The following is a 50,062-nucleotide window of genomic DNA, read 5'->3' on the forward strand; positions in this document are numbered from 1 at the left end:
GCTAGCGGCTCGCGTTTCTTGTCGCGTTCTGACCGCGAGCGGCGAAAGTTGCGGGCAACCGCAGCGGGAATGCGACTACGTATGTAGGCTCTTTACTGGCAGCCGCTTCGGACGCGGGTTCGACTCCCGCCGCCTCCACCAGTCTTTGTAATTCTGGACACAACACTCTTCGCAACGCCCTCCACGGCGCGGCACCCAGCTTGCCCCGCAGTCTCAAGAACATGGAGTACAACCAATTTGGCAAGCGACAGCTGCTCGCCGGCTGCTGTCTAACAGACCGGACGTATTAGACTAGCCTCGCAGTTGGGAAAGGCTTAGCACGACTATCTGAAGGATCATTCCTGGCATCCCGGTTGCTCTTAGTCGGGCAGTGGGCCTACTGGCGCTGGCAATTGCCAGTTTGTCCCTGGTTTGCCAACCGGGGGCCGGTGGCGTTGGCCATCATGGGAGGATTGCATGAGCGAAGATCCGAAGCGGCCCATACTTGTACTGCTTACCAGTCACTGGGTCAGCATGCTGGGCGTGGCGCTGGTGACCACCGCCGGGTTTTCCTGGCTCTTCGTTCTGCCGATCCAACTTCGTGGACATGCCAGCAACCCCTACATCGGGATTGTGGTTTTTATTTTCATCCCGGTTATTTTCGTCTTAGGCCTGATATTGATCGCGCTTGGGGTTTTCCTTGCCCGGCGGCGCATTGAACGCGCCGAGCAAGCGCTCCTGGCGACCGCTGACCGGCGAACCTACATTCGGAGGTTCGCGATTTTCTTCGCGGCGACCACCGCGGTCAACATCGTGATTGGGACCCAGGGCACCTACCGTGCTGTTCAGCATATGGAGACGCCGCAGTTCTGCGGACAGAGCTGCCACGTCATGAAACCGGAATTTACCGCCCACGAAAAATCGCCGCACGCGCGAGTGGAGTGCGTGGATTGCCACGTTTCCCCCGGTGCTGTTGGCTGGGTGGAAAGCAAGAAAGCCGGCACGCGGCAGTTGATGGACGTGGTTTTCCATCGTGTCCACTACCCGATTGAATCCGCCATGGAAAGCAATCGTCTTGTCCCCGCCAGCGACACCTGTGAGCAGTGTCACTGGCCGCAAAAATTTGACGCCGTAAAGCTACGTGTGATTTTCCACTTCCAGGACGACGCGGCCAACACTCAGACACAGACGGTTTTGATGATTCTTACGGGCGGGGGAGAGCTTGGCGGCATTCACGGGAAACACTTCGGCCCCGGAGTTGAAATCCATTACGCAGCTGCGGATGCCAAGCGTCAGACCATTCCCTGGGTGGAGTACCGGAACCAGAGTACCGGCGAGTCCCGAACGTTCTTGGCGGATGGCTCAACCGCGCAGTCTGTCGCGAATCTACCGCGCTATCAGATGCAGTGCGTCGATTGCCATAACCGTCCAACCCACACCTTTGAGCTTCCGGAGCGCGCCGTCGACCGAGCCATGGGGCTGGGAAACATTTCTCCAACCCTGCCCTTTATAAAAAAGAAGGCGGTGGAACTGCTCAAGGCGAACTATTCCAGTAACGAAGAGGCTTCGCGGATGATCCCGGCGGGATTAGCCGAGTATTACCGGCAAAGCGACCCGGTCACCTCGTCGCAGCGCGGCAAGGATATATCGAAGGCTGGCGCTGAGATTGCCGCAATCTACAATCGGAATGTGTTTCCCGAACTCAAGGTCACCTGGGGCACGTATCCCAACAATCTCGGACACACCGATTTCTTGGGGTGCTTCCGTTGCCACGACGGCTCGCACTCCACCTCCGATCAGAAGGCAACGATTACGCAGGATTGCAGCACGTGCCACGAGCCGCTCGCCATCGAAGAGGCATCTCCTGGGGTATTGAAGACGCTTGGTCTTGAAGAACGCATTACCAGCCTGCAAAAACCCTGAAGCTAAAGGAGCTAAACGATTTGGGATCAGATGGTACGTCCGTTGCAGAATCCTCTCGTGCGCCGCGAGAATCTGATTACCAGAGCCTGTTGAGGAGGAAGAGCGGATGTCCCTTACGCTAATTGGCATTTGCCTTGCGGGATTGTGCCTGGTGATTGTAATTTGGATCAGACGCAGGAGAGATATGCGGGAGCTGGAGCTGCATAGCATTACACCAGAGGCTCTCCATGCATTGTTGGCCTCGAATCAAAAGTTACCACTTTTTGATGTTCGCCAGCCCCTGGATTTGTTGGCCGATTCCGAGATTATCGCTGGCGCAACCAGGATTCCACCAAAAGAGCTGCTTCAGAGTCCATCCCTCATCCCGAACGATAAAGATGCTGTCATTTACTGCACCTGCCCTGGTGATAAAACCAGTCGAGCTGTCTTGCATCGAGCGCAGTCTCTGCATTTCACCAGGATCAAATTCCTCAGGGGTGGACTGGCAGCCTGGAAAGCAAAGGGCTATCCGGTTGAGCCGTACCTGAAGTCTTTCCACCTCGACACCAGGACCTAGCTTTACCTTTGACGGGATACGTCGGGAATGGCGGCACGCCTTCGCTCGCCGCGACCCGTCGGAGGACGAGGTCCGAAGCCGGAAATGCATCCGGCTCGGCAAGCGCGCGGAGCGCGGCATACTGCGCAGTCGTGTTCGCGCCCCTGACATTCCTCGCGGCTAACGACTCTCGCTGAAGCGCTCTTCCTTCCAGGGATCGCCGTGCATGTTGTAGCCGTTCTGCTCCCAGAAGCCGGCGATGTCGCGATTGAGAAATTCCAGGCCACGCACCCACTTCACCGACTTCCAGCCATAGAGATGGGGAACGATCAGGCGCAGCGGATAGCCGTGCTCGGGGGTGAGCGGCTCGCCGTCGTGGTGAGTGGCGAAGAGGACGTTGTCGCGGTCGAGGTCGGCGAGCGGAATGTTCGCGGTGTATCCCTGCTCGGCATGAACCAGGACGAAGGCTACACCCGGCTGGAGCCGGACAAGGCGAAGGATCTGGCGGAAGCCGACACCTTCCCAATGATTGTCGAAGCGGCTCCAGCGGGTGACGCAATGGAAGTCGCTTGTGACGGAGGTCTTCGGAAGGGCGTCGAACTCAGCCCACGTCAAACGAAGCGGGGCTTCCACGAGTCCGTAGAGGCGGAAATCCCAGGTGGCGGGATCGAAGCGCGGAATCGATCCATAGTGCAGCACCGGCCATTTCAGCGTGGCCGATTGCCCGGGTGGCAACCGGTGCTCCTGCCGCATCTTCTTCTCCAGTTCCCTGCGTTCATTGCCTTCAAATAGCATTCAGCGTCTCGCCTGCGTGAGGTCCCAAGAATCTGATCCGCGGAGTGCGAGGAAGTTGCAAATTGTGTCAGGTCGCGCCGGCGCGCCTCCTCCTTGGCCTCGCCACTTGCCAGCCGGGTGCAAGTTGCCTATAGTCGCGTGCCCGGAATAGGGGAGCGTCGAAAGGACACGGAAGAAGTGGCTCATTATCTGCTGGGAGTAGATATCGGGGGCACAAAGGTTGCTGCCGGACTGGTGAACGATCAGGGCGCTCTGGTATTTAAGACGCGCAATCCCATGAATCCGACGGGCACGGCGGAAGAGGGCTTTGCGGCCGTGCGCACTGCAATCGATTCCACGTTCGCGCAAAACCCAGGCCTAAAGGTGGAGGGGATCGGCATCATTTCGCCCGGTCCGCTCGATCCCAAGCGGGGCGTAGTCATCAATCCTCCGAACATTCCTGGCTGGCGGAATTTCGAACTGGCCAAGGAAGTGGAGCGCGCGTACCACCTTCATGTCCTGCTGGATAACGATGCCAATGCCGCCGGCCTCGCCGAAGCGGTCTGGGGCGTTGGCAAAGGGTACGAGAACGTACTGTACGGCACGTTGGGCACAGGCTTTGGTACCGGAATTATTCTCCATGGCCGCATATATCACGGGCGCACTGGCGCGGCGGCCGAAGGCGGACACGTATCGATCGACTATCGCGGCGCCGTGTACTGCAATTGTGGCAAGCCGGGATGCATCGAGGGATTGGTATCGGGGACTGGAATCGCGCGACGTGCCCGGGAGAGGGTGGCAAAGGGTGGACAGGCTGGAGCCACGATTCTCGAGCTTGCGGGCGGCCGAATTGAGAACGTCCACGGAGAAACCGTAGGATCGGCATGGCATCGGGGCGATCCGCTGGCCAAAGAAATTTTGCAGGAGACCGCGGATTTTCTCACCGTTTGGGTGGGCAATATGATCGATGTGCTGGAGCCGGACGTAATCGTTTTCGGAGGCGGTGTCAGCGAGTTGATGCATCCCTGGTTCAGTTACATCCAGCAGCAGGCGCCGAAGTGGTCGGTGAATCAGCGCGCAGCGGAAATCCCACTGCTGGAGGCGAAATTCGGCGCCGATGCCGGGATCGCTGGTGCGGCGGCGCTCTGCCTGGGGATCAAAGCGAGTGCGTCGAGCGGCGTCACTGACTGAGAAAACACCTCAGGAATTGGTGAAGTCCTGTCCTGAAGAGCATTCGTTACAGCAACCATTTAAACTAGTCGCCCAGCATCACAAATGAGGACCAGCCATGGCTGTTAAGCCGATCACCTTTGCAAAGGGCAAACACGACATTTCATTGCTTCCTGGGATGGCGAATCGCCATGGATTGATTGCCGGCGCTACCGGGACCGGAAAGACCATCACGCTGCAAGTCCTGACCGAGCAATTCAGCGAGCGCGGTGTGGCGGTGTTCTTGGCGGATGTGAAAGGCGACCTGGGGGGTATCAGTCAGCCCGGTGGAGACAGTTCAAAGGTACAGGAGCGAGTGAAGGAGCTCAAACTCAGCGCTTACAAACCCACTGGCTATCCGGTGGTCTTCTGGGATGTCTTCGGGGAGCAGGGCCATCCAGTGCGAGCCACCATCTCGGAAATGGGACCGCTCTTGCTCAGCCGCATGTTGAACCTCAACGAAACACAAACCGGAGTGCTCAGCATTGTCTTCAAAGTGGCCGACGACACCGGATTACTGCTGCTGGACATGAAAGACCTGCGGGCGATGCTGGAATATGTCAATGAGCATGCGGCGGAGATTCAGGGACAGTATGGCAACGTCTCTGCCGCCAGTGTGGGCTCAATTCAGCGCGGATTGCTCTCGCTTGAGCAGCAGGGAGGCGAGAAGTTCTTTGGTGAGCCAGCTCTGAATCTTGAAGATCTGCTGCAGAGCGACGCCAGCGGCAGGGGCATGATCAACATTCTGATGGCGGGCAAGTTGATGCAGACGCCGAAACTCTATGCCACGTTCCTGTTGTGGATGCTCTCCGAGCTGTTCGAGCAGCTGCCTGAAATTGGCGATCCCGAGAAACCCAAGCTGGTTTTCTTTTTCGACGAAGCGCATCTGTTGTTCAGTGACGCACCCAAGATTCTGCTCGACCGCATCGAGCAAGTCGTGCGCCTGATCCGCAGCAAAGGGATTGGAGTGTACTTGGTGACGCAGAATCCTTTGGACGTGCCTGACACCGTGCTCGGCCAACTGGGGAACCGGGTGCAGCACGCGCTGCGGGCTTTCACACCGAAAGATCAGAAGGCAGTCAAAGCCGCCGCTGAGACGTTCCGCGCCAATCCCGGGCTGGACGTCGCCAAGGCCATAACCGAACTGGCGGTAGGTGAAGCCCTGATATCCACCCTCGACGAAAAAGGCATGCCTGGTATCGTAGAACGTGCCCTGGTTTTCCCGCCGCAGAGCAAGCTCGGTCCCATCACTCCCGAACAGCAGCGCCAGATCATCCAGCAGTCGGTATTGTTTGGTCACTACGAGCAGGCCGTGGATCGCGAATCCGCTTACGAACGTCTGAAGCAAAAGGCTGGCGCCTCTCCCGCCCCGCTTCCAGCTGGACAAGAGCAACCCACGAGCGGCTGGAGCCTGGGCAGCGTGCTGGGACAATTGGGATTGGGCGGTGCAGGCACACCGGCATCGCGTGGACGAGGACGTCCTCCAGAGACGCTGGCACAGGCAATGGCAAAAAGCGCAGCTCGAGCCATGGGAAGTTCGGTGGGACGGCAGATCGTGCGAGGAATTATGGGTTCAATCCTGGGCAGTTCGCGTTCCAGCAGGTACTGAGGCCCAGCCTGGTCAGCTGATCAGCCCCCGAGCCATAAACACAACTCCGATCACCATAAACACAAACGAGAACAGCCAAAAGTTACGCAAGTCAGTGAGCAGCGCGATCGAGCAGAGGACGATGGCGATCTCCAGGAAGATCTCCGCGGTATCGAACTGATTGGCTTTGCGGGAAGCGGCATTGGACTCAGCCTCCAGTTCCTGGGCTTTATGCTGGATCTCTTCGGCATCATTCTTCTGGACTCCGGCGCGGCTGTGGAAGTCCTCCGCCAGCTTCTGGCCGCTTGCGATAATGCCGGCCAGCTGCGAGTCCGCTTCGTACATATGCGAGCGGACGTTCTTTGCCTGGTAATAAGCCCATTGGTCATTGGCCTTCGTCTGAATGAGCACCTCTTCGGTGTGAGCACGGTGGCCGAGCATGGTCGCAACGGCTAACAACACCGCGATGATGGCCATGGTCAGGCCGATCCTGCGCTCTTCCGACCGCTTAGCTTTTTCCAGACCTTCCTTCAGCTCTTGCGTTTCCATGCTTTTCACCACAGAGGACACAGAGGATAGCAGACACCAAACCCAAATTCACCACAGAGGATACGAAGGGGCGCGAAGGCATTTGAGCATCCGGCTGGCTTTCGTTAAGTGATCATTTTAAGTTGGGAAAGCAGAGAGGCATCGCCCGCTGCCGAGGCTCAGCATGACCCGAGTGCTATTTCCTATTTCTGTTGTGTGGGTTCGTGTACTTTGTGGTTCAGTTCTTACCGCGTCACCCGCTCCTCGGGCATCACTTGGCTTCGGACGCGTTCCAGCAACCGCTTCAGCTCGCCACTGAACTGCACGGGATAGGTGTCGGCGGAAGAAAGGTCACGATAGCGCTCAGGAATTCGTTGCAGTTGCTGCCGGAAACGGTTTTGAATCTGAGGCAGGGTCGGTGATCGATCGGTACGCCTGCCGTCTTTCATCACGCACGTCAAGAGAGGTTCTGTGTCAGGGCATTTTTCTCCGGCGCAGGCGACCAGATCATGTGAGTAGTGTCCGCCGGCGTTGGCAAAGCGAAAGATCTGCTTCGTTCCGGGATAGTTCATCTTGTCCTGGCTAAACTTGGCGTGGTAGCTCTTCTGACTGCCTTCCTTTACTTCCACCAGTTTGTATACGCCGCTGAGCGCGGGAGCGTCGGAAGAGGTGGCCAGCGCCGTGCCTACTCCGAAAGCGTCAATGGCCGCGCCCTTGCGGATCAAGCTGGCTATTTTTGTTTCGTCAAGATCGCCGCTGGCAAAGATGCGCGTACTGCTGAGCCCTGCCCGGTCCAACTTATTGCGAACGGCACGCGAGAGCTCCACCAGATCGCCGCTGTCCAGGCGTATTCCCTGCGGTTTGAGGCCTGCCGCGATGATCTTGTCTACAGCGGCTAGGGTGTCGTAGGTGTCGACGAGGAGCACCGATGTTTCGGGAAACACCTGGCAGTAACGGCGGAAGGCTTCCAGCTCATCGGGCATTGCCATCACGAACGAGTGGGCCATGGTGCCAAGCGTAGGTATTGCGAAGCGGAAGCCCGCCTCCACATTCGAAGTGCCCGCTAAGCCGGAAAGATATGCCGCCCGCGCGGCCAGCACGCCCGCTTCCGGACCATGCGCGCGGCGCGCGCCAAACTCGACGACATCTCTGCCCTGGGCGGCATCGACAATGCGCGCGGCCTTGCTCGCAATCGAAGTCTGAAACGTGATGGTGGTAAGCAGGAATGTCTCGACCAGTTGCGCCTCTATGATTGGCGCCGTGATCCGCAACAGCGGCTCGAGCGCGAATACGGGAGTTCCCTCCGGCACCGCCCAGACTTCGCCGGTAAAACGGAGACTCGCGAGATAGTCAAAGAAAGCCGGGCCCACGTGCTTAAAGGAAGGGTGCGCGCGAAGAAAATCGATTTCCTCAGGCGAGAGACAAACGGATTCCAGGAAATCGAGCGCCTGTTCCAATCCGGCGGCGATCAGATAGCGGCGCTCGGGCGGCAGATGGCGGACGAAGAGTTCGAAGCTGGCCACAGGTTGAAAGCGGCTTTCAAAGAAAGCTGCCGCCATGGTGATCTCGTAAAGATCAGTGAGCAGCAGTGATCGCGGGCAAGCTGGATCGAAAGGTTGGTTCATTGGGTACGATTTGTGCCCTAGCGATTATAGGCGGAAGCCCCTGGAGGAGAGGACAGGGCTTGCCTCACTGCCCGCTGGTCGCACTCAGATTGGCGGCTGGCCGCACCAGACGCATGTACTCTTCCAGGGTCACAAACCGGTATCCGTGGCTCTTGAGCTCAGGGATCAGCTTCTCGATGGCTGGATAGGTAGTGGAAAGCTCGTGGAAGGTGAGGATGTGCGTGGTCACGCCATGCTTCTCGCGGTCAGCGATCTGTCGCAGCACGGAGTCGGTCAACGACGGCTTGGGGCACTGACTTGCCCTGCCTGCACAGAGATAGTCCAGCGAGTTCACATCGCGCAGGGCGATCGGCAGCTCCGATGAGATGGTCAGGATGTGATAGCCGCGAGCTTGGAGATCACGCGCCAGTTCGGGAGTCATGATCCAGTCCGGGGGACGAAGATAGAGCGGCGTCCTGCCGGTGACCGACTTCACCATTTGCGCGCCTTTGTCTACGTCGGCAACAGCCCCAGTTTCGCCTTTCTGTTTTTCCAATAGGCGCAATTGGACGTGGCTGTAAGTGTGATTTTCGATCTCGTTGCCGCGGCGGAACGTTTCGCGCGCAGCATCGAGGCAAGTTTTATCGATCCTGGGCTCGCGGCGGTCGCCGTAACTTCCAGGAGTCAGTCGCCATCCCATCACAAAGAAAGTAGCCTTGACCTGATCTTTGTCGAGCAGATCGAGCAGGCTTGGCGTGGGCTTCTCCGCTCCTGGGGGCGTGCCAAAGAGCACGTAAGGGCGGGGGCCGTCATCAAAAGTCAGCGCAATCAGCTTTTCCTGCGACGCAAAAGAGTTTGCGGTAGTAGCGAGTAGGGCGACAAGCAGGCCGATAATTTTCTTCATATAGTTCTGGAGCGGGGGCTTCAACACCATCTTTCTACGGAAGGGACCCACGCGTCATGTCGCAATGGTGCTGATACCAACCGGCATGTCAATATGGGATTCTGTGGATCGTGTCAGGCGTGGGCACTCATACCCGCGGGTTTAACCGAAGTCGCAGGCGAGAGTTGACTGTAGTGTGCAATTTCCGGGAGAGCGGCTCTAAATGGCTTCTTCGCGTGCAGGCAGCTGTTGCCCATCGACGACGATGCCGTACTTGGCACCCAGGAAGCTGCGGAGTTCGACAGGGAGCGCTTCCGCCAGTTCCTGCCAGGTAAGCACTTTGCAGCGGCGACGCAGGTCGCCCGGCTTCACCGCCCGCACCACCAAGAACCATGCTTCAATCAAGTCGGGGCGCCGGGCATCGGTGATCACGCAGAAAGAATCTCCAGTCGCGTGAGCGGCCATGACATTCCGCAACAGCTGGTAGGAGAGATATGTTTCCCTCGTCTGCGGCAACAGGCTACGCTGGAAAATCACATCGAAATCGCGATATTGCTGTACGAACTTTTTCGTCTTCTGCTGAAAGCCAGGTTCGGTCAGCTTCGACTCGACCAGCAGATTCCCCAGGCGCATATCAACTTCAGTGCGGTCGAAGCGGCCGTTCAGCAGGGGTACCCGGGCTCTCATCCCGAATTGTGGGGCACATCCCAGTTCCACTCCCATCATTCCAATCAGTGAGCTGCTTTCACACACGCAGGGATAGCAGAAGACATTCATCAGCAGCGCATCGGAGCTGTTGCACGAGTCGAGCTCGCGCCACCTGCGGTCGCTCCGCGGCAGCGAGCTTTTCGATTGGCTGTGCGGCTTATTCAGCCGACGCTTCCAGTCCGGCTTGGCGAGGATCGCGGCGTAGCTGGCGTCAAGAAAATTTCCGTGCCGCAAGGCATCGGCGGAGGGCTCGTAGGCAACGGTGGGTTCGGCACCGTAGCTGAGCTGATGTGGCAGCCGATGAACCTGTGCGTACTCCTGATTACGACGATTCAGTTCCAGGCGAAGAGCAGTGGCGAACATAGAAGAACCGGGATCAGCAGTCAGCAGTCAGTAATCTGAGCGATGGTGGCGCAGCCTTCAGCCACTCAGATTGGCGGACTACAAAATTGCCCGATTGCAGTGTGATTTTATGCGGCTACCACTGGCTTTGGCACGATCCGGTATTTCAAGAATTGCTGACCCTGCCGGGTGATGACAACCTTGTAATCGATACAGGAGATCAGTTCAGCGCTTTCCAGGAAGTGCACCCATTGTTCGAAGCTGCTTCCATCGTAAAGCTCGGGATAGCGGGATGCGAGTTCGATGTACAAACGCCGGAAGCGAACCAGCGCGATCCCGCGGGTTCCGGCGGCAGCGGTCGTTTGCAGAGCGCAAACCTGGCTTTCCCAAAGAATGGCGGAATCTTCTTCAAAGGCGTGCGCGACGGAGAGTACAGAAAAAGGCTTATCCGATAATTGCAAGCACAAATGCCGCGATTCCCGCTTTTCCGCCAGGTGAGCTATGCCCAAAGCCACAATGACAAGGATGAAGAAAATGAACGAGGCGAGAGTCACGAAAACCACGGGCATAAATCACCCCAGACCACATCCCAGACTCAACTAAGTTACCCCAGTTTTCTTCACCCAGCAACGGCTCGTTTGACCTTCTGGCAATTTTCTGGGTCGAGATATTGCTGAACGCTCTCCAGGATCTCCCGGTGACGCCATTTATTGACAAACGCGCTGCCACCGAGCGAGGCAAAATGTTGCTCGGCAAAGGCATCCGTTTCTCTTGACTCCAGAATGATGATCGGGGTTGCCTGTTGGTGGGTGCGGGCGGCGTCTAGAATCCGCTTGCAACTGAGCTCTGGGGGATGGTCTGAGGCGAGGATGAGGTCAAAGGAGCGGGACTCCAGCAAGCCCAGGGCCTGATCGGTGTTCCAGGCCGTGGTGGTTTCATGGCTCTGGTCTTGAAGCAGGCGCTCCAGCTTGATCAAAACTTCCTCGTCGCTGTCAGCAATCAAGATGTGCTTCTGGCTATGGTTCATGAAAGTTCCTCATTTAAAGTGTTCAGCCTCCTGCCGCGCAACTTCTTTCTGCCAGAGCAATGCGATTTACAAGAAACTATCAGGCACAAGACCCAGAGGCTGTGACGGAAATCACGAATTGGGCGCGATTTCTAGCCATCAGTAGGGCGCATTTAGAATCGGGACAACGGCCATCCGTAACGCCAGGCTCGGAATCTATTCTGGGACACTAATTTTGCCAGCAAACCGTCTATATATCGGCATTTATCGGGCTATGTTGAAGTAGTTTCTAGCGCCCTCTCGGGAGGTCTCATGACCACTAGTTATGACGCCATCATCGTTGGTACCGGGCAAGCTGGCCCATCCCTGGCAGTTCGCCTTGCCAGCTCGGGAATGAAAGTCGCAATCATCGAGCGCAAACTTTTCGGCGGCACTTGCGTGAACACTGGATGCATTCCCACCAAGACGATGGTGGCCAGTGCTTACGCAGCTCATATCGCCCGGCGGGCTAGCGATTACGGCGTAGTCGCAGGAGAGATAAGTGTGGATATGAAGGCAGTGAAGGCGCGCAAAGATATGATTTCTGGAAAATCCCGCACCGGCGTCGAGTCCTGGCTGGAGAACACTCCCAACTGCACCGTTTATCGTGGGCAAGCGCGGCTGGAATCGGCGGGCGAGGTCACAGTGGGAGATCAGCGGATCACCGGGGAAAAGGTCTTCCTCAATGTAGGTGGCCGCGCAGTCGTGCCGGACATGCCGGGGGTGAAGGAAGTTCCCTTTCTAAACAATTCTTCGATGATGCAGGTGGATTTTCTGCCCCGGCATTTGATCGTTGTGGGTGGCAGTTACGTAGGACTGGAGTTTGGGCAGATGTTCCGGCGCTTCGGGAGTGAGGTGACTATCGTAGAGATGGCGGCGCGTCTGGTTCACCGCGAGGATGAGGATGTCTCGACTGCGATTCAGCAGATCCTGGAGAAGGAAGGCATCAACCTGCGTCTGAACGCCAAGTGCATTCGCCTCGCGAGGCATCCCCAAGGCCTGGCCGTGGGAGTGGAGTGCGATACCGGCGCGCCCGAGGTGATCGGATCGCACGTGCTTCTTGCCGTGGGCCGGCGGCCGAATACCGATGATCTTGGGCTGGAGAAAGCCGGAGTCAGGCAAGATGAGCATGGTTACATCGTGGTTGACGATCAGCTGCGCACGAATGTGCCTGGCATCTGGGCTTTGGGGGACTGTAACGGCAAAGGCGCGTTCACCCATACCGCCTATAACGACTATGAAATTGTAGCGGCGAATCTGCTGGACAATGACCCGCGCCGCGTCAGCGACCGCATTCTCGCTTACGCTCTCTATATCGATCCGCCGCTGGGACGTGCAGGAATGACCGAGGCCGAAGTTCGCAAGTCCGGCAAGCGCGCGCTCATCGGTACCCGTGCAATGACGCGGGTAGGGCGCGCGGTGGAAAAGGGCGAGACGCAAGGGTTCATGAAGATCCTGATCGACGCGGAGAGCAAGGCGATTCTAGGGGCGTCTATTCTGGGTACCGGCGGCGATGAGGTGATTCATTGCATCCTCGACATCATGTACGCGAAGGCACCGTACACGGTGATGCAAAGAGCCGTGCACATTCATCCCACGGTTTCGGAACTCATCCCTACGATGCTGGGTGAGCTGAAGCCGCTGGGGTGAGGAGATGTCAGGCATATTTGCAGCGCGTCGCCAGCAGGCCTGTGGCGGCACTGAGATCAATGTCCGCGATGAGCAAGCCTACCTGGCCGTAGGGCTGGCAGGCGAGCAGAGTTCCGTCGGGCCGAACGACCGCTGAAGTAGTGGGCGATCCAGTGCTGGCGCAGTTCACGGATGCGAAATAGCAGGTATTCTCAGCCGCCCGACACAACATTGCTTTCTCGTGAAATGTATTCGCGGGATCGGCAAAACTGGAGGGCGCATAGCCGCCATCCTCGTGCTCATGGAAATGCGGGTGGAATACGACCTGTGCTCCCCGGCGGGCGGCCCAGCGAACCGTCTCCGGATAGCGCCAACCTTCATGGCAGATCGCGATCCCGAATGTCAACGGACCGGATTGGAAGAGTCGCCTGCCAGTACCAAAGGAATAGGTGCCCTCTTCGGAAGGATCGAGCTGGACTTTGTCCTGGAAGCCGGCGATCGTTCCATCGCGATTGATGACCACGGCCGTGGCGAGCAAGCCATGATCGACGACGCGTTCGGTGCCGAGAACGACTGCGATATTCGCCTTGGCAGCAGCGGCCGCGATAGTGGACCAGGCCCGCTCGAGAAATGCGGGATCGGGTGGGTCTATCTCCCTTCCCTTTGCCCGGTAACCGGGAACGTAGCACTCCGGAAAACACACGATCTCGGCCCGCTCGGTAGACGCCTGGGCGATCGCTTGCTCGGCCAACGTGAGCGACTCGTCGGCAGTTGCTGGAAATCGCAGGTTGGCGAGGGCGATGCGAATTGGGTTCATGGCGGAATTCTAAATGTGGCTAAGGCTGGAACAGCGGCGGTGTGCTCGCACTCGGGCTTGAAAACTGCAGATCCCTCGCTCGCTGCGCTCGCTTGTGATGACAAAAAAGAGGACTCCTTCGCCGCTGTGCTCTGTTTGGGATGATAAGAATAACCGCAAGATCCTTCGACTGCGCGCCCGCCGATCCGCAAGAAACTGCGGATCGAAATACATCTGCGGGCGCTTCGCTCAGGATGACAGACAAGGCGTCAAAATGCTGAGTGCGGATGACTGAGTGCTGGTTGCTGATGGCCCTATTCACCCGGAGAGAGCGTTCCGATCTTGCTGGAACGCCCATCACCGGGGTCTCTGGAGGAGAAATCAGAATTCGGTGAGCACGCCTGCGACCTGTTCCGCTTCTGCCGTGCCGCGTGCCTTGCCCCTAAAACGCATCTTCCTACCAGCCCAGTTCTGGAAGCGATCCAGATACAGGTAATAGACCGGCGTGATGTAGAGCGTCAGCAATTGCGAGACTACCAGGCCGCCGACAACCGCCAAGCCCAGCGGCTGACGCGATTCGGCACCGGCACCGTATCCCAGCGCAACCGGCAAAGTACCCATCAGGGCCGCCATGGTGGTCATCATGATCGGCCGAAAACGAATGAGGGCGCCGTGATAGATCGCATCCTCTGGCCTTTGCCCGGAATGCTGGGCTTCGAGCGCGAAGTCAATCATCATGATGGCATTCTTCTTGACGATGCCGACCAGCATGATGATGCCCACAAACGCATAAAGATTCAGTTCAAGATGGAACAGCTTCAGCGTCAGCAGCGCGCCCAGACCTGCGGCGGGCAGCCCAGACAAGATAGTAATGGGATGAATGAAGCTCTCATAAAGGATGCCCAGCACGATATAGATCACGGCGATGGCCATCACCAGCAGTAATCCCATGCCGCGGAAGGAGGATTCAAATGCCTGAGCAGTCCCCTGGAAGCTGGTCGTGATGGTGTCGGGCAGGATTCGGCGCGCAACCCGGTTGACCTCGGAAACGGCATCACCCAGTGCCACTCCCGGCGCGAGATTGAACGACATGGTTACTGCAGGCAGCTGGCCAAGATGGTTCACAACCAGCGGACCCAGGGTGTTGGTCAGCTTGGCCACGGTGTTGAGGGGGACGAGTTGCCCACCGCTGGAGCGGATGTAAAGCATGGACAAAGCGGAGGGGTCCATCTGGAACTCAGGCAGAACTTCCATCACCACCCGGTAAGCATTGTTGGGGGCATAGATGGTAGAAATCTGGCGTGCTGAGTAAGCGGTGTAGAGTGCGTCCTCCACTTGTGCGGCGGTCACTCCGAGTGCAGCGGCTTTATCGCGGTCAATCTCGATGTTGACCTGCGGATTTTTCATCAACAGGTCGCTGGTCACGTCCTGCAGACCGGAAACTTTCTTCAGTTCATTCTCGAATTTCGTGGCATAGGAATAGAGCTCGTCGGTGTCGGGGCTCTGCAAGGTGAACTGGTATTGGCTCTTGGTGAGTTGACCGCCGATGCGAATCAACGGCGGATTCTGCAGATACACGTTAATGCCGGGAATTCTGGCGAGAACGGGACGAAGCTCCTGCTGAATCTGATCCACGTGTGGCCGTTGGGCGCGCGGCACAAAGCGCATTACCAGGAAACCCTGGTTGTTGGCGCCGCGGGGCACGGCCATAAAGAATGAGTTGATGTACTTGCCATTCTTCGATTCCAGGATGGTATTCGCCACCGCCAGCTGATGGCGCACCATGTCGTCGAAAGAAATTCCTTGTGCCGCTTCGCTGAAGCCATAGAGCTGGCCCTGATCCTCACTGGCCAGAAAACCCTTCGGCATGCTGCTGAACAGATAGCCGGTGGCGACCAGCAATATGAGTGAAACCGTCATGGTCGCCAGCTTATGGCGCAGGACTACCTGGAGGGTGCGATCGTAGACGTGGAGCATGCCATCGAACACCCGCTCTGAAGCCATGTAGAGCTTTCCATGCCTGGCTTCGCTTCCCTGCTGCTGGGCACGCAGGATGCGGCTGCACAGCATGGGCGTGAGGCTGAGAGAAACAAATCCGGAAACGAGGATGGCCACACCGATGGTGACGGCGAACTCGTGCAGCAACCGGCCTACGATTCCGCCCATGAACAGGACCGGCAGGAACACGGCGGCCAGCGAGAGCGTCATGGACACAATGGTGAAGCCAATTTCGCGCGCACCGCGCAATGACGCCTGAAAGGGCTGCTCGCCCATTTCCATGTGGCGGACAATGTTCTCCAGCATCACGATGGCGTCATCGACTACGAAGCCCACGGAGAGCGTCAGCGCCATGAGCGAAAGATTGTCCAGCGAATACCCCAGCAGGTACATCACCGCGAACGTGGCAATGATGGAGAACGGCAGAGCGAGACTGGGGATCAGCGTCGCTGAAAGATTGCGCAGAAAGAGAAAGATGACCAGAATCACCAGGACGAGGGCGAGAAAGAGCGTGAACTTCACATCGTTCACCGACTCGCGGATCGTCTTGGAGCGGTCATAAAGAACGTCGAGGCGAACTGAGCCCGGCATCTGCTGGCGGAAGGCGGGCATCAGCGCGCGGATGTTATCGACGACTTCCACCGTGTTGGTTCCCGGCTGGCGTTGAATGGCGAGCACGATAGCTCGATCCAGATTGCCGGGACCGCTGGAGAACCAGCCGGCGTTCTTGTCGTTTTCCACGCTGTCGAAGACATGACCGATTTGTTGCAGCCGGACCGGTGATCCATTGCGATAGGCCACAATCAACGGTTGGTATTCGGCGGCACGCATCAGCTGGCCGTTGGCCTGCAGGGTGAAAGCCTGACGGGTGCCCCACAGTGTCCCGGTCGGGACGTTCACATTGCCGTTTTGAACTGCATTGTTGACCTCATCGATGCCGATTTTTTGAGTGGCAAGCGCGCGCGGATCCAGTTGCACGCGGACGGCATACTTCTGTGCGCCAAAGACACTAACCTGGGCCACGCCGCTGACCATGGAGATGCGCTGCGCCATCAAGGTTTCGGCATACTCGTCCACATCGGACAGCCGCAACGTGGGAGAACTCAAGGACAGATATAGAATCGGCTGATCGGCAGGATTCACCTTCTGGTAGGAAGGCGGATAAGGCAGGTTCTGTGGCAGATCCCGCCCTGCCTTGGCGATCATTGACTGGACGTCCTGGGCGGCGGCGTCGAGGCTGCGGCTGAGCTCAAATTGCAGTGTGATTTGGGTGCTGCCCAACATGTTGACCGAGGTCATCTGGTCCAGGCCGGCGATGGTCGAGAACTGCTTTTCCAGCGGCATGGCAACGGAGGACGCCATGGTGTCGGGACTGGCGCCCGGCAGAGTGACGCTTACCTGAATGGTGGGAAAATCGACATTGGGCAGATCGCTGACCGGCAGGGCGCGATAGCCCATGATTCCGAACAACAGAATCGCCAGCATGACCAGGGTGGTCATCACCGGCCGCCGGATAAATAGTTCAGCGATGTTCACGAACCGTTGCCTTGTCTCACTGGAGCCTGCTCAGTCGTAGCGGTGGAATTGCCACTGCCGCCCAGCGCACTGAATGCGACCTTCGCTCCCGGAACCAGCCGCAATTGGCCGTCGATCACCACGCGCTCACCTCCCTGCACACCTGAGCTGAGCACAGTCTGGCTTTCAATGGCGCGGTCCACCTTAACCGGGCGCATCTCCACCGTGTTGTCGTGCTTGACTACAAAAACAAAGGGACCCTGTTGTCCTGTCTGGATCGCAACCGAGGGAACCAGGAGTGCATTGGCCTGCGTTCGCAAGGTCAAAACAGCATTGGTGAACAGTCCGGGCCACAGCCGATGATCGGTATTAGCAAACTCGCCTTTCAACTTGATCGTCCCGGTCATCGGATCGACGGTGTTATCGATGAAGGCGAGCTTTCCGATCGCCGGTTTTGGATCGTTGGGAATATAAGCCTCTACGATTAACGGGCGCGTAGCCATTTCCCTTTTGATCTCCGCCAGAGCTGCCTCGGGAACCGAGAAGGTGGCATAGATGGGCTGGATCTGGTTGATCGTAACCAGTCCGGTGTCGGCATTCGCCTTGACCATGTTGCCGCGGTGGACAAGCAAGTTGCCGGTGCGGCCGTCGATCGGGGAGTAGAGATTGCAGTAGGTCACCTGGACCTTGGCGTTCGCGACTGCCGCGCGGTCAGCGGCTACGGTAGCTTCCATCGCGTCATAAGACGTACGCATAAGGTCGTTTTGCTCGTCCGAGATGATGCCGTCCTTGTTCAATCCGGCATAGCGCTCCGCCTGCGCCTTGGCGTGCGCCAATTGAGCGATGTCGCGGGCAAGATTGCTCTCCGCCTGTTTCAGCTCGGCTTCAAATTGCCGCTGGTCGAGGGTGAAGATCAGTTGCCCCCGTTTGACGAAATCGCCCTCTTTAAAGAGGACGCCAGTCAATTCACCACTGACCTGGGTTTTCACCGATACCGTCGAATAGGATTCGATGTTGCCGACGGCCCGCAGCTGCACCGGCATGTCTTTTTGAACGACCGCGGCGACCACTACGGGCACACCTTCCTTGGGCGGCGGCGGCGATTTCTTGGGGCGGCACGATGGGAGCAGGATGATGGCAACAGCAATCGCGAGCGAGCTGGCCACCGCGATGACAGCTCTGCGTCGGTAACTTAGAGGTGCTCGCGCCATCAGTTCCCAGTTCCCTTTCTCGCCTTTAAACGGCGCGCATGATTGCCGTTGCCCGAGGAAGCTGATTCAGTACGCATCCCATCCAGCCATATTTTGACGAAGGTGGAGCAAACAAGTTCGGGATCGAAATGCTGGATTTCTTCCCCGCCATAGAGTCCCTGTACCAGGAAGTGGTAGAAGATGGTTCCGAAAAAGCCGCGAGCGGCCAGCAGCGGATCGACTTCGCGAAAGCGGCCTTCGCGAATGCCCTGGCGAATGAAGTCGGCCAGCAAGTCGTAGCAGCCGGTAACATGCGAGCAGAAGAACCGGTAGGAGAGCTCGTGGTTTTCCAGCGCGCTGAAGAGCAGCAAGCGGGTCAGGGTGGTATCGCGATCGAGCAGCATGCGGGCGATATCGCAAAAAATCTGCTCGTCACCTCCTTTTTGTGAAAGGCGAGTGAGCAGCTTCTCGCGAATTCCCTGCTGCTGGGTCTGGTTTTCGATGATGGCCCAGTAAAGCTCTTGTTTGCTGGGAAAATGGCGGAAGATGATGGCTTCGTTGACCCCGGCCTGCTCAGCAATCTGGCGCGTGGTCGTCCCCTGGTAGCCCTGGCGGGCAAACAATTCCGTGGCCACGGTCAGGATCTGATGGCGGCGGTCCACGGCCGGAATACGGGCGTGGGTGAGAGACATAGTAAGTGCTTACTTACTCTATCCCAAAGTCGCGCCGTGTCAATCGCACCGGTCACAAAGAATCAGGTTTCCCTGCCCGCCTCTTCCCAGTGAAAGGGACACCGCTGTATGAGGGCTTATTTGGTTGATTGGCGATGGCTAGCTGTGGGCCACGAAGCGCAGGAAGGAGATCCCCACCCGCATGTGGCGCATGATTGAATCAGGAAAGGACAAGGCCAGGGCCAGCCCCAGCATGCCATGAGCGACCGCCAGGGGATAGAGAGTGCGCCAGCGGCGGAAGGCTTCCACGAAGAAGATTCCTCCCAGCAGGGTTGCCGGTACGAGAATAGGGTTGGGAATGTGCGCCAGCGAGAAAAGAGCAGCGGACATCACCACGGCTTTCCAGTTATCTCCAACCGCGGCTCGAATTCGCCAGAAGAAGAAGGCGTTCAGAATGAACTGCTGCTCGAACGCCCAGACCAGATATAGCAATGCATGTAAGGCTGGGGAGTGCGATGCGTATACGGGCTTCAGTGTACCCAGCGCCCAGGCCGTCCCCAGAACCGAGGAAGCCACCAGTGCGGCAATGGCTATGACCCATATGGAGCCGCGTGCGCCGGAAATCCGAAAACCAATCTGGCGCGGATCGGGGCGGTTCAACAGGGTCAGGAAAACGATCAGCAGCAGAGAAACCATGTACCAGATCTTCTGGGCTGATCCCTCACTCCACAACGACATCTCGATGGCGCCGTAGACGAGAGCGACCTGCGTCCACTGCCACCACGTCCCGACCCGATTCACCTGGGCTTCACATTTCATGGCAAACGTTTCGATAGATGAGGCTTGCGCCGTAGGGGTTTCACGTATTGTGCATCAACTCGCACGGTTTGTGCGCACGCGACGAAAATTTTTTGAACGCCGGTAACCGATCACTGACACGGTAGTGCAATCTGCTACCCTGTTTTCGTGATGGCACGAGCGCCGAGCTTCTGCGGAGTAATCCTGGCTGCCGGGGAATCTTCCCGTATGGGTCGCAGCAAGGCATTGCTGCCCTGGCGGGAAGGGACCTTCCTGAGTACCGCGATTGCGACGCTCAGCATTCATACCGACCTGGTTATCGTCGTAGGGGGGAGAACCGCGGACGAAATACGGCCAGTGGTGTATGCCAACGGCGGTTTCCTGGCGGTGAATCCGGCGGCCGAGCGGGGTCAGTTCAGCTCCTTGCAAGTCGGTGTACAGGAAGTTCTTAACCGCGGCAGGGACGCCGCCGTGGTGACTCTAGTGGACCGGCCGCCGCCTCGCAGCGAAACTGTCGGCCTTCTCCTACAGAGTTTTTTGGACAAATTGTCGCAGGGGAGCTGGGCAGTAGTGCCAGAATACGGCGGACGCCATGGGCATCCCATCGTCATTGGCCGGGAAATGATCACCACCATCCTGGAAGCACCTTCCACTTCCAATGCCCGCGAGATCGAGCATGCTCATCAATCCCAGGTCGCATACATTGCGGTTGACGACCCCCTGGTGGCGGTCAATATCGACACCCCCGAAGAATATGCCGAGTTGATAAACTCGCTGGGACCTACCGTGAAGCAATGAATCCCCCCCAAGCAGACCAGACGGCCGAAACCCGACTTGCCCCCGCGGCGGCACGGTTCATTGACTCGGTGCTGGCGTTGGAAGCGCGTCTGGCGGTCTTCGATTGCGATGGCACCCTCTGGAAAAACGATTCCGGAGAGCTCTTTTTCTATTGGGAAATGGAGCGGGGCCTGGTCTCGGCGGAGGTCGCGGCCAAGCTCAGGAAGCGCTATGACGACTACCGGGCCGGGCTGGTGGGCGAAGAGCAGATGTGCGGCGAAATGGTGACTATGCACGCTGGATTGCGCCAGGTCGACTTGCAGCGCGCCGCCGCCGAATTTTTCCCCCTTAAGATCGCGCCGGGCATCTTTCGGGAAATGAAGGTGCTCACGGAACGGTTACGAGCGATGGGGTGCGAGCTCTGGGCGGTTTCCTCCACCAATGACTGGGTGGTGATTGTAGGCGCCAAGGAATTTGGTATCCCGGCTGAGCGAGTCCTGGCCTGCAGCGTTTATATCGAAAACGGGATGGCAACCGACCGGTTGGTGAGGGTGCCTTCCGATGAAGGTAAAGCTCTGGCGATTCGGGAGGTGATTGGGCGCGTCCCCGACGTGGCATTCGGCAATTCCATCCATGACGCTGCCATGCTGGAGATGGCGGGTCATCCCTTCGTGGTGAACCCTAATCCGGACCTGGAGGGGCTGGCGCGGAAGCGGAGTTGGCCGATCCACAGGCCTGGCGAGGAAACTGGGTTCCTTGCGAAACCCTGAGGGTGCCCCAGTCTAGCCTTCCTTTGGCTAAGGTGGGGGTTTCTGGCTCAATCTTCGATCATTCTCTAAATCGGATATCACCGATCTTAGCCAATGCCTCACGCAGGGCGTCCATCGCCAGGTGGCTGGCATGGGTCGAAGCGGGGGGCAGACCGCCGAGCGCCTCTACCAGCTCTTCCCTGCTGATCTGGCGGCTGTCGGCCACTGTTCTGCCCGCCAGGAGTTCGGCCAGCTTGGATCCGCAGGCGATCGCGGGCACGCAGCCCATGGCCCGGAAGCGCACTTCTTCGATCCTGCCGTCGGCCACGCGTAACGACAGCTTCAGAACGTCACCGCAGGCGGGATTTTGAATCTCGACGGTGACTGTCGGGTTGGAGAGTTCCCCAACGAATCGTGGGTTCTGAAAGTGATCGAGCACCTGGGGCGAATACATGGAGAAATTTGTAGTTGAGTAAATTGTAATGGCTTGACCTTGCGGACAGCGCTGGCGAGTTTCTACGTATTTGACGCAGACTGGTATTCGATTGGGGGATTTTGAGTGCAATCGGGATTTATCGCCAACAGCCTTGGGGGGAATGAAACCTAACGCCCGATTGAACGCTTCAGCAGCCTGAAACCCAAGACCGCGAACACAAGTGCGACTCCCGTCATCAATAGAGCGGGAACAATCATCACTGCGCCGAAAGTACGCGAATCTACTTCGTTTGCGACCATTCTCGGCATAAAGAAGCTTGCGATTCCGAGTCCGAGGCCGAGCACAAGTCCAAACAGCCCCTCGATAAAAGCCCCGACCCTCTCCACCGTGCTCAGTTTCGGAGCGGAAAGTAGGTGTCGGTAGCCTTCGGCTTCGTTGCGAACAGTATCGGGAAAGACAATGTTCCTCTGACGCGACAGCGTGTCGTGTTGCAGCATTTCCGATGGCTGCTTTTGTTTAGATCGGCTTGTCACGCCAGCACTTTACGCTGAAACAGCAAGACTTACCACGATGATTTACCTAATCAGGCGTTAGCGCAAGCTTGCGCCGTTTATTCGCCGCTTAGCCGTTGCGCTCAAGACCAGGCTGAGGCTCTTGGTTGACGGGCAGCGACCCCATCGGACGGCGTGGCATGCAAGCTCAAGTCTTGGCTATCACAAGTAAATTGTAATCGGGCAATTGGAAGGGACATGTGGTCATTTCGCGGCGAGGCCGTTCGCCTTTTCCCGGATGCTGCAATCTTCTCTCCCTCCGCAAGTCGAAACATCCAGCAGGAGAATTCGGATTGACATGCCGAAGCGCACAACGCTAGATTGCTACCGCTTTTCCTAACAGGCCCGGTCCGGTTTCCCCGAATCCCGATTGGTTCCCCCAGTGCATCCGATTGGAGGTGCCTCCATGAGAAAGTGTTATTGCTCATCGTGCACTGTCATCCGGGCCATGGTGTTGGTGGCGATTGTCGTCGCCGCTACCTTTTCGGGGCGAGCGCAAGATGACGTTTACCAACTCAGCTTTTACGCGAATGCCAATAGCCAGATCAGCGATCAGACGATAAACATCCTGAATCCGGGCTGGCAGGGCGCACCCCTCAGCGCTGATCATGGCACGGTTTGCGCGGATATCTACGTCTTCGACGCAAATCAAGAACTTGAGACCTGCTGTGCGTGTCGCATCAGTGCAAACGGAATCCTGACCCTCTCACTGCGCTTGAATCTACTGCCTGCAGCCGCTTTTCCGGGTGGGAGAAGACCCGACACGGGAGTGATCAAGATTGTGTCCGACGCTCTTGCCAACTGCAATGCCACTCACCCTAATCCGGTTCCACAGCTGCGCACTTCGATGACGCACCTGGAACTTGCACCTCCGCTTAACCTCTTTCGGATCGCGAACTCCGAAAGCGATGTTCCATTCGCGGATAGTTTTCTTTCGCAAGAAGAATTGGTTTCCTTGGCGCAGCGATGCCACAAGGCGGCCGGCACGAAGAGAGTGTGCCTCTGCCCGGCAAGCAGTTGAAGGCAGGGCGGCCGATCAGTCTCCAGGGCGCGATTCTCTCATTGAGGTGTGAAGATGGGCGACAGGAATACGAAATCCAGTTCATGCCCGATTCAGCGCTGGCTTTGGATTGTGGCCGTGGCCCTAGCCGTGGCAAGTTGCGTGCCGTGTCTCGCGCAAGTATCAGATGTATACCTACTCACTTACTACAACCAGAATTATTCCAATCTTGGCGTCTTTTCACAGTTCAGTTCCGACCAGACAGTTCGGATTGTCAACCCGGGTGTTCAGCGGGAGATCTGCGCCGACCTCTTCGTATTCGACAATCAACAGGAAATGCTGGAATGCTGTGCCTGCCGAATCAGCGCCAATGGCCTCCTTACGCTCTCCCTACAGTACAACCTGTTACAGGCGCCGCTTGTTCCTGGTTCTGGTTTCTTTCTGGGCCTTCTCAACTCTGGAGTCATTAAGATTGTTTCTGACCACCCTCAAAACTGCGACCCAACTTCACCGGTTCCAGTACGGAACCTGCGGGCCTGGATGAGTCATGTGCAGGGCACCACAATCTCGGACCAGGCTTTTGACTCGAGTGTCCTGATGCAAGGCGAACTCCTTTATCTGGGGCAGACGTGCGGATTCATTGAGAACATAGGCGTGCCTGTCGGTGTGGGCGTTTGTACGTGCCCGACCGGGGCTTAGGGCCGAGCGCTGACTTATTTGTGAGCTGCGGCGCGTTGGCTCAAGGCCCAACTGCAGATCCCTCGCTCGCTGCGCTCGCTGGTGATGATAACGGACTCAAAAGCGCAAATGCCGTATCATTCCGGCTGTGGGGTTTAACTATTTTCATTACGCGAAGAGTGCATTCCGCCCGATTTCGCTGGAGTCGGTCTTTCTGTTCGTCACCTCCAATTGCAATTCACTGTGCCGCACCTGCTTCTATTGGGACGAGCTGAACCAGGGCCGTGATCTCAGCTTCCAACAGATCGAGAAACTCAGTCTCAGCGCGCCTCGGTTTCACAAGCTCTGGCTTTCGGGCGGCGAGCCCTTCATGCGCAAGGATCTGGCCGAGATTATTGAGCTGTTCTACATCAACAACCAGATGCGCCATGTGAATCTCCCCACCAATGGCCTGCTTCCCGCCAAGCTGGATGCGGTGATTACGCATCTGCTCGAACGCTGCCCTGAGCTGGTAATTGATTTGAACTTTTCGCTCGACGGTCTGGCCAACACACACGACGCCATCCGTGGCGTTCCCAACAATTTTCAGAAGACAGTGGCCACGATGGAGATGGTGGCGGCGAAATGGAAGCGTGTACGGCGGCTGCGGCGCAATGTCGTCAGTTGTGTCACCTCAGAGAATTACCGCGAACTGGTCACGCTCGGCCTGAAGATGATGGGGGAAGCCAATCCGGATGGCCATTATTTCGAGATTATTCGCGGCAATCCCATGGACCCGGGGCTGAAGCGAATTCCCCGAGAAGATTTGAGCAGACTGCATCGGGAGTTGATGTGGTTTCACGACCGCTATGCGGACAGGCTGTTCTCACATCTGGGGCAGGCGGCACGCTGTCTGGCGCGGGCCTACTATCTGGGAAATATCAGGCTTCACTTCGACATTCACGAGCAAAATCATTACAGCGACAAAGCCTGGCCGATGCCGTGTACGGCTGGGCAAACTACAATCGTCATTGACCATGACGGCCACTTCCGCGCCTGCGAATTGCGGCCGAAGCTGGCGCGTTTGCAGGACTTTGACTTCGATCTGACAGCAGCGATGAATTCTCGCGAGATGAAGGATGAAATTGCTGCCATCCCGAGCGCCAAATGCTGGTGCACGCATTCATGTTGGATACATACCTCCTCAAAATTCAGCCCCAAGGTTCTGCTGTTCCATATTCCGTGGGCCTATCTGAAGCACCGCTGGCGCCGCCTACCCGAAATCAAGGCCACGGAAATTGAACCCTTCAGGGTGAAGGACTCGCCCCTGGCGTCGTAGTGCTCTATGCAAACGACCCCGCCCAAGCTTTCGCTTGAACGGGGCACCCTCAGGAGCAGAAGGGACTCGGGCAAGTTGTAATCATTCGTCCAGTTAGAATGAAGTGGTGCCGCAGTCCTTTTTTCCCACCCGAATCGTTTCGCTGCAGCCCAGTGCCACGGTGATCCTCAAGTGTCTCGGGCTGCTGGACCGGCTGGTGGCCTGCACCAAGTATTGCGCCGATGTTTGCCCGGAGGTGGACGACGGCCAGCGGATTCTCGTGCACGATTCCTGGACCGCGCAGGCACAGCAAATCCTCGCCGCCAAGCCCGATTTGGTGATTGCCTCTGTCCCTTACCAGGAAAAGGCTGTGGCCGAGATTCTGAGAGCGGGAGTCTCGTTCCTGGGATTGGCTCCACATAGCCTGAACGACATTTATGGTGACATTGCCAAAATTGCGGGCGTGCTGGGAGAACCTGGGCGCGCTGAAAGCGTAATCAAGCAAATGAAAGCAGACATCGCCGAAGTCGAGTCGCGTGCTCGCGGGTGCGAGCGGCCGCTGGTCTTCTGCGAGGAATGGGGAAAACCCATCATCCATTCGCAGGCTTGGGTGGCTGAGCTAGTTGGTGCGGCTGGAGGCGAATTCCTGGGCGAACCGGGAAAGCAGACGACCGCCGAAACGGTCCGCGCGGCCGATCCCGAGGTCGTAATTGCAGCCTGGTGCGGCGCCGGTGACAGGGTCCCGCTGGAGAAAATTATTCGCGAGCGCGGGTGGAGAGAAATGCGTGCCGCGCGCCAGGGGCGCGTCTACTGCTTGCGCGATGAGTGGCTGAACACTCCCGCACCGACGCTAGTGGTCGGATTACGCGCCGTGGCGCACGCGATTCACCCCGAGCTCTTTCCTCCAATCACCGGAATCCGGAGGATCATTTCGGAGGGATCACCTTCCCCTGCGCGTGTGCTCTAATAGGCTGCCCATGCCCGCTACCAAATCGGAAGAGCTGAATCGAGAGATCATCGCTAAAGAGGTTGAGACTCTGGCTACAACCGCCGGCTCGGCTGAGGAACTGATGATGCGCATTGTCCAGTTGTTGAACGAGCGCATGCTGAAGTACAACTGGGTGGGCTTCTACATGATCGACCTGCAAGATCCTAATTACCTGGAACTGGGCCCATTCGTGGGCGCCATGACCCCACACACCCGCATTCCTCTGAACCAGGGTATCTGCGGCGCTGCTGCCTTGACCGGCACAACCATCGTGGTGGATGACGTGAACGCCGATTCGCGCTACCTGGCTTGCTCGCTGGAAACCAAATCGGAGATTGTCGTGCCCATCTTCGCCAAAGGAAAAGTAGTCGGCGAACTTGATATCGACAGCCACTTTGCTGCCGCCTTTTCGGAAGACGATCGGCACCTGGTGGAGCACTGTGCCGCCGTGGTCGGCAAATTTATCGAACGATCGGCATGAAGTACGTGGTCGCAGCTTTAATCCTGCGCGACGGCAAGATTCTTATCTGCCAGCGCACCAAGCATCAGAGCATGCCTCTGAAATGGGAGTTCCCCGGCGGCAAGATCGAGACCGGAGAACAACCTCGCGATGCCCTGAGGCGGGAACTGGAGGAGGAACTGGGCATCAACGCGCAGATTGGCGATGAGGTGTCGCGCATCCGCCACGTCTATGACGGCGGCGGGGCGGTGGAGTTGCGCTTTTACCTGGTACACGGCTACGAGGGCCAACTGGAGAACCGCATTTTTCGAGACGTGCGCTGGGTTGGACCCGAGGAACTCCCGCACTTTGAATTCCTTGAGGCCGACCGGGAGTTCGTGGCGGACCTGGCGAGCGGGAAGATTCCGTAGATAGCAGTCAGCAATCAGCATTCAGCAGTCAGCTAAGAGTCTCGAATTTGCGGCAGTACCGACATATTGGAATAAGAAACCGCAAGATCGTTCGACTCGGACGGGGTGTGGTTTACCCCATCCTGCTCAAAATGACAGCTCAAGATGACACAAGATGAAAGCTACTGCCGCACATGGTTCCAAACTGAACTAGCTATGTGCTGAATGCTTCTACTTATTCGCCTCCATCCACTCCTGCTCGCCACGCTCCAGGATTGGGGCTAAGTCTCGTTGTAGAAGGAACCGCTGTTTGATTAGAGCCAGGGCCGCTTCCGCGTAGAGTCCCATGTACTGCGCGCGGCTTTGGTAGCGTTCAGTGATGGAGAGCCGGGGATCGCCGGTCTTGCGGCGGTCGGCCGCGGTCTTGGCAAATGGAATGTAGGAACCCACGAAGCTGCAGCGCTGCGTGGGAGCGCCAATCGAGGGATCGCGCAAATTCCATCCCGTATATGTCGCCAGCGGCACTGTCAATGACGGCAGCCGCACGCCCCCCAAATCGTTGCCGTCCTTATCCACCTGCGGAACAAGCGCGGGATAGGAGCCGAGAACTTTGGGAGGCTCGTTACTTATGATTCCGCGATTCCAGTCCGGCCCGAAATCCAGCCGCCAACCCAGATTCACGTCCTGGGGAAGTTTGACTCCGGGTATACGCGGAAAGAGCAGCTTCGCTGGTGGCACCAGGCTAGCATCCGCCAGGTGTGGATAGACGCTCGCCGGTGGTGCAATTCCTTCTCGCGCCCACTGGTCCATATCTGTGATCAATGCCCGCCAGAAAAACGCGACCGGGTTGGGATTAGTCTTCTGCTGGCACTTGTATTCGCCGTCGCCGTGAGCCGGCGGAAACGGCCCAGTGAAATGCTGCAGGCCGGCCAGGAGGTAAATCCGGACATGGTCCGACACCCTGGCATCCAGTTTGCCTTGCGCATCGGTATGGATCAATGAAGCGGCACGCGACCAGTACTCGTACGAGGTATTGGTGAAGAAAATCTTAGGAACAGTATTGGAGACGGTTGTGGCATCCAGGAGTCCGCCTCCCTTGCTGCCGGTCACATCCGCTTCGGGCAGGTCGGTGAAGGGGAAAATATCGGTCGGGTAGAAGACCGAGGACATCGGCTGCGCATCCCGGGAGGGTTGGGCGAAACGATGGTTGAAGCTGCCGCGGCCGGCTCCGGCAACGTGTGCGATTATGCCATCGAAGACCTGCTGGCCCTGTTCATCGTCGTTGAAATCCTGATAAAGAAAATGCCGGAGAAAGCGTCCGCTCTGGGAGATGCCGACGCCGTAGGCATAGCGCACGGGCGCCACCGCGGCCTCACCGTGCTTCAAGTAAGAGATGAAGTCGCGCACGGCAGCCAGCCCTAGCCCGGCGACTGCAGGATCCTGCGCCACGTAAACCACTTCATAGATCTTCCCCGCCTCGAAGCCGGTCTTGAGATGAATGTAGCGCTTGTCGGGAACAACTTTGTGATCCACCTCGCGGGCAAAATCCCACTGCGTTCGCGGAATGACTCGTCGTGGTGCGGTTGCCGAATCGCGTACGGTGAGGACATTCTGCGGATTGGCAGGATCGGCAACCGGGTAACCGATCCCGCCCACGGTTCCACTCGGAGTGGTGAGAACGTGTCCCACGGGCGCATCGAGTGTTTTAGCCGACGGTGTGAAATCACTCCGAACCAGGCCGCGAATCGGGCCTGCGGAATCTTTGGCTATAGGCGCATAGAGATGGAGTAAACCGGGCTCATCGCGAACGTCCCATTGCCAGCCGAGCCAGGCCACGGTGTAGCCGTTTTCCATCAGAAAGCCGTCGCCGAAGTCTGATTCCTGAGTGGGATCGAAGCTGGTGGTCCCGCGGTTGGCAATGGCGAGAATGCTCTTGCGGCCACGGTTGGAAACCTCGAACAAGGCCACGTGATTGCCGCCGTTCCTGGGCCGCAGCACGTAGAAATCGGCCGAAAACTCGACTTCACCACTCGCGTTGCGTTCCGCCTTGTCGAGATCGATGATCCGGCGATTGTGAGGATTGTCGGGACGGACTTTGAAATACACGCGTCCCACAATCTTTTCGTAACGTCCCGCCAGTCCGAACGCCTTGCCTTCCAGCACATCGCTGCGCCGTGTGATCTCGACGCGATCTACCTTTGCAATCGCGCCGGTTGTAAACCAGAAAACAAATGCCGAAAGGAAAACCCAGGATCGGAATGGCCGCACGTTGTCTCCCGAGGTCGTGAAAATGACAGCCCAAACGGAGAACGGGAATTCTATCGCGAGCCGCGACTCAAAAAAACAGGCACGGAACGAAGTCCGTGCCTGATTCAGGGAGGCAACGCGGAAACTTCTACCTGTGATTCCGGTCGTTGTGCAAATCGCGCCGGTCAGCCCGGATGTCTTTCTTGTCGTGGTGGACGTCGCGATAGTCGTGGCGCAGGTCGGACCGATCATGATGCACGTCGGCGTAGTCTTTGTGCAGGTCCTTGCGATCGCTGTGAATGTCACGCTGGTCCTGATGGATGTCGGTACGATCATGATTCAGATCGCGGCGATCGTGGTGAAGGTCAGCTTTATCGCGGGCGACGTCGTCTTTGTCGTACTTTTCATCGTGCGCCAGCTTTCTGTCATCGCGGTAGATGTCATTGCGGTCGCGATAAGCGTCTCGCCGATCGCGGTTGACGTCGGTCTGATCTTTTGATAGATCGCGGCGGTCGTGGTTGATGTCGCGATAGTCCTGATGCAGATCGCGACGGTCATTGTGGATGTCGTTGTAATCGCGATGCAGGTCGCGCTTGTCCTGGTGCAGATCCCTGGCATCGTTTTGTTGGTCGGTGGTTTGTGCGATAGCGCCTACGCCGAGGGCGAGCACTCCCGCCAACAGTGAAGACACGAACAGATGTCGCTTCATACGGTTCTCCTCCAGATCCGGATGGGCTAATCGGATTATTGAAGTGGCTGCCAATAGGAACCCTGAAGCTCGAGAAAGTCGCGGTGTGGGATAAACGCCGAAGAATTCCTAGCAGTGACCAGTGCCAGTTTTTGTCAACAATACAGACTTGCAAGTAGGCGGTAACGGAGATTCCTGTGCTGCGGCCTATAATCGATAGATTAAGCCATGTCCGTCGCCCAGCAAGAACGAGACAGCCGGCAGCTACCTGCTCAGCCTGGCCCGCCGCCACGCGAACCCAATTTCTTCCGCAGGATTGAGAACTTCTGGGAGCGTGTAACGGAAGGTCTGGAACTGGAGCAGTTGTGGGCGCAGTTCAAGCAAGAGGCGCGCGTCGGCTATCAGCTCTATTCGCGGGAGGTGCAGCCGCAGGAAAGCCGGCGTACGGCTCGTGACTGGTTCCAACTGATCACCCAGTTCTTCTGGTCGATCATCATGAAGCTCTCTCCCGCCAAGCGGGTGCTCCTCCTGGTAGGACTGGCCCTGATGCTAATTCCTGGTGAGATCCCAGGCGAGAAGGGTCCACACGTTCTTGGCGACTTTCATTTCTATGGAGCGCTGATTTTCCTTCTGCTGCTGGTTTTGGAAATTGCGGATCGCGTGACCATGAAGCGCGATCTGCAGATTGCGCGCGAGATTCAGATGTGGCTGGTGCCCGAGGTTTCACCTGCGCTCCCGGGGCTCGATGTCGCTTTTATTACTCGTCCGGCGAATACCGTAGCCGGGGATTATTACGACATTTTCCTGCGCGATGGCTCGAATCCAGGAAAAGTTCTGATGGCGGTTGCCGACGTTGCGGGCAAAAGTGTTCCAGCCGCTTTGCTTATGGCCACGTTTCAGGCGAGCTTGCGAACTCTGAGCGCGACGTCATCTACCATGCCCGAGCTCGCCGCCGGCCTGAATAAATATGCCTGTGAGAACAGCCGGGGAGGAGTGCGCTTCACGACCGCGTTCCTGGCGGAATTTGACCCCACCACGCGCGAGTTGACATACAGCAACGCCGGACACAATGCTCCCATGCTGCGCCGCGTATCGGGCGCAATGACACGGCTGGAAGCTGGTGGACTCCCACTTGGAATCCAGCAGCCCACCGTCTACCAGACCGCGATCGAAAGACTTTCGCCCGGCGATATGTTGCTGATCTTCACCGACGGAGTGATCGAGGCGGTGAACGAGTCCGGACAGGAGTACGGAGAGGACCGGCTGAAGGTCCTGCTGCAAAGCAGTACGGGTCTCGCTGCCAGTGCCTTCGTCGACCGACTGATGCGTGATCTGGACGCCTTCACTGGCGCAGCCAGCCAGCACGATGACATCACCTGCATGGTGGTGCGCCTGGTGGAGACAGCGGAAGGACAAAGTACGATCGGGTAAAGTGTAATCGGGTGAAGTTAGAAGTAAAAGCATATCTTGCTCATACTTCGCGCTTCACCCGATCAAACTTTTAACTTATCGGCAATTAGCGCGAATCAGTTTTGGCTACCAGCGTTGGCCCCGGCCCCCGCGATCACGGTCGCCGAAGCGTCCGCCACCGCGCCCGCCACGTTCTCCGGCGGGACGCTCAGTTTTGGGTCGCGCCTCGTTGACGTTTAGCGCTCGACCCCCAACCGCCCGGCCGTTGATCTCCGCGATTGCTTTTTCCGCCTCTTCGTCGTTGGACATCTCGACGAACGCAAAGCCGCGCGGCTGGCCAGTATCCCGGTCGCGAACCACATTGACCCGATCCACCTGCCCGTAGGCTTCAAACAATGAGCGCACTTCTTCTTCCGTGGTGCGGAAGCTCAGATTCCCCACGTAAATATTCTTCACGAACTCTTCTCCCCTGGTTTTAGCGGTTGTAGGAAATCCCCGGACAAACAAGGCGGTCAACTTCGGCTCGCTGGTTGAACGGAGGGTGACTAGCAGATACGCCCCTAGGCTACCCTTTTCCGGGCTCCACGTCACGGGAAACCTTGCAGAATTCCGCAGAGCGGTGCCTGGGTCGCAATGGCGTTGGATGACGAAGCCGATTCGGCTGGATATTTAGGCTCACACCATGCGGCTGGCGGCAGAAAGAACGAAGATGGAAATCACCAGCACGACGACGCCTAGCGCGAGGATTCTCAACGGACGCGGTCCCGCCTGCTTCCACTCGCCCGTCACGATCCCCCAAAAGGTGGCGGCAATGACGATGAGAGACATGAAGATAGGCCAGCCGATAATGGTCCCTAAGTCCCCCATTTTGCTGGCGGCAACCCCGTAGATCACCGTGCTGCCAAACCACAGCAGGGCCATGGTGACAGCCAGAGGCCAGTGCGCGGATGTCCCGGGAACGGACAAACGCCCGAGGGTACGATTCTTGTTCATCAGATAGAAGCAGTACGCGAGGTTGGGAATGCCTCCTGCGAGCATCAACGGCAGCCACGCGGCATTGTTGGCGGAATTGGCAGAGGCGCCGGCGGCTGCCGCATCGGTCACAAGGGGGTGTCCGTAGGTCAGTCCCAGATTCACAAACGCTGAACCGACTCCGCTGATGGTGCAGAAAAACAAACCCTTGGCCAGGGAAATCTTGTGCGATCCAGCTGCGACGTTCTCGCGCATCTTCCCGGCTGCGCCACAAATGCCCACTCCAATCAGAACGATCACAATTCCGGCGATCACTGCCAGGCCACCTCGAGTGGCGATCTGCTCAGGGTGATCCTTAACCAGAGGAACGATCGATCCCACAGCCGCCGAGAGGCCCAGGATTACGGCAAAAGAGAGAGCCATGCCGACGCCATCCACCGCCAGCCCCAAGAATATTTGGGAGAGGCCCCAGGAAAAACCGAACGCCGCCACGCCCGCTGCGATGGCGGCCGCACCCGGGCGGCGGTAGAGGTCCATCAAGCCGGGAACGGTTCCGAAGCTAAGGACAATGGGGAAAACGAACAGCGCAAACAGCGTCCAGACCAGCCAGGTATTCTCCCAGGCCCACTTGCGAGTGAATTTCATCGGCAGGGTGAAGCTGCCGTTCATCGCTCCCGCCAATACCAGGAGGAACAACCCGAATGCCGTTTGTGGCATGCGTTCGAACTCCTCAGAAGTTCCGTTTAAATCGAAATGGATCAGCCTGAACGACTCGAAAGACCTTGCATTCTTGCTTTGGGCCGTATCAAATCCGTAGCGTTCAGCTACCAGCGAACTCCTATCGTCACCGGAAGCAGTTGTGTGCTTCCCTTGCGCGTCGAAGCGTAGTGGTAACGAGCTTCGACGTAGAACCTTAACGATTGCTCGCCTCCGAAGCGGCGTGTTACTCCACCTCCGCCATTGAACCCCGGAGCATTATCGGCTACGTCGCTTAGCACCTGGCCTGTGGGACTGAGGATCGGGGCAGCTTTCGGATCTGTAATCACAGCGTTTGTGGGACTGCTCACGGCCATCGCTCGCCGATACAGTCCGCCACCTCCCATGACGTACCCTCCCCACTTGCCGCGAGAGATCAGGCGGTAACGAGCGTCGGCAGTGTAGCCGAAGATATTTCCGTCGCCACCACTTACTTGCAGTAGATGCAGCATGGAATCGGGCATGCCAAATTGGTTAAAGAGAAATTCACCGACGAGATCCAGGCGGCCGAATGTCCTTCCTCCGCCGACTGTCAATACTCCGCTCTGCTTGGCGAAGTCGTTCAGGGCGCCTCGGGGATTGGCGACGCCAAGGCTGAGGTGAAAGGTCCAGCGTGGCTTCGTCTCCTGCTGCGCGCTGGCAGACCAGAAGCTGACGCAAATGACAAGAAATGCGCAAACACCCCGAAGCGCCTTATTCATTCGGATAATGGCAACCATCTTAAGCAGCATTACAGAGCAGCTTGAGGGCACACATGGAGTTCAATTCTACATTTCCCCTCAGACTCAACCCTCAGAGTTGATTTCCGTCACTATCGGGCTACCCGAATCCTGTAGCATGGTCGATATGGAGCAGATCTACATCGCCAGCTCAAATCCCGGGAAGTTGCGGGATTTCTCGGCCGCCGGCCGCGCCCACCAGGTTGAGATCGTCCCCGTGCCGGATTTTGAGGACATTAGTGCCGTGGCTGAAAATGCGGATTCTTTTGAAGGCAACGCGCGTGCCAAGGCGGAGCACTACAGCCGGTACTGCTGCGGGCACCTGATCGTGGCTGACGATTCCGGCCTGGAAGTCGATGCTTTAAATGGCGCGCCCGGTATCTACTCCGCTCGATACGCCTCGGGTCCTCATCATCAATCCACTGATGCTGAGAACAACGCCCGTCTGATCTACGAACTGAAAGATGTACCGGAAGGAAAGCGCACCGCCCGCTTCGTTTGTGCGCTGGCAGTGGCGCGCAACGGCGAAACTGTCGAAACCTTCAGCGGTGAAGCTCGGGGGCGCATACTCCTCGGGCCGCGCGGCTCCGGGGGGTTCGGTTACGATCCTCTTTTTCTCCATCCAGAACTGCAAAAGACCTTCGCCGAGTTAACCGCGGAAGAAAAAATGGAGGTCAGCCATCGGGGCCAGGCGTTTCGGTATTTTCTGGATTGGCTGCGAACACAGAAGTGAAGCGGATGGCGACGTCTGTCGCTGATCTGCACTCCTCCTCCCACCCTGGCTGTTCTCTCGAACCGGCACCTAGGGTGCGCATCCTTGTCGCGAATGTGCGCGGACGCACGCTCGCGCAGTGACCTGTGACACAGCCAAGCCCTTATGTGGCTTGTAGTTTGTTGACTTCCCTTTTTGGGCCGCGAATAATAAAAGCTTGGTCTGAAAGCATTGAAATCCTAAGGAGTTTTCTGTGGCTTCCACTGCCAGAAGCGAAGTGGCTGCAATTGCCCCCGGGGTGGCTCCTTTGCGGGCAGGTCAGGGCATACAGTTCGTGCTGCGCCGCTTGCACTCACTCACTGGAGTCTTTCCGATCGGCGCATTTCTGATCGAGCATTACGTCTCGAACGCCTATGCCACAAATGGGGTCCACGCTTATAACAAGCAGGTAGAGTTTCTGACCAGCGTGCCGTTCGTGTGGGCGCTGGAATGGCTTTTTATCTACATTCCGATTCTGTATCACTCGCTGTACGGGTTCTACATCTGGTATCGCGGCGACGGCAATGCAGGCGGGGATTATCCCTGGCTGGGCAACTGGATGTACACTGCGCAGCGCTGGACGGGCGGCATCGCATTCGTCTACATGGTCTACCACGTGTGGACGATGCGCTTCAGCGGCATACACATTATGACAAACTCAGCCGCTGCGTTCACCAAAGTCTATGACGCATTCGCTGCCAGCGGCTTGATCGTGGCGTTCTATTTCATCGGGATTATCGCCGCCTCCTGGCACTTCGCTTATGGCTTGTGGCTGTTTGCCGCGAAATGGGGATTCGTCACCGGAGACAATGGCCGGCGAAAATTCGGCTATGTCTGCCTGGTGATCGGCATTGGCTTGGTGGCAATGGGCGTGGCCACGATGGTGGCGTTTCTCATAACGTCCCCGCACGATGTGCCGCGGGCGACGGAAGCACTGCTGCGCTAATTCATGGTGACGGCGAAGCCGTCGTCGAAAGCTGGTTTCGTTCATGGCAATCAATCCGAAGATCATCGTGGTGGGCGGCGGACTGGCAGGGCTTTCCGCTGTGATCAAAGTGGGGGAGATGGGAGGAACGGTCGACCTGTTCTCCATCGTGCCCGTGAAACGCTCGCACTCGGTATGCGCCCAGGGCGGCATCAATGCAGCCAAGAACCTGAAGGGTGAAGGCGATTCCACCTGGCAGCATTTTGACGACACGGTCTACGGCGGCGATTTTCTTGCCAACCAGCCGCCGGTGAAAGAAATGTGCGATGCCGCCCCGGGCATTATCGATCTGCTGGACCGCATGGGTGTTCCCTTCAACCGGACGGCCGAAGGCCTGCTTGATTTTCGGCGCTTTGGTGGAACCCTCTACAACCGCACCGCCTTTGCCGGAGCTACGACCGGCCAGCAATTGCTGTACGCCCTTGATGAGCAGGTTCGGCGCTTTGAGTCGGAGGGAAAGGTTCGGAAGTACGAGCACTGGGAATTTCTGTCGGCTGTGCTCGACGGCAACCAAGTCTGCCGTGGGATCTGCGCCATGGATCTGCGTTCCATGGAGGTTCGCACCTTCCCGGCTGATGCCGTAATCATCGCCACCGGCGGCATCGGGATGATCTTCGGCAAGTCCACGAATTCGGTTGTCTGCACCGGATCAGCCCAGTCGGCGCTTTATCAGCAAGGCGCCTATTACGCCAATGGCGAATTCATCCAGGTGCACCCCACCGCCATTCCTGGGGAAGACAAGTTGCGCTTGATGTCGGAATCGGCGCGCGGTGAGGGGGGACGAGTCTGGGTTCCCAAGAATCCTGGCGACAAGCGTGATCCGCGCAGCATTCCCGCAAGTGAGCGCTGGTATTTTCTGGAAGAGTGGTATCCCAAGTACGGCAACCTGGTGCCGCGCGACATCGCAACGCGTGCGATCCACAAAGTGGTTTACGAGTGCAACCTCGGGATCGACGGGCAGCCGATGGTCTATCTCGACCTGACGCACATCGACCGCAAGATTCTGGATCGCAAGCTGGAAGGTATCCTGGAAATTTATGAGAAGTTCGTAGGCGACGATCCCCGCGATGTGCCCATGAAGATCTTTCCCGGCATGCACTACACCATGGGCGGGCTGTGGGTGGATTACCAGCAGCAGACCAACATCAAAGGACTGTACTCGGCGGGTGAGTGCGAATACCAGTATCACGGCGCGAACCGGCTGGGCGCCAATTCGCTGGTCTCTTGCATCTTCGGAGGGTTCGTGGCAGGTCCAGCGTCGGTCCAGTATGCGCGCTCGACAAGCTTTCCAACGGATGCCGTAAGCAATGGTCACTTCGACACCGAGCGCAAGCGGCAAGAAGCGTTCAACGCCCAGCTGATCAACAACCAGGGCAATGAAAATCCTTTCCAGATCTGGCGTGAGCTGGGCGACATCATGAGCAAGAACGTCACTGTCGTCCGCTACAACAAGAATCTGGAAGAGACCGATAACAAGCTTTGCGATCTGCTGGGGCGCTTCCGGCACGTGAATCTTAGCGACCGGACGATGTGGGCGAATACCAGCTTTATCTTCACCCGGCAGCTCTACAACATGCTGCAGTTGGCTCGTGTAATCACGCAGGGCGCCTACCTGCGCAATGAGTCGCGGGGTGCGCACTACAAGCCCGACTTTCCCGAGCGCGATGACGCCAACTGGTTGAAGACCACAAAGACTTACTTTGCTCCGGATGCCGACGAGCCCCGGTTTGAGTTTGAGCCTGTGGATGTAGGCCTGATTCCGCCTCGCGCTCGCAGATACGACGTGGCGAAGTGATCGATTGCAGATCGTAGATCTCAGATCGGCGATTTAACTTGGTTCCTCATGGCTAATAACAAAACCGTTCTTTTCAAAATCAAGCGGCAATTGAATCCCCAGGCTAAGCCTTACTGGGAGGAATTTGAGATCCAGCACCGGCCGGGATTGAATGTGATTTCCGCGCTCATGGATATTGCCTTCAAGCCGGTGACTCGCGACGGCAAAGCCACGGTTCCTGTCGCCTACGATTCCAACTGCCTGGAAGAGGTGTGTGGTTCCTGCGCGATGCTGATCAATGGACGCACGCGCATGGCCTGCTCGGCTTTGGTCGATCATCTGGAGCTGCCGATCCGGCTGGAGCCCTTCAGCAAGTTTCCTGTGATCCGCGATCTGCAGGTGGATCGCGAGGTGCTTTTTGAGGACTTGAAGCGGGTGAAGGCGTGGGTTCCGATCGACGGCACCTATGATCTTGGTTCCGGACCCAAACAGAGTCCTGAGGACCAGGAGGCGGCATATCCGTTGTCGCGCTGCATTTCCTGCTGCTGCTGCATGGAGGCATGTCCTCAGTTCAATGAAGGTACCGGGTTTGTGGGGGCGGCGGCGATCTCGCAGGTACGGCTGTTTAATACCCATCCCACGGGAAAGGCCCTGAAGACGGAACGCCTGCGCGCCCTGATGGGCGACGGCGGCATCCACGAGTGCGGCTATGCGCAGAATTGCGTGGAGGTGTGCCCCAAGGAGATTCCGTTAACCAAGTCCATCGCCGAGGTGGGCGGGCAGGTAATGAAGCAGGCAATTCTGGACTTTTTCCGAAGATAGGACATCCATCTGCGGTTTCGCTTTACGTCAGCTTTCGGCACTCAGCTGGTTGTGCGATTACCAATTGGTAAATACAACCCACTTCCTGCGATTCTTATCCTACAATCGTAAATCTATGTTCGATTTCCTCGACGATCCCAGACATCGTCCGGCCTGGCTGGTGGCTATTGCCGCCGACTGCCTGCAAATTGCTGGGCTCCCGCTATTTGCTGCCGGAGCGATTTCACCGGCCGACGACCTGCTGGACGTGGTTGTCGCATTGGTGTTAGTCCGGTTACTGGGGTGGCACTGGGCTTTCCTGCCCTCTCTGGTTGCTGAATTGGTTCCCGGACTGGACCTGTTTCCCACCTGGACGGCAGCCGTTTATTTCGTTACCCGTAAGCAGACGGCGAGCGCAGAACCGGAAATCCTGCCTCCCGGACCGGCTCCGGCAAGGCGCTCTTAGTGGGCGCGGATGACATTTTTCGTCATGACTGCGGTAATGCCCGGCCGTCCCGAGGCGGACGTTCCCCGTGGCCTTTTTGCTTCGATTACCGAAGTAAGCTTTTGGAATTGGAAGTGCTCCTTGTACAATTTAAGCCTCGTTTCCTTAATGCAGCGTTAACAAAAGGCTTGAGTTCGTGCACGTCAGAACCACAAGTGCTTTGTTGTTAGCAGCCCTGGTCGCAGCTGTCGCGCCTCCGAACGCGGCTGCGCTGCATACACGGACCCAGGTGCGTCATATCCATCATTCGAGGCACCTGCGCCGCGTAGTTTGGAATCCAGTCTTCAAGGGCTCCCACGAACTACTGTTGAAGCAGAACGAGGAACTCGATCGCCTGCAGCTCCCACGCATCGCCAATGACGAAGAGCTGGAGCGATTGGAGTTTTCAGAAGAACTGGTTCCATTGCAGGAAAACCGCAACCTGCGGATCGCTTCCAACCTGAGCGAAAACCGGCGTTACTGCCGGCCTTGGACGCGGGACTTCGTCGAGGATATGAGCTTGGCGTATTACGAGCAGTTCCATCAGTTCCTGCAGGTGAATTCCGCTGTCCGCACGATAGAGCAGCAGCACAAATTGCGCCGCCACAATCGCAACGCCGGCCCGGAATCGGGTGAAACCGCTTCTACCCACTTGACCGGTGTCACCCTCGATATCTCCAAACGAGGCATGACCCGCAAGCAGCATCAGTGGCTTGAGGCCTACATGATGCCGCTCAAAGACATGGGATTAATTGATCCCGTCGAGGAGCGGCGGCAACCGGTCTTCCACGTCGTAGTCTTTGACCGCTACAGCGACTGGCACCATGCCCAATACGCGGAGATCGGCTCCGACGAATTTTCGTACTACTGAAGCGATCAGCCCTCAGCACTCACCAATCAGTAACCCCTACAAACCCGATCCCTCGACTCCGCGCTCGTGGCCTGCAGAAAACACGTTCGGGATGACAATGAATTTGCTGATAGCCGAGTGCTGACTACTAAATGCTGATTGCTGACAGCTAACTGCTGATTGCTCTACAAGTAGTACACTCTTGTGGCTCTAATTCTCTTCAGAATTCAAACCGCGAAGGAGAACCAGCGCCATGCGCAAATTCGTTTCAGGAGTTCTACTGCTGATGGCAGCGGCGGCTGCATTCGGCCAGGCAAGCAAAGCCAATCCCAAAGCAATCATTCATACTTCTGATGGCGACATCACCTGCGAATTGTTTCCCGACAAAGCTCCGATCACGGTGGCGAACTTCATTGGCCTGTCAGACGGCTCCAAAGAATGGTTCAGCCCGATTGGGCACGTGAAGAAGCATGGAACGCCGCTGTACGACGGAACCATCTTTCACCGCGTGATCCCGCAGTTCATGATTCAGGGCGGCGATCCCATGGGCAATGGTACGGGCGATCCCGGATACACCTTTAAAGATGAGATCAGTGATTTGCGCTTTGACCGGCCAGGGCGGCTCGCCATGGCCAATTCCGGCCCCAATACCAACGGCTCGCAATTCTTCATCACTGAGGTGGCGACGCCGCATTTGAACGGACATCACACCATCTTTGGGCAATGTGAGCCGATCTCGGTAATAGCGAAGATCGCGCGCACGCCTCGCGATCCCAATGACAAGCCGTTTCATCCGGTCAAGATCACACATATCGAGATTGTGAAACCGGGCACCACCGCCGCAGCCGGAACTTCCAAGAGCGGGTCGCCGAGCGCACCCAAGAAGTAGCTGTGGCATCGGCGCCGTAAGGGCCGCCGGCGGCGAAGGATTTGTGATTTTCGCGGGGGTCGCCAGTTGCTGAGCGCGGGGTTTACTAATCGCTAATTGCTAGTTGCCAACTGCTAATTGCTGTTTTCATCGAAAGGATTCCATCATGCCGAGAACGCCAGGAACCTACGCACATCTCGAGACCAGTGAAGGCACGATCATCTGCCGCTTGTTTGAGAAAGAAGCACCCAAAACAGTAGCCAATTTCGTAGAACTAGCGGAGGGCAAGCGGCAATGGACTCATCCCAAGACACGCCAGAAGACTGGCGAACCTCTATACGCGGGCACGATTCTGCATCGCGTCATCCCCGATTTCATGATTCAGGGCGGCGATCCCCTGGGCACGGGTTTTGGCGGCCCGGGATATCAGTTCGAGGACGAGATCAAAGGCTCGCCGCACATGTTCGATAAACCGGGAAAGCTGGCCATGGCCAACGCCGGACCCAACACCAACGGATCGCAGTTCTTCATTACGGTGGCGGCCACGCCCTGGCTCACAGGAAATCACACGATATTTGGCGAGGTGGTGGAAGGGCAGGAGGTCGCCGATAAGATCTCCAAGCTGCCGCGCAGCTCGCAGGACAAGCCCAAGCAGGACGTGGTCCTAAAATCCGTGAAGATTGACCGGGTGGCCTGAAAAGGATGCTCACCGGGGCTCGCCGGCTTGCGAAACGAGCACCTCACTCCGGGTGCTGTGCCCGGTACGCCAGAAATTTCTTTTGGCAATCGATCCCTGCCGCGCGGATCTGCTGGAATTCGGCGGTGTGCCGCAATTGCGCAAACAGCGGATCATTATCCATGGCGGGATAAGAGCAAAATCGGCCATTGACCGCCAGCCGAAGGAAGTACAAGGCATCTTCATTTCTTCCACAAAATGCTTCCAGTCCCGCCGTGAAGTAATGAATTTCGGGATCGGAAACAGCAGCCTCGCGGACCTTCCTTGCCAGCGCATCGATCTCGGAGGCGGGCCGGTTTTGCAGGCAGGCCTGTAGCATCAAAAAATCAAATTCGTCGGATAAAGGATGGAAAGTTTCAAATTTCCCCAGCGCCTCCTTCCTCTTGCCCTCACGCAGAAGTATCCCAATTTGGTTGCGATCCGAGTAACTCGATCCCGTATCCAGCGCAAGGTATTCCAGGGCGCGCTGATCATTTCCGTCGAGGGAAAATACCCGCGCGCAGGAACGGAATTGATAATTGCCTGGATCCAGGGCTAATGCGGTATCGCACTCACGCTGCGCTTCTTTCAGGAGACCGGCATAGCGGAGCAGATAGGCGAGCGAAAAGTGCGCCAGACCGCTGTCCGGACGGCGCTTCACCAGTGCCGCCGCTTCGGCGTAAGACTTCTCCAGCTCTCCGCGTTCAATATGGTTGAGCGAGACGTTGGCCGCCGCTGAGACGAGGTCCGGATCGAGCGTGGCAGCGCGCTCGGAAGCGGCTGTCGAACGGTTAAATGCGGCTTCCCCACCATCGGAATAGCGGGCATCATAGTAATAGCGCAAGCCAAGTGCGTCCCATGCCGGAGCATAGGTTGGGTCCAGTCCAACGGCGCGTTCCAACATCCGAATGCCATCTTTGTTGGGCAGGGGATCATGTGACACCGCGGCGCTACGCAAGAACAGGTCGTAGGCCTCTTCGTTCTTGGGTTGAGATCCTAATTCCGACGCGCTCGTCGCAGGCCGCAGGGCCGGAACAAGTCCATTGCTGATCCTGGCCAGGACTTGCTCACGCATGGCAATCATGTCCGAATGCGCGACGCTAAGCGTGTCTCGCCACACCGTCTGATTGGTGTCGACGTCAATGGCTTCCAGGGTCAGCTGCAACTGCGCCCCGGCCTTCAAGAAGTGGCCGGTGACGATGTCGTTCACCTGCATCTCCCGCCCGGCCTTCTGCAGGTCGGTGTCGGGGCCCATGTATTTGCTGGTGGTGGCGAAGGGGCGGATCGATAGGGAACGCACGTGGCTGAGGGTGGTTGCGATTTCATCGGGCAAGGCCAAGCGCAGAAAATCGACGTCTTTGTCGCCACCCATATTTCCGAATGGAAGCACCGCCACGGTGACTCGGCTGGCGTGCCGGCCGGTCAGCTGGGGCCGACCACGCTTCCACCAGCCCAGCGCCAGCAGACCAATCACCAGCAGACCGAGTACCACCGCAATGCCAATCCAGCTCCCCCGCGATTTCGATCGAGCCGGCATGACCACCGCAGTCGCCGAATCGGTATTGCGCTTCAGCCGCAGCAGGTCGCTGCGGATATCTGCTGCATGCTGGTAGCGGATGTCGCGATCCTTCTGCATCGCCTTATCAATGATTCGTTCCAATTCCGGCGGAACTTCCGGATTGAGCCGCACCGCAGCGGTAGGCACGCGGTTCAAAATGGCCTCAAAAATCACGCCGGTACTCTCACCGCGAAACGGCAAGGTGCCGGTCGCCATTTCGTAGAGCACGGCGCCAAAGGAAAACAAGTCCGTGCGCGCGTCCAAATCCTTCGCCCGAATCTGTTCCGGAGACATGTAAGCCACCGTTCCCAAGGCGGTGCCCGGACTGGTGAGGTGCTCGGCACTGGCGCCGGCGGTGACCTCCGTCATTACGGCGGCTGCTTCCGCAACGCGGGCTGAAGTGGGCGTCAGCTTGGCCAGACCGAAGTCGAGGATTTTGGCGTGGCCGCGCTTGGTGATGAAGATATTTGCCGGCTTGATATCGCGGTGAACGATGCCAGCGCTGTGGGCGGCGTCGAGCGCGTCGGCAATTTCGATGGCCAGCGGCAGCAGAGTATCGATTTCCATCGCCCGCCCGGAAATGCGGTGCTTGAGGGTCATGCCTTCCAGAAACTCCATGGCAATGAAGGAATGACCATCGTGGCGGCCAATTTCGTAGATCGTGCATATGTTGGGATGGCTAAGAGCGGAAGCGGCGCGAGCTTCGCGACGAAAACGCTCCAGCGCCTGCGGGTCGTTGGCCAGATCGCCGGGCAGCAGCTTCAGCGCTACGAAGCGCCCGAGATTGGTGTCTTCGGCCTTGTAGACAACCCCCATACCGCCACCACCCAACTGCTCCAGGATGCGGTAATGCGAGATTGTTTTCCCCAGCAGGTCAGAGGGATCGATCATGTGCCAGCCATGTTAGGGAGGAGGAGAAGGTGAAGTCAACGCTGGCAGCAAGAAAAGCTGCGCCGCTCCAAGATTCACAGATTACGTTAGAATCCGGGAACGGAGCCTTACATGCACATTGATTCGGCTACACTCTCTTGCTACCTGCTGGGCGCGCTCGCTTTGCTTGCTACTTCAACACTCGCTTTGCCGGCGGAGCAGCGCGACCGGAGCAAGATTCCAGACCAATACAAGTGGGATTTGACTGCGATTTATCCCTCGGATCAGGCCTGGAGAAGCCAGAAAGAAAAGCTGCTCGCGGAACTGCCCAAGATCCGTGAATACCAGGGCAGTCTTGGCTCGTCCGCACAACGACTGGCAGATGCTCTCGAGTTGCAGAGCCGCCTGGACAAACAACTCGAGCGCCTCTCCGCCTATGCCAGCATGACGTCGGATCAGGACACGCGGGTGAGTGCTTATCAGCAGATGCAACAAGAGGTAGTACAGCTCCAGGCCGCGCTTGGCACGGAAACGGCCTACATCGAGCCAGAGATCCTGAAGATAGAGAAGGCCACCCTGGACCGGTTCGTCGCGCAAGAGCCGCGGCTGCAGGTCTACCGCCACTATCTCGACGATATTTCGCGACGACGCGCGCATACTCTCAGTAGCGCGGAAGAGAAACTGTTGGCAGGTTCGACGGTGATGGCGAGCGGTCCTGGGAGCGTCTACAGCATATTCTCCGACGCGGACTTTCCCTATCCCTCGCTCGCTTTGAGCGATGCCAAGGCCGTGAAGCTGGACAAAGCAACATTCGAATTGCACCGCGCTTCGCCGTCGCGGGAGGAGCGGCAGAAGGTCATGGGAGCATTTTTCAACGCGCTCGGCAGTTACCGCGGGACGTTTGGCTCGATGATGAACAGCAATGTCGAGGCAGCGACTTTCTACGCTCGTGCCCGTAAATACGACACTGCTCTGGAAGGGTCATTAGATGGTCCGAATATTCCGACGTCGGTTTATGCGCGCCTGATCGAGGGAGTTAACCGCAATTTGCCCGCGTTCCATCGCTACCTGAACCTCCGCAAACGCATGCTTGGTCTTTCTGAGCTACACTACTACGATTTGTATGCGCCCCTGGTGAAATCGGTAGACACGGATTATCCGGTCGAAGTAGCTCAGCGCAATATTTTGCAGGCTCTTGCCCCACTGGGACCCGAGTATGCGGCGGCCGCGAAACGCGCTTTTTCCGAGCGTTGGATCGATGTTTATCCCAGTGAGGGGAAGTCTTCCGGCGGCTATATGAACGGACTGGCGTACGACGTTCATCCTTACATCCTGCTCAACTACAACGGCAAGTACACCGACATGAGCACGTTGGCCCACGAACTGGGCCATGCTATGCACAGCTACTTCTCTAATAAGACGCAACCCTATCCGCTGGCCTCATACGTTTTGTTCGTGGCCGAAGTCGCTTCTACGTTCAATGAGGCCCTTCTCGTTGATCACATGATCCAGACAATGAACAATGACGACGGCAAGCTGTCTTTGCTTGGCAGGTACCTGGAGAGTATCAAGGGAACCGTCTTCCGGCAGACACAGTTTGCTGAGTTCGAATTGCGCATGCACGAGATGGTCGAAAAAGGTCAACCCCTCACCGGAGATGCCCTTTCCAAGCTCTACAGCGAGATCGTGAAGAAATACTACGGTCATGATCAGGGCATTTGCATCGTCGATGATTACATTGCCAACGAGTGGGCGTACATTCCTCATTTCTACAACGACTACTATGTGTACCAGTATGCAACCTCGTTTACTGCATCCTCGGCGTTGTCGGAAAAAGTGCTTGCGCATGATCCTGGTGCGGTGGAGCGTTATCTCAAATTCATCTCTTCGGGAAAGTCAAAGTATCCGATCGAGCTGCTCAAGGATGCCGGGGTTGACATGACCACGGACGAGCCGCTTGATCTGACCATGAAGAAAATGAATCGTGTGATGGATGAAATGGAAAAGCTGTTGGACCACAAAATGAGTACATCGGCAGGAAATTGACTCCAAGCGCGCGTGAGGATTCGCCGTGAGCCTTAATGCCTTTACGCGAATCACGTCTGACCTGGCCACCACCGACCTGGGAAAAGTCGGAATTCTTGCCGGTTGTGTCGCTCTCTTGTTTGCGCTGGCCCGCTGGGCATCGCGGCTGGGCGAGTCGAGCGCGGCCGAAGTTCCGCCGGATCCTCTGCTGGCGACTGTTGTACCCATTAATTCGCGGCGCGATCACTACTTCCCAGCCTTTCCCGCCGAATCCAGCCTGGGCTCCTGGCAGATCACCAACATGTATTTCACTAAGTACGATCTGTTACCTGGGCCGCCCGATCCGGAGAGCTTCAACGACGAGCTGTTCGTCGATTTGTACGACACAGTGACAGGTTACAAATGGACGCAATCGTTCTATGTGGCCAGCCCCAAGGGCCTGGAACAACTACTGGAAGAAAAAAGCTGGACCTATGCGTATGCCGATTCGGTGTTTGTGTTTGACCATTACGATCTGCATGAATTGCGGCGCGCAGTGGTAGACCACCTCGCCGGAATGCGGGAAATGCCACGACAGGAGAACAATCAGGATAATCTGCTGTGAGGGAGGTTGCTGATCGGGTAAGTGTAGACCGGGTGATTTCTGATCTAGAGGTGATTGAATATCGAGCGAGGTGTCAAGATTCAGAAGATCAAATACCCCACCCTAGCCAAAGGACGGCTAAGATGGGGCACCCTCAAGTTCCTTCTATTTTCTAGACTCCGATCACGGCGACCAGCTCTTGGACGGCGTCGGCACTCTTTTTGAGGGCGGCTGACTCGGCCGGGGTTAGTTTGATCTCGATGATCTGCTCCACTCCCCTGGCGCCAAGCTTCACCGGCACACCCACAAATAAGCCGTGAATGCCGTATTCGCCATCCAGGTGCACGGCACAAGGCAAAATCTTCTTCTTGTCTTTGAGAATTGCCTCCACCATTTCGGTGAATGCCGCTGAGGGGGCGTAATAGGCGCTGCCGGTCTTCAGATATTTGACGATCTCGGCGCCGCCATCGCGCGTGCGCTGTACCAGGCGATCGATGGTTGTCTGGTCCATCAGCTCAGTGATGGGGATGCCTGCCACCGTGGAATAACGCGGCAAGGGGACCATGGTGTCGCCATGCCCGCCCAACACAAACGCGGTCACGTTTTCTACGCTGACGTCTAATTCCTGGGCGATAAAGGTGCGGAAGCGCGCTGAATCCAGCACGCCGGCCATGCCGATCACACGCTCACGGGGAAAACCACTCATCCTGTGGGCCGCCTGCGCCATCGCGTCCAGGGGATTGGAAACCACGATCAGGATGGAATTGGGCGAGTACTCGACAACCTTGCCTACCACGTCCTTCATGATCTTGTGGTTGATATTCAGCAGATCGTCGCGGCTCATACCCGGTTTTCGCGGGACACCTGCAGTGATCACCACCACGTCGGAGTCGGCGGTATCGGCATAATTCTGGGTGCCCAGCACGTGGGAGTCGCGCTTCTCGATGGGCATGGCTTCCAGCAGGTCGAGTCCCTTGCCTTGCGGAATTCCGTCCAGGATATCGACCAGAACTACATCGGCGAGCTCTTTGGCTGCGATCCAGTGAGCGCCGGTTGCGCCCACATTTCCCGATCCTACGATGGTTACCTTTTTACGCATAGTTTTGAGTCCTCTTCACATGAAGTACGCTGGCACAGCGCTGCGTGCCAAAGGACAATCCCTGAGGGTGCCCCATCCTAGCGGTTGTTTGGCCAGGATGGGCAGTTAGAATTCGTCAGTCTGCTGCCACCAGGCTTGGCGCTTCCATGTTCTTGATAATGTAATCCGCGAACTCGCTGGTCTTGACCTTGGTGGCTCCCTCCATCAACCGGTGGAAGTCGTAGGTGACTTTTTTCTGCTCAATGGTCTTGCGGATTCCATCTTCTACCAGCCGAGCAGCTTCCTTCCAGCCCAGATATTCGAACATCATCGCGCCCGAGAGCATGACCGAGCCGGGATTGATGACGTCTGTGTCTGCGTATTTGGGAGCTGTTCCGTGAGTGGCTTCGAACATGGCATAGCCGTCGCCGATATTCGCACCTGGCGCGATGCCCAGACCGCCAATCTGCGCGGCGCATGCGTCTGAAATGTAATCGCCATTCAGGTTAGGCGTGGCCAGAACACTGTACTCGTCGGCCCGGGTCACCACTTGTTGGAAGATGGAGTCGGCAATACGGTCATTGACCATCAGCTTGCTCTTCCAGGCGCCATGGCCATGGCTGACGTAGATCGAATCCAGCACTCCTCTAACTTCGGCATAAACGGCCTCGCGGAAGTCGGGAGTTGCGAACTCCAGTCCTGGCTCAACCAGATTGGCGTTTTGCTCGACAGTCAGGCTGGGATTGCGATCTTTGTTATCGATGATCCAGCTCTCGCGTTCGGTCACCACCTGATCACGGAATTCCTCTGTCGCCAGTTCGTATCCCCACTCGCGGAAAGCACCCTCGGTGAACTTCTGGATATTGCCCTTGTGCACCAGGGTTACAGACTTGCGGCCGTTTTCCAATGCATAGAGGATGGCCTTGCGTACCAGGCGCTTGGTGCCGGTGATGGAGATCGGTTTGATGCCAATTCCTGAATCTTCGCGAATCTTCTTGCCGGTGCCCTTCAGCATCTCGTTATTCAGGAAGTCGATGAGCTTCTTCACTTCCGGCGTGCCTTGCTTCCATTCGATACCGGCATAGACATCTTCGGTGTTCTCACGAAAGATGACTACGTCCATGCGTTCTGGATGCTTGACCGGAGAGGGCGCGCCATACCACTTCACCGGGCGCCAGCAGGCATAGAGATCGAGGATCTGGCGCAGGGCCACGTTGAGCGAGCGAATTCCTCCTCCTACCGGCGTGGTCAGTGGGCCCTTGATGCCGATGCGGAACTCCTTCATGGCATCGATGCTGTCGTTGGGAAGCCAGTGGTTGAACTTGGCCATCGCTTTTTCGCCGGCAAAAATCTCGTACCACGCGACTCTGCGTTTGCCCTGGTAGGCCCTTTCGACCGCAGAATCGAACACGCGGACCGAAGCTTTCCAGATATCGCGGCCGGTTCCGTCCCCTTCGATGAAAGGAATAATCGGGTTATCGGGGATGTTGTACTCACCGTTGGCATAAGTGATGCGGGCGCCGTTGGCTGGCACCGCAAGACCGTTAAAGGAAACCGGCATCTACCACCTCCAAGAAATTTTGCAAGGACGGGGCATTATACGGAACCCGCGCACAGCGGCTGATGACGTCTATCACAAGTCCATGTGACAGCTGAACTGGGGATCAATGGAACTGCTGACCCTGACCGCCGCTGATTTAGGCTGATCCGTAAGTACAAGTTTTCAGGGAAGTTGCACATCTGCGTGCCGCTTCCATGATACCTCAAATTCTGGATAGCGAGATTCTGTTGCCGGCTGAAATTCGAACGCTCGGCGAGGGGATATACTGGATCAGAATGCGCGCGAAGCTGAAGTCGATGGTGCTGCCGGTAATCGCTGTGATCATGTTTGCGGCGCCGATGGCTGCGACTTCTTCGCCCTCTCCCGCAATAAGGAGCAGAACGAGTTTGTCGCTCGGGTCCAATCCCGCCATTGCAGGCCTACAATGTGAGCGCCCTCGCAGTCATCCGCTGGATACGATGCTAGTAGTGCTGGGGAACGTGGCTTTCCTTGGGTATGCGTGGACGGCGGGGAACAAAGCCGGCAAAAATCAATGTAGCACTCGGTCGTAGATCTCCCGAACTGCGGCAAGCGTTTCCTTCAATTCGGTCTCCAGTCCTACCGGAAAATTGCGACGCAAAATCCTGGCGCTTAAGTTCTCTGTGTTTTGCAATGAGTTCTCGGAAATCGGCAAGGTCTTCTGAGCCCGCCCGCTCACCAGGCGCACAACGTGCTCGACGGCGCGATAGAGCTCAGCTGCTCGCGCCAACCGCTCACCATCCTCGGATCCGAGCAAACCGCTCGCGAGCATCCGGCCAATGCGTTCGTGCATATTTCCGGGTGAACTCGGCAGATGATGGCGAACCTCGTAATACCCGAGAACGAACTCGATGTCGTAGAGTCCACCCGCCCCGGTTTTGAGATTGAGTTGGCCGGGCAACACCTCCGACTGTTCCAGGCGCACACGCATGTCGCGCAACTCCGAACAAAATTTTCTTTCCTTCGCAAATCGATTGCGTAACTGCTGGATTGAGCGCAGCGCACGAATAGCAACTTTTTCGCTTCCGGCCACAAAACGGAGCTTGTTATAGCTGAGCGCTTCCCAGGGTTGAGCTTCAGCCTGGAAATAGGCGGACAGCTGGGTCGGGGTGACGGTGAGTTCCCCTTCCCCACCCCGCGGACGCAGGCGCGCATCCACTGGAAAAGCAGTGCCCTCCTGCGTGTACGCGGAGAGAGCATCCATGAGGAGTTCAGCGGTGTGATTAGCGGTGCGCAAGCTGAGCTTAGCATCGCGCACGAAAAGCAGATCGGCATCGGAGAGGAGGTCAAATTCATTTGTGCCCAGTCG

Annotated in this window: 48 protein-coding genes and 1 other RNA gene; 25 read left to right on the forward strand and 24 right to left on the reverse strand. The window is 57.4% G+C overall.

Annotated elements, in window-relative coordinates:
• The 3 genes from ssrA to VEG30_09280 all read left to right on the forward strand — a co-directional run.
• Window positions 1–141: a transfer-messenger RNA gene (gene ssrA, locus VEG30_09270) on the forward strand; the annotation flags it as partial.
• A gap of 315 nt (window positions 142–456) precedes the next feature.
• Window positions 457–1,902: a NapC/NirT family cytochrome c gene (locus VEG30_09275; protein ID HXZ80107.1), complete on the forward strand. Its 1,446-nt coding sequence runs from the start codon at window positions 457–459 to the stop codon at window positions 1,900–1,902.
• 184 nt (window positions 1,903–2,086) lie between these two features.
• Window positions 2,087–2,458, forward strand: a complete 372-nt coding sequence (locus VEG30_09280; protein HXZ80108.1) for a rhodanese-like domain-containing protein — start codon at window positions 2,087–2,089, stop codon at window positions 2,456–2,458.
• 159 nt (window positions 2,459–2,617) lie between these two features.
• Here the strand turns inward: VEG30_09280 and VEG30_09285 are convergent, their stop codons facing one another.
• Window positions 2,618–3,232, reverse strand: coding sequence for a sulfite oxidase-like oxidoreductase (locus VEG30_09285; GenBank protein ID HXZ80109.1), 615 nt, complete (start codon window positions 3,230–3,232; stop codon window positions 2,618–2,620).
• 177 nt (window positions 3,233–3,409) lie between these two features.
• Here VEG30_09285 and VEG30_09290 point away from each other — a divergent pair, with 177 nt between their 5' ends.
• The gene (locus VEG30_09290) at window positions 3,410–4,402 is read left to right on the forward strand and encodes an ROK family protein (GenBank protein ID HXZ80110.1); all 993 of its coding nucleotides are present in this window, start codon (window positions 3,410–3,412) and stop codon (window positions 4,400–4,402) included.
• A 97-nt stretch (window positions 4,403–4,499) separates the two neighbouring features.
• Window positions 4,500–6,029 carry a DUF853 domain-containing protein gene (locus VEG30_09295; GenBank protein ID HXZ80111.1) on the forward strand — a complete coding sequence of 510 codons (1,530 nt, stop codon included), beginning with the start codon at window positions 4,500–4,502 and terminating at the stop codon, window positions 6,027–6,029.
• Between the two features lie 12 nt (window positions 6,030–6,041).
• Here VEG30_09295 and VEG30_09300 read toward each other — a convergent pair whose 3' ends face one another.
• The 6 genes from VEG30_09300 to VEG30_09325 all read right to left on the reverse strand — a co-directional run bounded on the left by VEG30_09300 (window position 6,042) and on the right by VEG30_09325 (window position 11,076).
• A complete protein-coding gene (locus VEG30_09300; protein ID HXZ80112.1) occupies window positions 6,042–6,557 on the reverse strand; it encodes a DUF4337 domain-containing protein in 516 nt (171 codons plus the stop codon).
• Between the two features lie 224 nt (window positions 6,558–6,781).
• Window positions 6,782–8,161: a nicotinate phosphoribosyltransferase gene (locus VEG30_09305; protein ID HXZ80113.1), complete on the reverse strand. Its 1,380-nt coding sequence runs from the start codon at window positions 8,159–8,161 to the stop codon at window positions 6,782–6,784.
• 64 nt (window positions 8,162–8,225) lie between these two features.
• Complete coding sequence (locus VEG30_09310; GenBank protein ID HXZ80114.1) at window positions 8,226–9,044, reverse strand: polysaccharide deacetylase family protein; 819 nt, start codon at window positions 9,042–9,044, stop codon at window positions 8,226–8,228.
• 198 nt (window positions 9,045–9,242) lie between these two features.
• The gene (locus tag VEG30_09315) at window positions 9,243–10,094 is read right to left on the reverse strand and encodes a hypothetical protein (GenBank protein HXZ80115.1); all 852 of its coding nucleotides are present in this window, start codon (window positions 10,092–10,094) and stop codon (window positions 9,243–9,245) included.
• A 107-nt stretch (window positions 10,095–10,201) separates the two neighbouring features.
• Complete coding sequence (locus VEG30_09320; GenBank protein ID HXZ80116.1) at window positions 10,202–10,642, reverse strand: hypothetical protein; 441 nt, start codon at window positions 10,640–10,642, stop codon at window positions 10,202–10,204.
• A 50-nt stretch (window positions 10,643–10,692) separates the two neighbouring features.
• On the reverse strand, window positions 10,693–11,076 hold the full coding sequence (locus VEG30_09325) for a response regulator (protein HXZ80117.1): 384 nt from the start codon (window positions 11,074–11,076) through the stop codon (window positions 10,693–10,695).
• 315 nt (window positions 11,077–11,391) lie between these two features.
• Here VEG30_09325 and VEG30_09330 point away from each other — a divergent pair, with 315 nt between their 5' ends.
• The gene (locus VEG30_09330) at window positions 11,392–12,768 is read left to right on the forward strand and encodes an FAD-containing oxidoreductase (protein ID HXZ80118.1); all 1,377 of its coding nucleotides are present in this window, start codon (window positions 11,392–11,394) and stop codon (window positions 12,766–12,768) included.
• A gap of 7 nt (window positions 12,769–12,775) precedes the next feature.
• Here the strand turns inward: VEG30_09330 and VEG30_09335 are convergent, their stop codons facing one another.
• From VEG30_09335 to VEG30_09355, 5 genes are all read right to left on the reverse strand, one after another.
• Window positions 12,776–13,564 carry a carbon-nitrogen hydrolase family protein gene (locus tag VEG30_09335; GenBank protein ID HXZ80119.1) on the reverse strand — a complete coding sequence of 263 codons (789 nt, stop codon included), beginning with the start codon at window positions 13,562–13,564 and terminating at the stop codon, window positions 12,776–12,778.
• Between the two features lie 360 nt (window positions 13,565–13,924).
• The gene (locus tag VEG30_09340; protein ID HXZ80120.1) at window positions 13,925–17,077 is read right to left on the reverse strand and encodes an efflux RND transporter permease subunit; all 3,153 of its coding nucleotides are present in this window, start codon (window positions 17,075–17,077) and stop codon (window positions 13,925–13,927) included.
• Window positions 17,074–18,267, reverse strand: coding sequence for an efflux RND transporter periplasmic adaptor subunit (locus VEG30_09345; protein HXZ80121.1), 1,194 nt, complete (start codon window positions 18,265–18,267; stop codon window positions 17,074–17,076). The genes VEG30_09340 and VEG30_09345 overlap by 4 nt, the downstream gene beginning before the upstream one ends.
• On the reverse strand, window positions 18,267–18,938 hold the full coding sequence (locus VEG30_09350; GenBank protein ID HXZ80122.1) for a TetR/AcrR family transcriptional regulator: 672 nt from the start codon (window positions 18,936–18,938) through the stop codon (window positions 18,267–18,269). Before VEG30_09350 ends, VEG30_09345 begins: the two co-directional genes overlap by 1 nt.
• A gap of 138 nt (window positions 18,939–19,076) precedes the next feature.
• A complete protein-coding gene (locus tag VEG30_09355; GenBank protein HXZ80123.1) occupies window positions 19,077–19,736 on the reverse strand; it encodes a CPBP family intramembrane glutamic endopeptidase in 660 nt (219 codons plus the stop codon).
• A 150-nt stretch (window positions 19,737–19,886) separates the two neighbouring features.
• Between VEG30_09355 and VEG30_09360 the strand changes: the two genes are divergently transcribed.
• Both VEG30_09360 and VEG30_09365 read left to right on the forward strand, forming a co-directional pair.
• A complete protein-coding gene (locus tag VEG30_09360; protein HXZ80124.1) occupies window positions 19,887–20,513 on the forward strand; it encodes a nucleotidyltransferase family protein in 627 nt (208 codons plus the stop codon).
• Window positions 20,510–21,262 carry a haloacid dehalogenase-like hydrolase gene (locus VEG30_09365; protein HXZ80125.1) on the forward strand — a complete coding sequence of 251 codons (753 nt, stop codon included), beginning with the start codon at window positions 20,510–20,512 and terminating at the stop codon, window positions 21,260–21,262. The genes VEG30_09360 and VEG30_09365 overlap by 4 nt, the downstream gene beginning before the upstream one ends.
• 58 nt (window positions 21,263–21,320) lie before the next feature.
• Here the strand turns inward: VEG30_09365 and VEG30_09370 are convergent, their stop codons facing one another.
• Both VEG30_09370 and VEG30_09375 read right to left on the reverse strand, forming a co-directional pair.
• A complete protein-coding gene (locus VEG30_09370; GenBank protein HXZ80126.1) occupies window positions 21,321–21,695 on the reverse strand; it encodes an iron-sulfur cluster assembly scaffold protein in 375 nt (124 codons plus the stop codon).
• 149 nt (window positions 21,696–21,844) lie between these two features.
• A complete protein-coding gene (locus VEG30_09375; GenBank protein ID HXZ80127.1) occupies window positions 21,845–22,174 on the reverse strand; it encodes a hypothetical protein in 330 nt (109 codons plus the stop codon).
• Window positions 22,175–22,634: 460 nt separating this feature from the next.
• Between VEG30_09375 and VEG30_09380 the strand changes: the two genes are divergently transcribed.
• From VEG30_09380 to VEG30_09405, 6 genes are all read left to right on the forward strand, one after another.
• Window positions 22,635–23,249: a hypothetical protein gene (locus tag VEG30_09380; GenBank protein HXZ80128.1), complete on the forward strand. Its 615-nt coding sequence runs from the start codon at window positions 22,635–22,637 to the stop codon at window positions 23,247–23,249.
• Between the two features lie 54 nt (window positions 23,250–23,303).
• A complete protein-coding gene (locus tag VEG30_09385; protein HXZ80129.1) occupies window positions 23,304–23,927 on the forward strand; it encodes a hypothetical protein in 624 nt (207 codons plus the stop codon).
• A 127-nt stretch (window positions 23,928–24,054) separates the two neighbouring features.
• Entirely contained in the window at window positions 24,055–25,224 is a 1,170-nt protein-coding gene (locus tag VEG30_09390) for a radical SAM protein (GenBank protein HXZ80130.1), read from the forward strand.
• Window positions 25,225–25,330: 106 nt separating this feature from the next.
• Window positions 25,331–26,170, forward strand: coding sequence for an ABC transporter substrate-binding protein (locus VEG30_09395; GenBank protein ID HXZ80131.1), 840 nt, complete (start codon window positions 25,331–25,333; stop codon window positions 26,168–26,170).
• A 10-nt stretch (window positions 26,171–26,180) separates the two neighbouring features.
• Window positions 26,181–26,672: a GAF domain-containing protein gene (locus VEG30_09400; protein ID HXZ80132.1), complete on the forward strand. Its 492-nt coding sequence runs from the start codon at window positions 26,181–26,183 to the stop codon at window positions 26,670–26,672.
• Window positions 26,669–27,061, forward strand: coding sequence for a (deoxy)nucleoside triphosphate pyrophosphohydrolase (locus VEG30_09405; protein ID HXZ80133.1), 393 nt, complete (start codon window positions 26,669–26,671; stop codon window positions 27,059–27,061). The genes VEG30_09400 and VEG30_09405 overlap by 4 nt, the downstream gene beginning before the upstream one ends.
• A gap of 210 nt (window positions 27,062–27,271) precedes the next feature.
• On the opposite strand, the gene VEG30_09410 is transcribed toward VEG30_09405, so the two are convergent.
• Window positions 27,272–29,308, reverse strand: a complete 2,037-nt coding sequence (locus VEG30_09410; protein HXZ80134.1) for an alpha/beta hydrolase domain-containing protein — start codon at window positions 29,306–29,308, stop codon at window positions 27,272–27,274.
• Window positions 29,309–29,435: 127 nt separating this feature from the next.
• The gene (locus tag VEG30_09415) at window positions 29,436–29,996 is read right to left on the reverse strand and encodes a hypothetical protein (GenBank protein HXZ80135.1); all 561 of its coding nucleotides are present in this window, start codon (window positions 29,994–29,996) and stop codon (window positions 29,436–29,438) included.
• A 207-nt stretch (window positions 29,997–30,203) separates the two neighbouring features.
• Between VEG30_09415 and VEG30_09420 the strand changes: the two genes are divergently transcribed.
• Complete coding sequence (locus VEG30_09420; protein HXZ80136.1) at window positions 30,204–31,406, forward strand: PP2C family protein-serine/threonine phosphatase; 1,203 nt, start codon at window positions 30,204–30,206, stop codon at window positions 31,404–31,406.
• 105 nt (window positions 31,407–31,511) lie between these two features.
• On the opposite strand, the gene VEG30_09425 is transcribed toward VEG30_09420, so the two are convergent.
• From VEG30_09425 to VEG30_09435, 3 genes are all read right to left on the reverse strand, one after another.
• Entirely contained in the window at window positions 31,512–31,841 is a 330-nt protein-coding gene (locus VEG30_09425) for an RNA-binding protein (GenBank protein ID HXZ80137.1), read from the reverse strand.
• A 219-nt stretch (window positions 31,842–32,060) separates the two neighbouring features.
• Window positions 32,061–33,074 carry an L-rhamnose/proton symporter RhaT gene (locus tag VEG30_09430; protein ID HXZ80138.1) on the reverse strand — a complete coding sequence of 338 codons (1,014 nt, stop codon included), beginning with the start codon at window positions 33,072–33,074 and terminating at the stop codon, window positions 32,061–32,063.
• A gap of 107 nt (window positions 33,075–33,181) precedes the next feature.
• Window positions 33,182–33,832, reverse strand: coding sequence for a hypothetical protein (locus VEG30_09435; GenBank protein HXZ80139.1), 651 nt, complete (start codon window positions 33,830–33,832; stop codon window positions 33,182–33,184).
• Window positions 33,833–33,950: 118 nt separating this feature from the next.
• Here VEG30_09435 and rdgB point away from each other — a divergent pair, with 118 nt between their 5' ends.
• The 8 genes from rdgB (at window position 33,951) to VEG30_09475 (ending at window position 41,042) form a co-directional block, all read left to right on the forward strand.
• Entirely contained in the window at window positions 33,951–34,565 is a 615-nt protein-coding gene (rdgB, locus tag VEG30_09440; protein ID HXZ80140.1) for an RdgB/HAM1 family non-canonical purine NTP pyrophosphatase, read from the forward strand.
• A 232-nt stretch (window positions 34,566–34,797) separates the two neighbouring features.
• A complete protein-coding gene (locus VEG30_09445; GenBank protein HXZ80141.1) occupies window positions 34,798–35,529 on the forward strand; it encodes a succinate dehydrogenase in 732 nt (243 codons plus the stop codon).
• 43 nt (window positions 35,530–35,572) lie between these two features.
• A complete protein-coding gene (gene sdhA / locus VEG30_09450; protein HXZ80142.1) occupies window positions 35,573–37,363 on the forward strand; it encodes a succinate dehydrogenase flavoprotein subunit in 1,791 nt (596 codons plus the stop codon).
• A gap of 48 nt (window positions 37,364–37,411) precedes the next feature.
• Window positions 37,412–38,164, forward strand: coding sequence for a succinate dehydrogenase iron-sulfur subunit (gene sdhB, locus VEG30_09455; GenBank protein HXZ80143.1), 753 nt, complete (start codon window positions 37,412–37,414; stop codon window positions 38,162–38,164).
• 115 nt (window positions 38,165–38,279) lie between these two features.
• Window positions 38,280–38,609, forward strand: coding sequence for a hypothetical protein (locus tag VEG30_09460; GenBank protein ID HXZ80144.1), 330 nt, complete (start codon window positions 38,280–38,282; stop codon window positions 38,607–38,609).
• Window positions 38,610–38,784: 175 nt separating this feature from the next.
• On the forward strand, window positions 38,785–39,498 hold the full coding sequence (locus VEG30_09465) for a DUF5715 family protein (GenBank protein ID HXZ80145.1): 714 nt from the start codon (window positions 38,785–38,787) through the stop codon (window positions 39,496–39,498).
• 232 nt (window positions 39,499–39,730) lie between these two features.
• Window positions 39,731–40,366, forward strand: coding sequence for a peptidylprolyl isomerase (locus VEG30_09470; protein ID HXZ80146.1), 636 nt, complete (start codon window positions 39,731–39,733; stop codon window positions 40,364–40,366).
• Between the two features lie 145 nt (window positions 40,367–40,511).
• Window positions 40,512–41,042 (forward strand): peptidylprolyl isomerase, encoded by a 531-nt coding sequence (locus VEG30_09475; protein ID HXZ80147.1) that lies wholly within the window; start codon window positions 40,512–40,514, stop codon window positions 41,040–41,042.
• Between the two features lie 43 nt (window positions 41,043–41,085).
• On the opposite strand, the gene VEG30_09480 is transcribed toward VEG30_09475, so the two are convergent.
• Window positions 41,086–43,509 (reverse strand): protein kinase, encoded by a 2,424-nt coding sequence (locus VEG30_09480; GenBank protein HXZ80148.1) that lies wholly within the window; start codon window positions 43,507–43,509, stop codon window positions 41,086–41,088.
• 111 nt (window positions 43,510–43,620) lie between these two features.
• Here VEG30_09480 and pepF point away from each other — a divergent pair, with 111 nt between their 5' ends.
• Together pepF and VEG30_09490 are read left to right on the forward strand one after the other, a co-directional pair.
• Window positions 43,621–45,534, forward strand: coding sequence for an oligoendopeptidase F (pepF, locus tag VEG30_09485; protein HXZ80149.1), 1,914 nt, complete (start codon window positions 43,621–43,623; stop codon window positions 45,532–45,534).
• Window positions 45,535–45,559: 25 nt separating this feature from the next.
• The gene (locus VEG30_09490) at window positions 45,560–46,117 is read left to right on the forward strand and encodes a hypothetical protein (GenBank protein HXZ80150.1); all 558 of its coding nucleotides are present in this window, start codon (window positions 45,560–45,562) and stop codon (window positions 46,115–46,117) included.
• 151 nt (window positions 46,118–46,268) lie between these two features.
• Here VEG30_09490 and mdh read toward each other — a convergent pair whose 3' ends face one another.
• From mdh to VEG30_09510, 4 genes are all read right to left on the reverse strand, one after another.
• Complete coding sequence (gene mdh / locus VEG30_09495) at window positions 46,269–47,195, reverse strand: malate dehydrogenase (protein HXZ80151.1); 927 nt, start codon at window positions 47,193–47,195, stop codon at window positions 46,269–46,271.
• 115 nt (window positions 47,196–47,310) lie between these two features.
• A complete protein-coding gene (locus VEG30_09500) occupies window positions 47,311–48,735 on the reverse strand; it encodes an NADP-dependent isocitrate dehydrogenase (GenBank protein HXZ80152.1) in 1,425 nt (474 codons plus the stop codon).
• 202 nt (window positions 48,736–48,937) lie between these two features.
• Complete coding sequence (locus tag VEG30_09505) at window positions 48,938–49,147, reverse strand: hypothetical protein (protein ID HXZ80153.1); 210 nt, start codon at window positions 49,145–49,147, stop codon at window positions 48,938–48,940.
• Between the two features lie 117 nt (window positions 49,148–49,264).
• Window positions 49,265–50,062: hypothetical protein (locus tag VEG30_09510; protein HXZ80154.1), on the reverse strand; the 798-nt coding region annotated here is incomplete at its 5' end.

This window comes from Terriglobales bacterium, assembly GCA_035624455.1.
In the GTDB taxonomy this organism is placed as follows: Bacteria; Acidobacteriota; Terriglobia; order Terriglobales; family Acidobacteriaceae; genus DASPRM01.

Excerpts from the sequence above, each read along its gene's own strand:
- VEG30_09380 (HXZ80128.1), top strand. The coding sequence starts at position 22,635 with ATGAGAAAGTGTTATTGCTCATCGTGCACTGTCATCCGGGCCATGGTG.
- rdgB (HXZ80140.1), top strand. The coding sequence starts at position 33,951 with ATGGTCGATATGGAGCAGATCTACATCGCCAGCTCAAATCCCGGGAAG.
- VEG30_09285 (HXZ80109.1), bottom strand. The coding sequence starts at position 3,232 with ATGCTATTTGAAGGCAATGAACGCAGGGAACTGGAGAAGAAGATGCGG.
- VEG30_09320 (HXZ80116.1), bottom strand. The coding sequence starts at position 10,642 with ATGCCCGTGGTTTTCGTGACTCTCGCCTCGTTCATTTTCTTCATCCTT.
- VEG30_09480 (HXZ80148.1), bottom strand. The coding sequence starts at position 43,509 with ATGATCGATCCCTCTGACCTGCTGGGGAAAACAATCTCGCATTACCGC.
- VEG30_09365 (HXZ80125.1), top strand. The coding sequence starts at position 20,510 with ATGAATCCCCCCCAAGCAGACCAGACGGCCGAAACCCGACTTGCCCCC.
- VEG30_09330 (HXZ80118.1), top strand. The coding sequence starts at position 11,392 with ATGACCACTAGTTATGACGCCATCATCGTTGGTACCGGGCAAGCTGGC.
- VEG30_09305 (HXZ80113.1), bottom strand. The coding sequence starts at position 8,161 with ATGAACCAACCTTTCGATCCAGCTTGCCCGCGATCACTGCTGCTCACT.
- VEG30_09400 (HXZ80132.1), top strand. The coding sequence starts at position 26,181 with ATGCCCGCTACCAAATCGGAAGAGCTGAATCGAGAGATCATCGCTAAA.
- VEG30_09370 (HXZ80126.1), bottom strand. The coding sequence starts at position 21,695 with ATGTATTCGCCCCAGGTGCTCGATCACTTTCAGAACCCACGATTCGTT.
- VEG30_09415 (HXZ80135.1), bottom strand. The coding sequence starts at position 29,996 with ATGAAGCGACATCTGTTCGTGTCTTCACTGTTGGCGGGAGTGCTCGCC.
- sdhB (HXZ80143.1), top strand. The coding sequence starts at position 37,412 with ATGGCTAATAACAAAACCGTTCTTTTCAAAATCAAGCGGCAATTGAAT.
- sdhA (HXZ80142.1), top strand. The coding sequence starts at position 35,573 with ATGGCAATCAATCCGAAGATCATCGTGGTGGGCGGCGGACTGGCAGGG.
- VEG30_09310 (HXZ80114.1), bottom strand. The coding sequence starts at position 9,044 with ATGAAGAAAATTATCGGCCTGCTTGTCGCCCTACTCGCTACTACCGCA.
- VEG30_09500 (HXZ80152.1), bottom strand. The coding sequence starts at position 48,735 with ATGCCGGTTTCCTTTAACGGTCTTGCGGTGCCAGCCAACGGCGCCCGC.
- VEG30_09435 (HXZ80139.1), bottom strand. The coding sequence starts at position 33,832 with ATGGTTGCCATTATCCGAATGAATAAGGCGCTTCGGGGTGTTTGCGCA.
- pepF (HXZ80149.1), top strand. The coding sequence starts at position 43,621 with ATGCACATTGATTCGGCTACACTCTCTTGCTACCTGCTGGGCGCGCTC.
- VEG30_09295 (HXZ80111.1), top strand. The coding sequence starts at position 4,500 with ATGGCTGTTAAGCCGATCACCTTTGCAAAGGGCAAACACGACATTTCA.
- VEG30_09275 (HXZ80107.1), top strand. The coding sequence starts at position 457 with ATGAGCGAAGATCCGAAGCGGCCCATACTTGTACTGCTTACCAGTCAC.
- VEG30_09505 (HXZ80153.1), bottom strand. The coding sequence starts at position 49,147 with ATGGCGGGATTGGACCCGAGCGACAAACTCGTTCTGCTCCTTATTGCG.
- VEG30_09470 (HXZ80146.1), top strand. The coding sequence starts at position 39,731 with ATGCGCAAATTCGTTTCAGGAGTTCTACTGCTGATGGCAGCGGCGGCT.
- VEG30_09385 (HXZ80129.1), top strand. The coding sequence starts at position 23,304 with ATGGGCGACAGGAATACGAAATCCAGTTCATGCCCGATTCAGCGCTGG.
- VEG30_09405 (HXZ80133.1), top strand. The coding sequence starts at position 26,669 with ATGAAGTACGTGGTCGCAGCTTTAATCCTGCGCGACGGCAAGATTCTT.
- VEG30_09360 (HXZ80124.1), top strand. The coding sequence starts at position 19,887 with ATGGCACGAGCGCCGAGCTTCTGCGGAGTAATCCTGGCTGCCGGGGAA.
- VEG30_09460 (HXZ80144.1), top strand. The coding sequence starts at position 38,280 with ATGTTCGATTTCCTCGACGATCCCAGACATCGTCCGGCCTGGCTGGTG.
- VEG30_09280 (HXZ80108.1), top strand. The coding sequence starts at position 2,087 with ATGCGGGAGCTGGAGCTGCATAGCATTACACCAGAGGCTCTCCATGCA.
- VEG30_09430 (HXZ80138.1), bottom strand. The coding sequence starts at position 33,074 with ATGCCACAAACGGCATTCGGGTTGTTCCTCCTGGTATTGGCGGGAGCG.
- VEG30_09355 (HXZ80123.1), bottom strand. The coding sequence starts at position 19,736 with ATGAAATGTGAAGCCCAGGTGAATCGGGTCGGGACGTGGTGGCAGTGG.
- VEG30_09475 (HXZ80147.1), top strand. The coding sequence starts at position 40,512 with ATGCCGAGAACGCCAGGAACCTACGCACATCTCGAGACCAGTGAAGGC.
- VEG30_09315 (HXZ80115.1), bottom strand. The coding sequence starts at position 10,094 with ATGTTCGCCACTGCTCTTCGCCTGGAACTGAATCGTCGTAATCAGGAG.
- VEG30_09335 (HXZ80119.1), bottom strand. The coding sequence starts at position 13,564 with ATGAACCCAATTCGCATCGCCCTCGCCAACCTGCGATTTCCAGCAACT.
- VEG30_09350 (HXZ80122.1), bottom strand. The coding sequence starts at position 18,938 with ATGTCTCTCACCCACGCCCGTATTCCGGCCGTGGACCGCCGCCATCAG.
- mdh (HXZ80151.1), bottom strand. The coding sequence starts at position 47,195 with ATGCGTAAAAAGGTAACCATCGTAGGATCGGGAAATGTGGGCGCAACC.
- VEG30_09375 (HXZ80127.1), bottom strand. The coding sequence starts at position 22,174 with ATGCTGCAACACGACACGCTGTCGCGTCAGAGGAACATTGTCTTTCCC.
- VEG30_09345 (HXZ80121.1), bottom strand. The coding sequence starts at position 18,267 with ATGGCGCGAGCACCTCTAAGTTACCGACGCAGAGCTGTCATCGCGGTG.
- VEG30_09420 (HXZ80136.1), top strand. The coding sequence starts at position 30,204 with ATGTCCGTCGCCCAGCAAGAACGAGACAGCCGGCAGCTACCTGCTCAG.
- VEG30_09300 (HXZ80112.1), bottom strand. The coding sequence starts at position 6,557 with ATGGAAACGCAAGAGCTGAAGGAAGGTCTGGAAAAAGCTAAGCGGTCG.